This is a genomic window from Hymenobacter mellowenesis (assembly GCF_030581005.1).
In the GTDB taxonomy this organism is placed as follows: Bacteria; Bacteroidota; Bacteroidia; order Cytophagales; family Hymenobacteraceae; genus Hymenobacter; species Hymenobacter mellowenesis.
The window spans coordinates 169,454-226,302 of sequence record NZ_JAUQSX010000007.1 but is presented as its reverse complement, the minus strand read 5'-3'; the positions used below and the strand labels follow the sequence as shown (position 1 = coordinate 226,302).

At 54.6% G+C, this 56,849-nt stretch carries 56 protein-coding genes (2 of these 56 running past the window's edge); 29 read left to right on the top strand and 27 right to left on the bottom strand.

The window, feature by feature from the left end; all coding sequences use genetic code 11:
* The 26 genes from Q5H92_RS14985 to Q5H92_RS14865 form a co-directional block, all read left to right on the top strand.
* Positions 1-592, top strand: the 3' portion of a protein-coding gene (locus Q5H92_RS14985; protein ID WP_305012352.1) for a hypothetical protein. Its footprint begins 140 nt before the window's first position; the window shows 592 of its 732 coding nt (coding positions 141-732); the start codon falls outside the window, past its left edge; it ends in the stop codon at positions 590-592.
* Positions 593-823: 231 nt separating this feature from the next.
* Positions 824-1,843 (top strand): hypothetical protein, encoded by a 1,020-nt coding sequence (locus Q5H92_RS14980; protein ID WP_305012351.1) that lies wholly within the window; start codon positions 824-826, stop codon positions 1,841-1,843.
* Complete coding sequence (locus Q5H92_RS26670) at positions 1,840-2,301, top strand: HNH endonuclease signature motif containing protein (RefSeq protein ID WP_369811150.1); 462 nt, start codon at positions 1,840-1,842, stop codon at positions 2,299-2,301. Before Q5H92_RS14980 ends, Q5H92_RS26670 begins: the two co-directional genes overlap by 4 nt.
* Positions 2,291-2,659, top strand: coding sequence for a hypothetical protein (locus tag Q5H92_RS14975; RefSeq protein WP_305012350.1), 369 nt, complete (start codon positions 2,291-2,293; stop codon positions 2,657-2,659). The genes Q5H92_RS26670 and Q5H92_RS14975 overlap by 11 nt, the downstream gene beginning before the upstream one ends.
* A 300-nt stretch (positions 2,660-2,959) precedes the next feature.
* Positions 2,960-3,196, top strand: coding sequence for a hypothetical protein (locus tag Q5H92_RS14970; RefSeq protein ID WP_305012349.1), 237 nt, complete (start codon positions 2,960-2,962; stop codon positions 3,194-3,196).
* A gap of 301 nt (positions 3,197-3,497) precedes the next feature.
* Positions 3,498-3,782 (top strand): hypothetical protein, encoded by a 285-nt coding sequence (locus Q5H92_RS14965; RefSeq protein WP_305012348.1) that lies wholly within the window; start codon positions 3,498-3,500, stop codon positions 3,780-3,782.
* Positions 3,783-3,792: 10 nt separating this feature from the next.
* On the top strand, positions 3,793-4,077 hold the full coding sequence (locus Q5H92_RS14960) for a hypothetical protein (protein WP_305012347.1): 285 nt from the start codon (positions 3,793-3,795) through the stop codon (positions 4,075-4,077).
* A 46-nt stretch (positions 4,078-4,123) separates the two neighbouring features.
* Complete coding sequence (locus tag Q5H92_RS14955; RefSeq protein ID WP_305012346.1) at positions 4,124-4,657, top strand: antirestriction protein ArdA; 534 nt, start codon at positions 4,124-4,126, stop codon at positions 4,655-4,657.
* A 336-nt stretch (positions 4,658-4,993) separates the two neighbouring features.
* The gene (locus Q5H92_RS14950) at positions 4,994-5,395 is read left to right on the top strand and encodes a hypothetical protein (protein ID WP_305012345.1); all 402 of its coding nucleotides are present in this window, start codon (positions 4,994-4,996) and stop codon (positions 5,393-5,395) included.
* A 4-nt stretch (positions 5,396-5,399) separates the two neighbouring features.
* A complete protein-coding gene (locus Q5H92_RS14945; protein WP_305012344.1) occupies positions 5,400-5,729 on the top strand; it encodes a hypothetical protein in 330 nt (109 codons plus the stop codon).
* 34 nt (positions 5,730-5,763) lie between these two features.
* Positions 5,764-6,243, top strand: coding sequence for a PDDEXK family nuclease (locus tag Q5H92_RS14940; protein ID WP_305012343.1), 480 nt, complete (start codon positions 5,764-5,766; stop codon positions 6,241-6,243).
* Positions 6,240-6,476, top strand: a complete 237-nt coding sequence (locus Q5H92_RS14935) for a hypothetical protein (protein ID WP_305012342.1) — start codon at positions 6,240-6,242, stop codon at positions 6,474-6,476. Before Q5H92_RS14940 ends, Q5H92_RS14935 begins: the two co-directional genes overlap by 4 nt.
* A gap of 11 nt (positions 6,477-6,487) precedes the next feature.
* Positions 6,488-6,856 (top strand): hypothetical protein, encoded by a 369-nt coding sequence (locus tag Q5H92_RS14930; protein ID WP_305012341.1) that lies wholly within the window; start codon positions 6,488-6,490, stop codon positions 6,854-6,856.
* A 278-nt stretch (positions 6,857-7,134) separates the two neighbouring features.
* Positions 7,135-7,938 carry a GIY-YIG nuclease family protein gene (locus Q5H92_RS14925; RefSeq protein WP_305012340.1) on the top strand — a complete coding sequence of 268 codons (804 nt, stop codon included), beginning with the start codon at positions 7,135-7,137 and terminating at the stop codon, positions 7,936-7,938.
* A gap of 58 nt (positions 7,939-7,996) precedes the next feature.
* Positions 7,997-8,707: a hypothetical protein gene (locus Q5H92_RS14920; RefSeq protein WP_305012339.1), complete on the top strand. Its 711-nt coding sequence runs from the start codon at positions 7,997-7,999 to the stop codon at positions 8,705-8,707.
* A 4-nt stretch (positions 8,708-8,711) separates the two neighbouring features.
* Positions 8,712-9,137 carry a hypothetical protein gene (locus tag Q5H92_RS14915; RefSeq protein ID WP_305012338.1) on the top strand — a complete coding sequence of 142 codons (426 nt, stop codon included), beginning with the start codon at positions 8,712-8,714 and terminating at the stop codon, positions 9,135-9,137.
* A gap of 46 nt (positions 9,138-9,183) precedes the next feature.
* Complete coding sequence (locus tag Q5H92_RS14910; RefSeq protein ID WP_305012337.1) at positions 9,184-9,699, top strand: hypothetical protein; 516 nt, start codon at positions 9,184-9,186, stop codon at positions 9,697-9,699.
* A gap of 3 nt (positions 9,700-9,702) precedes the next feature.
* Positions 9,703-10,071, top strand: a complete 369-nt coding sequence (locus Q5H92_RS14905; protein WP_305012336.1) for a hypothetical protein — start codon at positions 9,703-9,705, stop codon at positions 10,069-10,071.
* Between the two features lie 159 nt (positions 10,072-10,230).
* Entirely contained in the window at positions 10,231-10,506 is a 276-nt protein-coding gene (locus tag Q5H92_RS14900; protein ID WP_305012335.1) for a MazG nucleotide pyrophosphohydrolase domain-containing protein, read from the top strand.
* A 92-nt stretch (positions 10,507-10,598) separates the two neighbouring features.
* On the top strand, positions 10,599-12,977 hold the full coding sequence (locus Q5H92_RS14895; protein WP_305012334.1) for a ribonucleoside-diphosphate reductase subunit alpha: 2,379 nt from the start codon (positions 10,599-10,601) through the stop codon (positions 12,975-12,977).
* A gap of 471 nt (positions 12,978-13,448) precedes the next feature.
* Entirely contained in the window at positions 13,449-14,324 is an 876-nt protein-coding gene (locus Q5H92_RS14890) for a metallophosphoesterase (RefSeq protein ID WP_305012333.1), read from the top strand.
* Between the two features lie 40 nt (positions 14,325-14,364).
* Complete coding sequence (locus Q5H92_RS14885) at positions 14,365-14,619, top strand: hypothetical protein (RefSeq protein ID WP_305012332.1); 255 nt, start codon at positions 14,365-14,367, stop codon at positions 14,617-14,619.
* A 99-nt stretch (positions 14,620-14,718) separates the two neighbouring features.
* Entirely contained in the window at positions 14,719-14,916 is a 198-nt protein-coding gene (locus Q5H92_RS14880) for a hypothetical protein (RefSeq protein WP_305012331.1), read from the top strand.
* Positions 14,916-15,818, top strand: coding sequence for a thymidylate synthase (gene thyA, locus Q5H92_RS14875; protein ID WP_305012330.1), 903 nt, complete (start codon positions 14,916-14,918; stop codon positions 15,816-15,818). The genes Q5H92_RS14880 and thyA overlap by 1 nt, the downstream gene beginning before the upstream one ends.
* Before the next feature lie 309 nt (positions 15,819-16,127).
* On the top strand, positions 16,128-16,331 hold the full coding sequence (locus Q5H92_RS14870) for a hypothetical protein (RefSeq protein ID WP_305012329.1): 204 nt from the start codon (positions 16,128-16,130) through the stop codon (positions 16,329-16,331).
* A gap of 288 nt (positions 16,332-16,619) precedes the next feature.
* Positions 16,620-17,378, top strand: coding sequence for an NUMOD4 domain-containing protein (locus Q5H92_RS14865; RefSeq protein ID WP_305012328.1), 759 nt, complete (start codon positions 16,620-16,622; stop codon positions 17,376-17,378).
* Between the two features lie 36 nt (positions 17,379-17,414).
* On the opposite strand, the gene Q5H92_RS14860 is transcribed toward Q5H92_RS14865, so the two are convergent.
* From Q5H92_RS14860 to Q5H92_RS14800, 13 genes are all read right to left on the bottom strand, one after another.
* Positions 17,415-18,005 (bottom strand): hypothetical protein, encoded by a 591-nt coding sequence (locus tag Q5H92_RS14860; protein WP_305012327.1) that lies wholly within the window; start codon positions 18,003-18,005, stop codon positions 17,415-17,417.
* Positions 18,006-18,364: 359 nt separating this feature from the next.
* On the bottom strand, positions 18,365-18,964 hold the full coding sequence (locus tag Q5H92_RS14855) for a M15 family metallopeptidase (RefSeq protein ID WP_305012326.1): 600 nt from the start codon (positions 18,962-18,964) through the stop codon (positions 18,365-18,367).
* Positions 18,965-18,975: 11 nt separating this feature from the next.
* A complete protein-coding gene (locus tag Q5H92_RS14850) occupies positions 18,976-19,311 on the bottom strand; it encodes a hypothetical protein (RefSeq protein ID WP_305012325.1) in 336 nt (111 codons plus the stop codon).
* Positions 19,312-19,314: 3 nt separating this feature from the next.
* Positions 19,315-19,821 carry a hypothetical protein gene (locus tag Q5H92_RS14845; RefSeq protein ID WP_305012324.1) on the bottom strand — a complete coding sequence of 169 codons (507 nt, stop codon included), beginning with the start codon at positions 19,819-19,821 and terminating at the stop codon, positions 19,315-19,317.
* A 28-nt stretch (positions 19,822-19,849) separates the two neighbouring features.
* Positions 19,850-20,293: a hypothetical protein gene (locus Q5H92_RS14840; RefSeq protein WP_305012323.1), complete on the bottom strand. Its 444-nt coding sequence runs from the start codon at positions 20,291-20,293 to the stop codon at positions 19,850-19,852.
* Between the two features lie 9 nt (positions 20,294-20,302).
* On the bottom strand, positions 20,303-20,644 hold the full coding sequence (locus Q5H92_RS14835; RefSeq protein ID WP_305012322.1) for a hypothetical protein: 342 nt from the start codon (positions 20,642-20,644) through the stop codon (positions 20,303-20,305).
* Positions 20,645-20,647: 3 nt separating this feature from the next.
* Entirely contained in the window at positions 20,648-21,217 is a 570-nt protein-coding gene (locus tag Q5H92_RS14830) for a coiled-coil domain-containing protein (RefSeq protein WP_305012321.1), read from the bottom strand.
* A 119-nt stretch (positions 21,218-21,336) separates the two neighbouring features.
* Positions 21,337-21,792, bottom strand: a complete 456-nt coding sequence (locus tag Q5H92_RS14825; protein WP_305012320.1) for a hypothetical protein — start codon at positions 21,790-21,792, stop codon at positions 21,337-21,339.
* Positions 21,793-21,795: 3 nt separating this feature from the next.
* Positions 21,796-23,979, bottom strand: a complete 2,184-nt coding sequence (locus Q5H92_RS14820) for a hypothetical protein (RefSeq protein WP_305012319.1) — start codon at positions 23,977-23,979, stop codon at positions 21,796-21,798.
* Positions 23,979-25,148 (bottom strand): hypothetical protein, encoded by a 1,170-nt coding sequence (locus Q5H92_RS14815; protein WP_305012318.1) that lies wholly within the window; start codon positions 25,146-25,148, stop codon positions 23,979-23,981. Before Q5H92_RS14815 ends, Q5H92_RS14820 begins: the two co-directional genes overlap by 1 nt.
* Before the next feature lie 3 nt (positions 25,149-25,151).
* A complete protein-coding gene (locus tag Q5H92_RS14810) occupies positions 25,152-25,808 on the bottom strand; it encodes a hypothetical protein (protein WP_305012317.1) in 657 nt (218 codons plus the stop codon).
* Positions 25,809-25,839: 31 nt separating this feature from the next.
* Entirely contained in the window at positions 25,840-29,469 is a 3,630-nt protein-coding gene (locus tag Q5H92_RS14805) for a hypothetical protein (RefSeq protein ID WP_305012316.1), read from the bottom strand.
* A gap of 11 nt (positions 29,470-29,480) precedes the next feature.
* Complete coding sequence (locus Q5H92_RS14800) at positions 29,481-40,397, bottom strand: GPALPP1 family protein (RefSeq protein ID WP_305012315.1); 10,917 nt, start codon at positions 40,395-40,397, stop codon at positions 29,481-29,483.
* A 472-nt stretch (positions 40,398-40,869) separates the two neighbouring features.
* On the opposite strand from Q5H92_RS14800, the gene Q5H92_RS14795 reads away from it, so the two are divergent.
* The 3 genes from Q5H92_RS14795 to Q5H92_RS14785 all read left to right on the top strand — a co-directional run bounded on the left by Q5H92_RS14795 (position 40,870) and on the right by Q5H92_RS14785 (position 42,899).
* Complete coding sequence (locus Q5H92_RS14795; RefSeq protein ID WP_305012314.1) at positions 40,870-41,463, top strand: hypothetical protein; 594 nt, start codon at positions 40,870-40,872, stop codon at positions 41,461-41,463.
* A 528-nt stretch (positions 41,464-41,991) separates the two neighbouring features.
* Positions 41,992-42,534: a hypothetical protein gene (locus Q5H92_RS14790; protein ID WP_305012313.1), complete on the top strand. Its 543-nt coding sequence runs from the start codon at positions 41,992-41,994 to the stop codon at positions 42,532-42,534.
* A complete protein-coding gene (locus Q5H92_RS14785; protein WP_305012312.1) occupies positions 42,531-42,899 on the top strand; it encodes a hypothetical protein in 369 nt (122 codons plus the stop codon). The genes Q5H92_RS14790 and Q5H92_RS14785 overlap by 4 nt, the downstream gene beginning before the upstream one ends.
* Here the strand turns inward: Q5H92_RS14785 and Q5H92_RS14780 are convergent.
* From Q5H92_RS14780 to Q5H92_RS14715, 14 genes are all read right to left on the bottom strand, one after another.
* Positions 42,896-44,629, bottom strand: a complete 1,734-nt coding sequence (locus Q5H92_RS14780; RefSeq protein WP_305012311.1) for a hypothetical protein — start codon at positions 44,627-44,629, stop codon at positions 42,896-42,898. The two genes, Q5H92_RS14785 and Q5H92_RS14780, sit on opposite strands and share 4 nt — an antisense overlap.
* A gap of 2 nt (positions 44,630-44,631) precedes the next feature.
* Entirely contained in the window at positions 44,632-46,272 is a 1,641-nt protein-coding gene (locus Q5H92_RS14775) for a hypothetical protein (protein WP_305012310.1), read from the bottom strand.
* Between the two features lie 9 nt (positions 46,273-46,281).
* Positions 46,282-47,172: an IPT/TIG domain-containing protein gene (locus tag Q5H92_RS14770; RefSeq protein WP_305012309.1), complete on the bottom strand. Its 891-nt coding sequence runs from the start codon at positions 47,170-47,172 to the stop codon at positions 46,282-46,284.
* A 1-nt stretch (position 47,173) separates the two neighbouring features.
* Entirely contained in the window at positions 47,174-50,278 is a 3,105-nt protein-coding gene (locus tag Q5H92_RS14765) for a hypothetical protein (protein WP_305012308.1), read from the bottom strand.
* A gap of 80 nt (positions 50,279-50,358) precedes the next feature.
* Complete coding sequence (locus Q5H92_RS14760; RefSeq protein ID WP_305012307.1) at positions 50,359-50,481, bottom strand: hypothetical protein; 123 nt, start codon at positions 50,479-50,481, stop codon at positions 50,359-50,361.
* Positions 50,482-50,539: 58 nt separating this feature from the next.
* Positions 50,540-51,169, bottom strand: coding sequence for a hypothetical protein (locus Q5H92_RS14755; RefSeq protein ID WP_305012305.1), 630 nt, complete (start codon positions 51,167-51,169; stop codon positions 50,540-50,542).
* 246 nt (positions 51,170-51,415) lie between these two features.
* Entirely contained in the window at positions 51,416-51,877 is a 462-nt protein-coding gene (locus Q5H92_RS14750; protein WP_305012304.1) for a hypothetical protein, read from the bottom strand.
* 1 nt (position 51,878) lies between these two features.
* The gene (locus Q5H92_RS14745) at positions 51,879-52,079 is read right to left on the bottom strand and encodes a hypothetical protein (RefSeq protein WP_305012303.1); all 201 of its coding nucleotides are present in this window, start codon (positions 52,077-52,079) and stop codon (positions 51,879-51,881) included.
* A gap of 154 nt (positions 52,080-52,233) precedes the next feature.
* The gene (locus tag Q5H92_RS14740; protein ID WP_305012302.1) at positions 52,234-52,911 is read right to left on the bottom strand and encodes a hypothetical protein; all 678 of its coding nucleotides are present in this window, start codon (positions 52,909-52,911) and stop codon (positions 52,234-52,236) included.
* Between the two features lie 322 nt (positions 52,912-53,233).
* The gene (locus Q5H92_RS14735) at positions 53,234-54,223 is read right to left on the bottom strand and encodes a hypothetical protein (protein ID WP_305012301.1); all 990 of its coding nucleotides are present in this window, start codon (positions 54,221-54,223) and stop codon (positions 53,234-53,236) included.
* Between the two features lie 78 nt (positions 54,224-54,301).
* A complete protein-coding gene (locus tag Q5H92_RS14730) occupies positions 54,302-54,946 on the bottom strand; it encodes a hypothetical protein (RefSeq protein WP_305012300.1) in 645 nt (214 codons plus the stop codon).
* A gap of 9 nt (positions 54,947-54,955) precedes the next feature.
* Complete coding sequence (locus Q5H92_RS14725; RefSeq protein WP_305012299.1) at positions 54,956-55,300, bottom strand: hypothetical protein; 345 nt, start codon at positions 55,298-55,300, stop codon at positions 54,956-54,958.
* 44 nt (positions 55,301-55,344) lie between these two features.
* On the bottom strand, positions 55,345-56,175 hold the full coding sequence (locus Q5H92_RS14720) for a hypothetical protein (RefSeq protein WP_305012298.1): 831 nt from the start codon (positions 56,173-56,175) through the stop codon (positions 55,345-55,347).
* Positions 56,176-56,399: 224 nt separating this feature from the next.
* On the bottom strand, positions 56,400-56,849 hold the 3' portion of the coding sequence (locus Q5H92_RS14715) for a hypothetical protein (RefSeq protein ID WP_305012297.1). 972 nt of this gene lie beyond the right edge of the window; 450 of the gene's 1,422 nt are visible here — the last part of the coding sequence; the start codon falls outside the window, past its right edge — the gene reads right to left on this strand; the stop codon is at positions 56,400-56,402.

Here is a 56,849-nt window from a genome sequence, read left to right as displayed (position 1 = left end):
TGGGGAAGTAGTAGGGGGTAGCGGTGCCGGTGAGAATGCCCGTATCACCATCTTCCCCTTCCGTTCCACCAACACTTCCACCGGGGATGCCCTTCCCCATGAGATGATTGTCCAGGACATCCAGAATTTCCAGGCCCAGCTCAACTCCATCCTGGGTGTCTACTTCCCGGTGGACCAGATTAAGTACAATCCCTTCCGGGGCCTGAAAACCCCCATCACCAACGACAACCTCCAGGCTGAGTTCCAAAAGCAGGAAGTCCTGGACACCCTCTACAAGAACTACAGTGAGGACTTCATTGCTATGATGGAGAAGGCTGACAAGGGTAAGTTGGCCCGTCTACTTTTAGTGCGCCGGAAGAACAGCAAGTACACCTCCCTGCGGAACAAATTCCTGAAGGACCAGCCCTTCATTGAGTCCATGGAAGTACCTGTTGAGAAGTCCCGTCTCAAGTTCACCAAGTTCGAGAAGGACAACGGTTTGGACAAACCCTTGGAAGTAAGTGCTGACCCCAACACGGGTGGGGATGTGGCTTCCCTGTTTGGGGAGACCAGTGCCCCTGTAGCTGATGTGGAACTTCCCTTTGCACAGTAATCCATGGGAAGAATAGGTAGTAGGGCCATCAAACAGGAAGACCTTAGGCCCGGATTCTGTTTCCAGTCCAAAAAGGACCCCACTGAGGTAGGAAAGGTGGTAGACCAACACCGGCATTTCCATGGGAGCTTCAATGGTATTGCCTACCATGTGGAGTTTGGAGATGGGAAGTTTAGACCTCACATGCTCTGGTCCACCATCAAGAGGGACTACCAACTGATAATGTAGCCTATGGATGACCCCTTAGAGGCCCTTTTAGCCTTGGAGGTGGTCAATGAGGAAAGGGTCTTAGGGTTGGTTGACGAGTATCAACTCCTTTGTCACTACCTAGGATTTGCCCCTGAATTACGAACCCCGTTCTTGAGTCCCATAAGGGGAGAAGGGCGGGGTTCTTTTTCCCTCTTTGCATCCACCCGGGCACCAGGGAAGTGTGAATTCCTCTGGAAGGACAGTGGGAATGGGAAGAGCGGGAATGTGTTCCACCTCATTCAAGTCCTCTATTCCCTGTCCTCCAAGCAGGAAGTGTTCAAGCAGATTGACCGGGACTTCCACTTATACCTATTCCCCGGGAATGACTACGGGGAAGGGAAGGTACCCATCCTGCACCATGAGAAACCTACTCCCAAGGCCCCGGCACAGATTAGGGTCAAGAGTCAGGAGTTTACCAGGGAAGCCCTACAGTACTGGGCAGGGTATGGAATAGGAGTGGAGCTGTTGACCCAGTACCGGGTAAGCCAGGTCTCCCACTTCTGGACCCAACCCCACCAGTTGGAGCCCTTTACTCCCAAGGGAATGATGTTTTCCTTCAAAATAGGGAACCGGTATAAATTGTATCAACCTTATTCCAAAGACCTTAAATTCCTGAATTCCCTTGCTGAGTATATGGTGGAGGGTTGGTTACAGTTAACACCGGGACTGGGGGACTTATGTGTGATAACGAAATCCACTAAAGATGTACTAGTCCTCAGGTCCTATGGGTATGAAGCTGTGGCTGCCCGGTCTGAAACTACTCCCATCCTTCCTAGACAGTTACAACTGTTAGAGGAAAAGTACAAGAGGTTGGTAGTGATGTATGATAATGACATCACCAAGGAAGTGAATGTAGGTCAGGTACAGGCTTCCAAATACCATTACCCTTCCATCAAGGTCCCCGATGAACTGGCTTGGAAGAAGATGAAGGATATCAGTGATGTGAGAAAGGAAATGGGGGAGGACTACACCCGCCAATTACTTAAAACCCTATTAACATGATAAGGAGCGTTGAAGAAAGATTTTGGGAGAAGGTTGTAATAAGGCAAGAAGGCTGTTGGAAATGGTTGGCAGCTACTACAAAAGGGGGGTATGGAAGATTTAAGGTTGGAAAATTCCTTGCCATGGCACACAAAGTCTCCTACCAGTTTATCAATGGACCTATACCTGAAGGATTACTGGTGAGACATACCTGTGATAATCCTACCTGTGTGAACCCCGCCCATCTAGAGTTGGGGACCCAAAAAGACAACATGCAGGACAGGATTATTAGAGGAAGGAATCCTTCTCTATTGAAAACTCACTGTAAGCAAGGTCACCTTTTTAGCCCGGAGAATACCTATAAAGACCCGGATGGTACCCGCAGGTGTAAAACTTGCCAAAAGGTATGTGAGGCTAAATCTGCCCAAAAGAAGGCCATTATCCGTCAACTCAAGAAATCCCTAAACCATGCTCAATAACCAAGACCAGGGAACCCCCAACCCCACTTCCTACCCACTTCCTGAGGAAAGCTTTGAGGGGAATACAGAGGACCCTAATACTGCCATCCAGTTTGCCCCCATACTCAAGGTAATTCTGGGAGTGAAGGAACTCCTTAAAGACAAAAACCGGAAGTATGGTAACTCCGGACTAGAACCCCTGGGAATATTCTCCAAGACTTCCATTGAGGACAAACTCCTGGCCCGGATGGATGACAAGGTGGCCCGGATTAAGAACTCCCCGGAAGTGCGGAAGAATGACCTGGTGGACCTCATTGGGTATGGAATCCTGCTATGTGCCCACAAGAGGTGGAATGACTTCACTGAACTCCAGGACTAGGCCCATGAAACCTATAGTAGCCACCCTAGTCCTCCGTCCTGACTGTAGAATGGTCCGAAGTATTGAGCCGGGGGAAACCCAGTCCAATGTCTTTGGAATAGTCCACCTGACAGAGGACCACATCTTCGAGCTGGTCACCATCAATAAGGTATGGTACACCAAACAGCTCCTGGAAGGAATCAAAGCAGGACTTATTTCCCCAAACCCCTAACCATGATTATTACAGAAGACCAAGTCCGGTGGGAATACATCTGTGAGCGGGAGTCTGACATTGACCCTTATAAGGACCTTGCAGACTGTATGACCAAGGAAGAAATCAAGGCCAAGATTGTCAAACCTTCCTACACTAACCCCTGGAAATGGGGTGATGTGGAGGTGAAGGGTACCTACCGAGGGCTATTGACTTCCTCTGAATACCTGGGGGCCTGTTCCTACAAGAACCAGAAGGACTTCATCACCAATTCCGGGTACTGTGATGACATGAAGGCCACAGTACTGAATTCCCTCAATTCCCAACTCCAAACCCTACTAGTATGACAGTCCCTGAATACCTGGACACAGCTTCCCTCTACAAGGAATTTGGCTGGGAGAATGTATTCAATTCCTGGTACCCCAACTCAGACTACAATATCTGGGCCCCAGCCATTCCCGGAGGTCCAGTGGAGGACACCTATGTATTTGACTTCTATTCCAATAAGTCTGGACATTCCCTCACCTTCATCTGGGCGGATAACCTGGAACAAGCCAAGTCTTTGGCTGATAGTACAGACCATGGAATCCCTTCCTATTCCCCCAAAACCTTGGACCAAGTACGGGTTCTACTCCAAAGCCTTACCCAATGACCCTACAAGAAGCAGAAACCCAGGTCCAGTCCTTAGTGGCTTCCCTCACCCCCAAGACCATTACCTATTCCTCTGTCACCCTGGTCCTTTCCCTTGGTGGGAAGCAGGAGGAACAAGTGGAATGTCGGATTTACCAGTCCAAACACGGGATGGGTACTCACTTCCATGAGACCTTCAAGGCCAGCTCCATTTCCCGGTTGCTTGGGAAGATTGAAGGGGAGTTGAGGGATGTGTATCAGCCTGAGAATTTGGAGCCCATAGAACTCCTAGAAGTAGCCTAAACCCATGGGAATGACCAAATATAAGGCCGAGGGAATCTACAAGGACTTCCTATCAGGGAGACAAGCCCCACTGTCCTATTATTGGAAGTACACCTTCTACTGGAGGTATGAGTCCCCCGAGGTAATCCTAGAACTTTCCTACGGGGGAAGTGTTGATGACATCTACCGGTATGAACTCAATGGGCCCACCCTAACCCTTCCCCAAACATTGGAAGAGTTGGTGAAGGAGGAATACAGGATAGCCATCCATTTCCTTCCCACTAGTGAAATCTACACAGTAGACCCCACCTATTAACCCACCAAGGCCGCCCCAACAAGGTGGTCTTTTTACACCCTATTACATGACAGACACCCCAAAGATTTGGGTTTGCTCCATCCGGGACTACGTCAATGGCCACAATGTTGGTGAATGGCTAGACCTGGACAATTTTACTGATGAAGATGAGGTCCTGGAAGCCATCCAGGGAATGTTGAAGGGCTGGGATGAGGAACTGGGTATTGATACCTGGGATGTTCCCCGGGAAGAATGGACTATCCATGATTATGAGGGATTCCCTTCCCGGTTCTACAGTGAGTACATGAGCTTTGGTCCCGTCCTCCAGTGGATTGAGGACACCCAGGACATGGATGAGGACCGGAAGGAAGCCTATGAGCTGTACCTGGACCATGCCAACAACCCTACGTTGGAAGGTTTTGAGGACTCTTACCGAGGTTACTACAAAGGGGGACTGGAAGAATACGCCGAGGAGTTGACCGAAAGTTGTTACGACATCCCCCAACACCTCACCTGGTACATTGACTACGCGAAAATAGGCCGGGACATGGAAACAAACTATGAGGTCTGGGAGGAAAATGGCCATGTATTCACCCGATAACCCACTCTTCCCATGTCTTCCCGCTACAGTCCCGAAATACCCACAAATACTCCCACAGGTCCTTGGACCAGACCACACCGACAAGCCGGTGTAACCCACCTGGCCATCCAGAAGACCCGAGCCCATAAAGTTCACCGACAGTACACGGTTTCCCCATCAGACAACGGTAGTGCCGAGGCCATTGTGCTTGGAGACAACTTCACCACCCTAGCCGAAGCCTACTTCAGCCCTTCAGACGGAAACGCCATTGACCTGGCTAAGGCCTGGCTCGAACTTCGGGCCCGGGAGTTTGGGGATGACCGGTACTACGACCAAACCCAACATAACCGTTAACCCATGACCTGCCACACCAAACCCCTATTCCATCCCCCCGAGGCCCGCTTCAAGGAACTAGGCAACCGGGGCCAGAGCTGGGAGAACCGGGTCCTGTCCCTCTTCCAAACCAGTGGGTGGACCGACATCCAGGTTTCCCCCAAGGACGGGGAATGGGACCGGAAGAAGGTGGACATCATTCCCACTACCCCCAATTCCCCATTCCCCTTCCACGTCCAGTGCAAGTCCTCGGTCAACTACCAGAAGATTAACTACCCCAGCATTCTGGCTTCCATGCCCAAGGACCCCACCAAAGTCAACCTCATTGCCCACCAACGGCTGAAGGAAGATGGAAGCAAGGGGGGGGAGTACGTGATACTCAAACTACAGGACTTCCTCTACCTCACCCAACAAGACCCTTTCTAAGCCCATGGAATCCTATAAGGTAGAAGTCCTCATTGTCGAGGCCCTGGTAAACCATTGTTTGGCTGCTGGGTATTCCCTGTCAGTAGATGATGGTGGGGATGAGTTTGCCTTGGTAGAATCCACTTCCCGGGAAGGCATCCTGGAAGTCCTAATGAACACAGGAGCTGACACTGTGGTAGTTTATGACCAACGGGGCCAGAACATGGGATTTGTAGACTTGGTGTATGGGAATGAGGACTGGACGGTAATGTGTAACTGGGCCATGAGTCTGGATTCATTCCTGGAACCCATCCATCAGCTCTCCCAAAAGTTTGAGGAGGAAGTAGAGGAATAGTACAATACCCAGTCCAATTCTTACCTTTGTCACTATGGTAAGAAAGACTGGTAAGAAAACAGGAAAGGTGAGGAATGTGGAGACTGACAAGGTCAAGCTCACCTTCCAAGGAATCCTGTACAAGAGTGCCCTGGAAGTGTTTTGTGCCCAGGAATTAGTGAGGAATGGCCTCCCGGTCCACTACGAGGAAGTGTCCTACACCCTACAGGAAGGATTTACCTGCCCCGTGGTGAGCTGGGAGGCCAAGGAGAAGAAAGTGAAGGGGGAGAAGGTGAAGACCTACTTACCAGTGTCCGGGAAGGTGTTGCCCATGAAGTACACCCCGGACTTTACAGGACCAGGATGGGTGGTAGAATGTAAGGGCATGGTAACTGCCGAGTTTTCAATGAGGTACAAACTCCTGAAGGCCCAGCTTAGTCAACAGAAAACCCCACCCACCTTATTCATGCCCCGGAATAGGGAACAAGTGAGCCTGACAGTACAGGCCATAATCCAATTAACCAACAACCCATGAAACTAGGAGCTTTTATTGCCCAACTACAAGAAATCCAGGAAGAGACCCCTGACCTGGATGTGATGATTTCCCGGGATGCCGAGGGGAATAAGATTAAGGACTACGAGGGGTGGACCACTGGTCACTATTCCGGGGAACTGGATGAGTACTGGACAGAGGATGACTTTGAGGAAGTGGAAGATGAAGATGAGGAACCCTTGACAGTTAATACCCTAGTCCTGTACCCTTACTAAACCAACAACCAATGCACCAGGAAATTAAGAAGGACTGGCTGGAAGCCCTCCGGTCAGGGAAATACACCCAAGGGAAGTACTCCCTAAAGAAGGAAAATGAGGAAGGGAAGGTGAGTTACTGCTGTCTGGGAGTACTGTGTGACCTAGCTGTAAGACAGGGAATAGTGGAGGAAGAGGAAAATGCTTCCTACTGTGGGGAATATCTATTTGATGGTGAGGAGACTTCCCTGACTCCCAAACTCCGGGAATGGGCTGGAATAGAGACACCTGAGGCCAAAATAGATAAACCTGTGGGTCCTCACACGTCCCTCATGGCCCTGAATGACAGCGGGGATTACACCTTCCCCCAGATTGCCCAAATTATTGAGGACCAACTCTAAGCCACTTCCCATGTATAAACTAACAGTGGTGGACGCGGATTCCTGCACCTACGCCCTTTCTTGGAAGTATCAGGATGTCAGTGTGTTACAGATGAAGGTCCACATTGATGAGTGGGTCAACAACATCCTAACCCAGACCCAGGCCACCCATTACCTGGGGTTTGTCGGGGGAGTGGGTAACTTCCGGAAGGAGGTAGCTGTCAACTTGTAATAGTACAATTAGTCCTTGTTCCCTTGTACTTTTTGGCGTAAATTGTAGGATAATTCAACTACAAACTATGCCATTACCTAGAATTGCCTGCATTTACCGGATTACCAACACTGTCACCGGGAAACACTACATTGGTTCCACCCTTGACCTAAAAGAAAGGATTGGGAAGCACATTAGTAAGCTGAATGAGGGGACCCACCACTCTGCCAAACTCCAATCTTCCTGGGCTAAACATGGGGCAGGAGCTTTTTCCGTCCACCTTGTCAAGTATGTACACTATCCCAAGGAGCTGTACTTATGGGAGGACCATTTCATCCGGATTTATAATGGATTTGGTTGGGGGTACAATATGACCCAAAGCTCTATTGGTAATAGGGGGTATAGGCATACAGAGGAACAAAAGGCTAAGAACCGGGCTGGGAAAGCCTATGCTAAGATTCATGGGAAGAAAGTCAAACCTCCTACCAAGAAATCCAAGGGAATACTCAGGTATACACAGGATGGTTTATTCCTTGATGAGTTTGAGTCCCAACAAATTATCCAACGAACTTTTGGGTATTCAGCCACCAACATTTCCATGTGTGCTAATGGAGTAATCCGTCAGGCTTTTGGATACCTCTGGAAGTTCAAGGAGAGTGAAGACTTCCCTAAAAGAATCCCACCCATGAGACCTGATGGACATTCTGTTCCCGTGATGCAGTTCACCCCAGAGGGAGAGTTTGTGGCAGAATACCTATCTGGAGTTCTGGCCACCAAGGCTTTGGGTTTGTACAGTAGTGCTGTAAGTGATGCCATCAACAAGAAGTGTAATACCACAGGGTATATCTGGAAGTTTTCACATGATGTAAAACATGAACCTATCCGTAATTGACGCAGACAGTATCATATTCCTATGCGGGATGCGGTACCAAGACCATTCCCATTCGGGGATGATGAACCAAGTTTCCCATTTTGTAGGGGACATCTTAGCCCAAACTCAGGCTACCCACTATTTGGGCTTCCTAGGAGGAGAGGGGAATTTCAGGCATGAGGTGGCGGTGTCCCGCAAGTACAAAGGGAATAGAGGACCTAAACCAGAGTCCATTGTCCTGTGGGAAGAACCCATCAAAAACTTCCTGGTGGACCATTGGGGCTTTGTTCGGTGTCATGGAATAGAGGCTGATGATGCCTGTTCCATAGCACATGGGAAGTACTCACAGGACTATTCCCTGACTACCGTGGGGTGTGACCATGACCTTCAACAATTGAGTGGTTGGCACTGGAATTACCAGAAAGGAAGTCTGACCAAGGTTACTCCTCATCAAGCCATCTACAACTTCTATCACCAACTCCTTACAGGCTGTACTGGTGACTGTGTTCCGGGTTGCCCCCGGGTAGGTGAGGTACGGGCTACAGCCCTCCTATCTGACTATCCCAAGTATGAGGACCTAGATAAGTACCAGTTCTACCTGGAAGACTGTGTGAAAGCTGAATACCTAGTAAGAGTGAAAGAGGGTGATTGGGAAGCCTACTATGAGGAACAACATACACTCCTCAAACTCCTGGACACTGAACAGTACGGCTTCCAGTGTCCCCAACCCATTCCCGTACCCCAAGCCCAGGAACCTGTCCTGGAATCCATTGACCACTTGTTTAACTAGCCACATGGAAGACCAACTAATAACCTTCCCCACTGCCAAACTGGCCAAGGAGAAGGGCTTTGACCTCGATTCCCAGTATTGCTACAATTCCGATGGGGAAGTGGAAGGAGCCTTTGACCTCACAGGCCAAGAATACTTCACGGATGAGGAAATTCTCAATGCTGCCCACAATGGGGAAGTAACCTATCTATGCCCTACCCAATCCCTTCTTTCCCGGTGGTTGAGGGAAGAGAAGGGTGTCCACCTTCGGATTCAAGCAGTCCTCAAACCCCACCTGCTCTACCAAGTGGATAGGGTGTACCTCAATTCCCCTCAACACAATGTAGGGGCCAATATCACCTTCCCTCGCCATGAATGGTCAGGGGAGTATACCACTTATGAGGAAGCTGTGGAAAAGGGCCTACTTCATTCCCTGACTCCTTTGAAATAACCCAATCTCCGGGGAGACTTAGGCCCGTTTACCTAAATCTCCCATTATGACCCCACAAACCCCCGCAGACCGCAGTTTGGCCTTTCACCTGCTGCTTCCCCTGCTCCAACTACCTGCAACCAGCCTGGGTCCCCCGGAGAACGTCAAAGGGGTGTTCCTAAGCACCTCCGATGATACCCTTGTGGTGGAAGTGGACCATGCCCCCCTGCTCTCAGACCGGGTCCTTGGTCACCCCCACCTCCAACACAATTACCTGTTTGGGTCCACCTACTGGCTCCAGTTCAGTGCCCCACCCGAGTTCCTGCCCGAGTTCCAAGCCTTCCGGGAAGGGAAGTACTCCCGGTTTGGGGACAAGGCCAAGGAACTGTTCCGCAAACAGTGGGCCCACCATTACCCCAACACGGGGAAAGACTTCAAAGGTCACCTCCTGTACCATGTCCTATCCAAACCCTCGGAAGTGAGGAAGTACTGGGAACGGGAGCTGGACCTGTGGAAGAATACCCTCGATGGGTGTGAACTTTACCACCTTCCTTGTACTGAGAGAGACTTAATCACCCTTTAGACCATGAACACACCCGAAGACCAAGACCTAGTAGGAAAGTATGTCCTTTATGAGAGTGGGATGAGCTTTGATAAGAAGTTGTCCCGGGCCATCAAAAAGATTGAGAAGGTGACCAAGACAGGTTACCGTATCTCTGGCCTTCCTGATACCCTATTTGACTTCAAAGGTCAACAGAAAGGACTTACTGGGAAAATGAACATGGCCACTGTTTCCCGGTGCACTCTTCTCACAGATGAGGAAGCTAATGCACTATCCTTGGAATGGGGAAAGGCTAAACGACGGAGGGCCCTGTTGGCAGAAGTACTTCCCTTGGTGGAAGCTGCTAACCTGGACCAACTCCTGGCCATTCAAGTCCTCCTAACCAAGCTTTAATCACCCTCTAACCCCAACAACATGGAATACCAGAATGAGATGATGGCCAGTGCCACCAAACTAACCGTTTCCCAGTTCACCCAGGCTGCTGCCCGGACCTGTGCTACCATTTACCTGGACAACCAGGCACACGACCCTAATATCGTAGATAACCTCCACATGACCACCGGAATGGTGACAGAGGTGGGTGAACTAGTGGATGTATTCAAGAAGAACCTGGCCTATGGGAAGCCCATTGACTGGGTGAATGTGGAAGAGGAGGTGGCCGATGTGATGTGGTACCTGGTCAACTTCTGCCGGATTAACCACATCAACCTGGAGAAAGCCCTCTACAACAACATCCAAAAGTTGAAGGTCCGGTTTCCTGATAAGTTCACCGGGGAAGCTGCCATTAACCGGGACACCACCAAGGAACGAGTGGAATTGGAGAAATAGTCCAACTAAGTCTTGGGTTAATACTATTACAAAGTTACCTTTGCCGACCCATCTTCCTACTAACAGGGAGGTGGGTCTTTTTTATGCACCCTATGGAAGTAGTCAAGAGAAATGGGAAGAGGGAAGCCTTCAACCCCAGTAAAATTCAGAAGAGGGTTAAAGAACAGACCAAGGGTCTGAAGGTGAATGCTGACGAGGTGTGCCTGAAGGTGATTGGTGGGTTCAGTGATGGGATAACTTCCCACGAGTTGGACAACTATGCAGCAGAGACAGCGGCCACCATGTCCATGAACCACCCAGACTACTCCACCCTGGCAGCCCGGTTACTGGTTACTTCCCTGCACAAGGAGACTTATAACAGCTTCATTGATGCTGTACTCTACCTAAATGACAATACTCAACTCTTGTCTATGGAGTCTGTGAAGACTTGTGTAGACTACTGTATGGAATTGGACCAGATGGTGGACCATTCCCGGGACTTCAACCTGGATTACTTTGGCCTGAAAACCCTCCTGAGAGGCTACCTGCTGAAGGCCAACGGGAAAGTAGTAGAACGGCCCCAATACCTGTACATGCGGGTGGCTGTGGCCCTGTGGGGTGATAACCTGGAGATGGTGAAGCGGGTGTACGATGACCTTTCCCTGGGGAAGTACATCCATGCCACCCCCACCTTGTTCAATGCCGGGTGTAGGAATGCCCAGATGTCTTCCTGCTTCCTCATTGGGAATAAAGGGGACTCCAAGGAAGGGTTGATGGACACCTTCAAGGATGTGGGCATCATTTCCTCTGCTGCCGGGGGAATTGGCCTCCATGTCCACGATGTACGGGCTGAGGGCACCCTGATTGCCGGGAGTGGTGGGAAGTCCAATGGTCTCATGCCCCTGCTCAAGAGTTACAATGAATGGTCCAAGTGGTGGGACCAGGGGGGTGGGAAACGGAAGGGTTCCTTTGCCATCTACCTGGAACCTTGGCACAAGGATGTGTTCACCCTGCTTCCCATCCGGAAGAACCAAGGAAAGGAGGAATTCCGGGCCCGTGAACTCTTCCCCGCCCTCTGGATTCCGGACCTGTTCATGCAACGGGTGGAGTCCCACGGGAAGTGGACCCTGTTCTGCCCCCATGAGGTATTCCTGGCCACAGGGAAGAAGTTGCAGGATGTCTTTGATTCCCCTACTTCCAAAGCCTTCACCGAGCTATACACCCATTGTGAGTCCCTGGGAATAGGGAAGGAGATTGAGGCCCAAGACCTATGGAATGAGATTGAGGTGTGTACCATGGAGACCGGTACCCCCTTCATGCTGTTCAAGGATGCCTGTAACTCCAAGTCCAACCAACAAAACCTAGGTACTATCAAGTCCTCTAACCTTTGCACAGAGATTATTGAGTACTCAGACCATGAGGAACAGGCTGTGTGTAACCTGGCTTCTTTGGCTCTTCCCAAATACCTGAAACCCCGGGAATATGTCACCATTCCGGAGATGAGTATGAGGGGTGGTGACGGACCTCTTCCCAACCAATGGGAGGTAGACCACCAAGCCCTGTACGAGGACACCTACCAGGTTACCCTCAACCTGAACCGGGTTATTGACATTAACTATTACCCCACCCCGGAAACCAGGAAGTCCAACCTCCGTCACCGGCCCATTGGAATAGGGGTACAGGGCCTGGCTGACTTGTTTGCCTTGATGGGACTACCCTTTGATTCCCCGGAGGCTGCACAGGTCAACAAAGAGGTGTTTGAGACCATCTACTATGGGTTCCTTCAAGCCTCCGTCACCCTTTCCCTCAAACAAGGCCACTATGAGACCTTCCCCGGTAGTCCAGCCTCCAAGGGAATCCTCCAGTTTGACATGTGGGGAATTACTCCTTCTTCCCGGTGGAATTGGGAAGCCCTGAAAGAGGATGTGGTGAAGTATGGCCTGAGGAATTCCCTGGGAATAGCTCCCATGCCCACGGCTTCCACTTCCCAGATTATGGGCTGGAATGAGTGTTTTGAGCCCTTCAACTCTAACCTGTCCACCCGCAGAACCCTGGCCGGGGAATTCATTGTCATCAACAAACACCTGGTAAGGGATTTGGAAGCCCTCGGGTTGTGGAATAAGGGAATGAAGGATGCCCTGGTTGTAGGGAATGGGAGTGTGCAGGGAATTCCCTCTATTCCCCAGGTCCTCAAAGACCGGTACAAGACGGTGTACGAGATTTCCCAGAAGGTCATCCTCAACATGGCCGCTGACCGGGGGGCCTACATCTGCCAATCCCAGTCCATGAACCTCTTCATTGACAAGCCCACCCTTGGGAAGTTGTCCAGTATGCATTTCTATGGGTGGAAGCTGGGCCTGAAGACGGGCCAGTACTACCTCAGGACCAAACCGGCCAGTCAAGCAATCCAGTTCACCGTGGACAAATCTATCCCTATTCCAGAGGAAGTGGGACAGGTGTGTGAGATTGGCTGTGAGAGCTGTGGGAGTTAGGCCCTAGTTAACCAAAGCAGGAATACCCAGTGAGGGGAGAGTTGGTGTCCAAGGTGGGCCCCGGCTCTCCCTTTTTCACGGGTGGAGACAACAGGAGAGGAGATTGACTAAAATTATTGGTAAACTATTGGATTTAGTAATGGGATGTTGTAGGTTTGCTAACACCATTGGGTAGGCTCAACAGGAAGTTTTGGTAACCTGTTTATGACTACCCGTGGTGTGAGGGTTTGGTGAATTCTAGGGATTGTACAACCCAAAACTTTCCTGACCAACCCACAATAAACCCCGTTCACCGGAGTTGGTGGCCCGTTCACCGGAAAAATCAGGTAATTAGCCCTGCAAAACCGAGAATAATTACCCAGTGTTTACCCTTATTAGAAAAATACCAAATTCATGTGTACATTTGTCTGGTATTATACATGGACAGTTATTTAACCTAACCAAGATTTCACCCTTTTACCCACTCCTTACATGAGGAAGATTTTGAGTACCCGTTATGATGGGTTGATTGCCCACTACTACTTCAAAAACCCCGGGTTGGGTGTGACCCAGCTCTCGGACCTGATTCAGGAATTCGAGGCCCCCATGGTCAGCAAGGAAACCTTTGACCGGATGGTGAAACGGTGGATGCTGTCCCAAAAGGAAGACCTCACCCCCGAGCAGGTGGAGCTGGAAACCTGGAAGGCCCAGTCCGGGAATACCCTGGTGATTGGGGACCTCCACGCCCCCTTCATCCTGGAAGGTTACCTGGACTTCTGCCAGAACCTCTCCGAGAAGTACAACTGTGACCAGGTTATCTTCATCGGGGATGTCATTGACGGGGCGGGATGGAACTTCCACGAACGGGACCCCGATGGAATGGGGGTAGGCCATGAACTGGATGCTGCCATTGCCCAACTCACTCCCTGGTATGAAGCCTTCCCCACGGCCAAGATTATGTTGGGGAACCACGACCTCCTCATTGCCCGGAAGGCCAAGGCCATTGGCATGAGTCAACGGTTTGTCAAACCCCTGGGGGAAATCCTCCAAGCCCCCACTACCTGGGAATTCATGGAAGAATACCAGGAGAATGGGGTCCTCTACACCCACGGGAATGTGGGGAATGCCTTTAAGCGGGCCAAGGATTCCCGATTATCCACCGTCCAAGGCCACCTCCACTCCGAGGCCAGTGTGAACTGGAGTGTAAGTGTCAAAGACCGGTTGTTTGGAATGCAGGTGGGATGTGGAATTGACCATGAGGCCTATGCCTTCTCCTATGGCAAACCCTTCCCTCGGAAGCCTGTCATCAGTGCAGGACTGGTGTTGGAGAATGGTAGTCTTCCCTTTGTGGAACTCATGGAGCTGTAACCTTTCCCTTATTCCTCACCTTCCCTTATTCCCCAACCCCATGAATACCCCCACAAATCCCGGTTTAACCATCAAGTCCCAACTGGTCCTCCACGGCTACAAACTCCGGGACCTGGTCCAAAAGGCCAACCATCCTTCCTATGCTTCCCTCACCTCCACCATCCGGAAAGGGACCATCTCCCCCTCGGTAGCTCAGGCCTTGGAAGCCATGGGGGTAGGGAAGGCCCTGGAATGGGTCACCCAGAGTGCGGCTTACAAGCTCTACCTCTACCAGCTCAAGGAGACCTCGGCCTAGGCCTAACCCTTTCCCTGTCCAGAGAATGAGACCCCGTCACCCCGGGGTTTTTCTTGGTCCATCCCATAGGACTATTTCACCATTTAACAGTACCAAGCCATGATTAAAGTAACCAATGACGGGAGGGGGAAGGCCCAATCCTTTGAGGCCACCCTTGCTGACCTGAAACCTGCCCATCTCTGGCCCTTGGACCAACAATACCAGGGTTATGGGAAGAATAGAGAGGAGGCTGTAGACCAACTCCGAAAGGAAGTGGAGAAGGTAATTAAGGACCTCCAATCTATTACCTGGGAATAATGCACCAATACCTAGACCTACTCAGCAAAGTCCTGACTGAGGGAATTGATACAGAGGACCGGACGGGAGTTGGGTGTAAGTCCCTGTTTGGCTACCAGATGAGGTTTAACCTTCAGGCTGGGCTCCCCCTGCTCACCACCAAGAAGGTCCATTGGAAGTCTGTGGTGGGGGAATTGTTGTGGTTCCTTAGTGGAAGTACCTATGTCCAAGACCTTCAGAAGAATGGGGTTAAAATATGGGATGAGTGGGCTCCCGAGCATGGTTACCTAGGTCCCATCTATGGGGAACAATGGAGAAGTTGGAGAACCTATACCCAAATTCCAGAGTCGGAAATCTATGAGGTGGGGACTGTGGACCAGATTTCCCAAGTACTGGAAACTCTCAGGACCAACCCCACTTCCCGTAGGATGGTGGTCAGTACCTGGAATGTGGCTGACCTTCCGGATATGGCCCTGGCTCCCTGTCACTGCCTATTCCAGTTCCATACTTCCCTATTGACCCAGGAAGAGAGGTATAAATGGACTCTGAAGAATCGCATCCCGCAAAGTGATTGGGGAAAGGGGCTGATACCCACCCGGAAACTCAACTGTCAACTCTACCAGAGGTCTGCTGATGTATTCCTAGGAATACCCTTCAACATAGCTTCCTATTCCCTCCTAACCCTGATGGTGGCCCAGTGTGTGAACATGGTCCCCGGGGAATTCATCTGGACAGGGGGTGATGTCCACCTCTACAGTTCCCACACCAACCAAGCCCTCCTCCAACTTTCCCGGAGTCCTCAACCCCTTCCCACAGTGACCCTCAACCCCCAAATCAAGGACCTGTTTGCCTTCACCTACGGGGACATCACCTTGGAGAACTACAATCCTCTACCCACCATTAAAGCCCCGGTGGCAGTCTAATGGGATATTCAGTAACCCTCCGTCAAGGGGAAGAGGAAGTGTATTCGGAAGATTGGGGTGGAAGTGTATCCCAACTCCTTTCCCGGGCCTTCCTAGGGGAAGTGGACTGGTTGTATGGAAAGACCGGGAAGGAAGTAGAGGTGAGGGTATTCTGGGGCCTGAACAATCTGGTGGGAAGTGAGACCTACCTCCTCCAGACCTATCCTGATTCCCACTGGAAGTTCCTCAACCTCTGTACTCACCTGTTTAACCTGTGGAAGGCCTGCAAGGAATACCCCGAGGCCACCCTGTCCCTTAACTATTGACACCATGAAAGTAACCCTAAACTACAAGGACTACCTCAACCTATTGGGCCACGTAGGGGAATTACAGGGATTGGTGGGTGGCCTGTTGATGTATTCCTGTATTCCCGAGGATGTTAAAACCCGGGGAAGGGAAAGACTGGACCTCATCAAGTCCTCCGTAGATTCCATTGTTGAAACCCCTAAAGAGTACCCTAACCATGCAGTATAGAATGTCCAATGGGAATTGTAAACCCTGGCCCTATGTGTGGTATGACCGTAGGGAAGTGGCAGAAGAGGCCCACAATCGGTCCTATTTTCTTAGGGAAGTCATCACCGTGTGGATTCAGGAAAAGAAGGGAGGTAAACTGAAACCTTCCCGTAAATACTTCCCGGAATCTTGGAAAGGAGTTTCCCAGAGATGGATTAACTCCACCAAAATCAGGTAAACTTCCCTATTACCCACGAAAAAGCCCCTGCTTCCTTAATTGGAGGTAGGGGCTACTTTCTTTACCACTATTTGTACCTTTACACCATGAACTTGACGCCCAAGGAACGGTCCAGAATTCCTCAGTGGTTTTTATCCCAAGTGGGTTGGGACCATGCCTATAAGTGGTGGGATTTGGAGGATTTGGAAGGAGAGGAGTGGACCAGTGTTGTGGGGTTTGATGGGTACTATGAAGTTTCCAACCTCGGAAGGGTGAAGTCCTGCTCACGGTTGGTTAGAACAGGAGGCGGTGGTGAACGGTTGGTTATTCCCCGTATTCTCAAGGCTGGACTAACTACTTCCAAGAAGTTGTCCCAATACTTCCTTGTTAACCTTTCGGTAGATGGAGTGAGTAAAGTCCAGGAAGTTCATAGGTTGGTAGCTACAGCCTTCTTGGAGGAAACCCACGCCCATTCTGTTCTACACCGTAACCAGAACACCTTGGACAATAGGAAGACTAATCTCTATTATGGTACCCAGAAGGAACGTGCCCAAAAGGCTTGGGATGAGGGGAATCAATATTCCGTCAACCTTGGGAAGTTTGGAAGAGACAGTCAATCTTCCAAGCCCATCAGCATGTTGGACCTTGAGGGTAATTCCCTCCAAATCTTCCCGGCTGTTATTGAAGCAGCTCAATGGTTGGTAGACCAAGGAAAGGCCAAACCTCAGCCCCTTCAAAATATCATGTCCAACCTGAGGAAAGTAGTGAATGGGAAGTACCCTTATGCCTATTCCCACAGGTGGGCTAACCCACTGTCCACCAAAAACCAAGAGCCCCAGGCCAACCCATAAGGGAAGGTGCTGGGGCTTATTTCTTCATCGGCCTGTTTACCAGCTTCCCAGGGAATAGTGGTATGAGAGGCTCACTCCTTGGATTCCCGGTTGGGTGGGAAGGTTATAGTAGATTCCCAATGTTGACTTCCCTGAGGTGTACTGTAGACCTGGAGCTATTCCCAGTCCACTGACCACAGCTCCTATTCCCAGTGAGTGGGACTTGGGTGGAAGGGTCTTGGTAATAGTGACACTGTCTTTGATGAGGGTAATGGGTCGGGTGTCGGTAAGGCCAAAGGACAGGGAATCAAGAAACCCACGGGTATTGGCCTTGTAACCTACTCTCAACCCCTCCCCGAGGGTTACACTGTCCTGGTATTCCCGCTGGGCAAGGTGGACCACTAGAGAGTCTTTGGGAAGGGAATGGATGTAGGTCAGGTACACGGTATCTAACTTCCCGGGGACCTTGACCATCTTGGGGACAAACTTGGTCTGGTACACCACCTTGGAAGGCAGGTAGACAGTATCCGTGGTGTGCTCCACGGTAGTCTTACCACCTTCCTCTGTCTTCCCACACCCCTTGAACAGGAAGCAGGAAACGATGATGAGGGCAATAACCCCCAGAAATTCAAATAGGGTACGGTTCATGGGTTAATCCTGACTAGTGGTAGAAGTTTGGGTAGGGGTTTCTGGGCTGGGGTTTTGCACTACCACCGGGTTATCTCCCGTCACCGGAGCTACCATATCCCCTTGAACCTGAGTGGTGGTGTCGGGGACCCTGAAACCCCCGGCAGCCGCTTTGATGACATTGATGGCCTGTTGGATGTCAGACACCGTCCACAGGAGCCCAAACAGGGAAAGGGACCATACCAGGGGAGCTGAGGCAGGAATTCCCATCACGGCCACATAGCACAGGACACAGATGGACTGGTAACCAGCTACCTGCTTGAGGTCGAACCGGCCATTGGGGGCCTCAAAGAATTCCCCTACTCTTGGAAACCAGGCCATTACTTAGTGGGAAGGGTTTTAGGAAGGGAAGTAGGGGCGGGTACCTTCATTTCCACCTTCTTGGGTACTACTTTGGCCACCGGTTTGGGAGGAGTTTGGGACACCACTTGGGAAGCTAGGTGTTTAGCATAGGCAGTCTTGGCCACCTTATCAAACTGGTAGTGCATTCCATCAGACCTTCCAGCCCCAAAGTCAGCTCCACACACAAACCCATGTTTCCTCCATACATTGAGGAAGGCTTGAGAGAAGGTCACTTTACCACCCAAAGGATTGGTAAGGGCATTCAGGTCCAGGGCAATGGCCCATGAATGAATGGAGAGTTCATTAAGCCCCCTCTTATTCCTAATATTCCACAGGCCATCAAAGGTCTTGAGTTCCTTCCACAGACCTGTCTCCAGTAATTCCTTGAAGACTGCTTCCAGGGGTGTAATCAGGTCCTTATTTACCCACTGCTTTCTCACCGCTTGGTGTTGGTAAGGAGGGAATATCTTGGCCACCCAGTCCGGGAATACATACAGGACCATGTGTTTGGCCTGGAATTCCTTGGAGTTGGGGTCTCCGTAATACCATAAACAGGAGGTGGTGTCGAGGGCAGCCATAGGGAAGGGTGTTAGTCATGTACAGCCACCACATGGAGGCTACCACTGACAGTGGAAAGGGAGAGGTTCTTCACGGAGAAGGTCACCGAGGAAGGAGTAAGGGAAGTCATGGATTGAACTTCCAACAGGTTGATTCCGGAGGCCAGGCAGGTAGCACTGACCGTGTAATTGGTGTCCAGGAAGGGGGTAGGCCAAGTGACGGTGATGGGGGCTATGACCGTGGTCAGTATACTCCCCGTACTTACCCGGGCTGTCTTGATGTTGAGGTAGTTGAGGGGGATGATGTCCCCCACAGGAATCTCCTGTTCTTCCCCTGTTATCACACAGAGGGGAATACGGGAAGCCATACCTTAGGCTAGTTTGATGGCAGGGCCGTAGGACTGGTGCAGGGTGGTGGCCGAGGAGGCAATCCCCACCTTCTGGACCACCTGCCCACTGGTGGAGGGGGCCGTGGTAGTGGTTTTCCCGGCTGTGGTGGCACTCAGGAACTGTTCCCCGGGGGTAAGGGCGGTACCCAGGTTGTTGAGGTCATCAAAGGAAACCTGAACATTGGCCCCACTGGAGGCAGTGGTCAGGGCATACCCGTGGGCTTTGGTGGCCAGGGAAGTGGCAATGGCCTTTCTCACGGTACCCGTACCGCTCACATTGTAGACATTCACCTGGTCCCCGGCTGTAATGGCTTCCGAACAGGGAAGGGAGAGCTGGTCGGGGGCTAGAGAAGAAGGGAAGAGGGAAAGGTCCAGCTTCCCACTCCCGTCCAACTGGACAATGGTGTTGGCCGAGGGAGCCCCGGAAGATGTAACGGTGGGAATCACTTCCTCCAGTTCCCCGGAGTTGTTTTGGATGTACTTGGCCATGCAGAAAGGAAGGGTATGGTAATGGGGGTTAGGAAGCTAGTTTGATGGGGGCTTTGGGCTCCAGCAGGAATTCGTTGGGAGAGAGGGCTATTCCCAGGATTTGGGTGAAAGTGCCCCCGTCCATGGGCCAGGGCTGAATGCTTCCCAAGGGAGAGGCCCAGTACTGGATTCCCTGGGTCAGACCCCACTCGGGTAGGTACACCCTTCCTACCGTCTTCACCCGGACAGTGTCCCCGGGGTTCCCACTCTCCAGGGCCATACCACAGAGTTGACCCCTGTGGTCCATATGAGAAGTCAGGTAAGGGACAATGCCTTGGGAGGTCATGGCCACCGGGAAACCGGGACTCACGGTCTGGGCCACCAGCATGGGTTGGATGTTGGTGGTGATGGGGGCTGTTTGGGCAATGATTTCCACGGCCTCCTGTTGGGCCTCCTCAATCTGTTCCACAAAGGCCAGTTTCTTCTTTCCCATGGGAATGGATTAGGAGGTGTAGGGTTCGGTGTTCAGGGCCCCGTCATCGTCCATGGTGACCACCCACAGGCTTCCGTTGGGGGATTGCCAGAACTGGTAGACCAAGGGGTTGGTGGCCAGTTGCCCAATTTCTCCAAGGGAAGCGGAGAGGGTGGGTGTACCTAGGGGTAACCAGGTCTTGGTGGGGCCGTGGAAGATGTAGTTCCCGGCCTGGGGGCCACTGGTCACGGCCACTACCTTGGAGGGATAGGGGTGGGTTAGCCGTAGGAGCTGTTGGTAATTCACCACCTCGGAGTCCTTCTCAATGGACTTGCCCGGGGTATGGGAATGGAGGTTGTCGGCGGTGGGCATGGGCTAGGACTGGGGGGCGGGGAACCGTTTTCCGCCCCCGTTGAGGTGGAGGAGGATTTCATTCAGGACCGAGTTCTGCCACCGGGCATTGTCATCCGTTTTCTTTTCCAGGTTGTCCAGCCGGGTGTTGAGCCGGTTTTCCAACTTTTCCAGGCTGCCTTCCAGCTTCTCCACCCGGGAATTGGTCCCGTCTGTGGTGGTCTGGAGCTTGGTGACCTCGTTGGAAAGCCCTTGCAGGTTCCCAATCTTGGTTTCGAGGGCCTTGCAATCTTCCCCCGCCTTGTCGGCCACCTTCTCCATGGCCACGTTAAAGCCGGTCATCCGGTCTTCGGTGTGCTTCAGGTCCAGGGCATACTTCTCCTTGAATTCCTTGTAGTCCTTCAGCCGGGCTTCCAGGTCTTTCTCCTCCTTGGCCTTTTGGGTGGCCTGGGCAATGAGGAAGTCCTGTTTTTCCCTCCGGACTTTTACCAGGGCCAACACACTACCCATTCCCCCCAGGCCGGTAAAGATGGAAAGGGCTATTTGGGCCCACTGGGGAAGAAAGGGCAGGAAGAGGAAGGTGGAGAGCAGCATTCCCAAGGGGTAGACAAGGGGTTAGAGGAAGAAACAGTAAGGACCAAAGAGCAGGAAGAGCAGTCCCCCGAGGAAGGGGAACCACCACCAGGCCCGTAGGAAGGCCAGGAAGGTTTTCATCAGGAGAACCTGCCCAGGGCATCGGCGGCCTGGATGTGGGCCACAATCAGGGCCTTGATGCCCAGGGGTTGGGTGTCCCGGACCAACTGGAAGAAGTCCAACTGCAACATCACCGGTTCCTGGTAGTCGGCCAGGGAGGCAGCAGCGGCCTGCTCGGACTCCAACACGGCCAAGGTGTCCCCTTGCAGGTTGACCACGGTTCGGTTGTCGGCGGTGAAGGGTCGGAACACGTCCGGGAAACCCTGCTCGTGGAGGGAATCCCCCGGGGTACCGTCCGGGTTACGGGAGTAGGTACACACCAACACGTCAATGGAGAGCAGGGCCCCTGCTGTGTGAGGGTCCTGGGCGTGTAAGAGGCGGGTGAACACGGCCTTCCGTTTGAGAAACCCCCCGTTGAAGGGCTTGTCGGAAATGTCCACCTCTATGCGTTCGGGGGTGTAAGGGAATTGGGGCATGGGTTAGGTCCAGGTGGGGACTTCTAATAGGGAGTACTTGGGGACGATGACCCCGGAGTTTTGGAGGGTGATGGAGGCATCGGCGTAGTACTTCACGTTGAGGAAGTCCCCGGTTTCCAGCATCACAGGGTTGGCTGCCAGTTCCAGGGAGGCGTAGGCCAGCCCCGAGCCACTGGCCCCGGCCACCACGGGGGTGGGACGGTTGGTGGTGCCTACATCGCTGATGTCCCCGTTTTTGGCGGCAAACACCTCAATGGGCCGGAACACGGTGCCCCCCGCGCAGTACCCGAGCAGGCTGGGCAGGTAGATACCCCCCCGCAGGGCCCGAAGAGCGTACTGGGCCCCGTACTGCATCTCGTCCGGGGCCGTGGAACTAATCTTGGTGTTGAACAGGACCGTACCCAACCCGTTGAGGGCCTGTTCTCCCGAGGTGGCCAGGGTCATGGACAAGGGGACGGGGGACCATTGGAGTTTGGTGTAGCCCGTGCCCGTGCAGAGCAAGAGCAGGGTTTCCTTGGCCCACAACCGGCGTTCGGCCTTCCCGTCGATGTTCCCGGCTTGGAAGGCCCACATCCCCGAGGCCCCGGCCCCAATCCCAAAGCCGATGACTTTCCCGCTATTCCCGGTGGGGGAAGGCAGGGCCACCGTCCACAGGGGAGAACCCGTGCCGGTGAAAAGGTGGTGCTTCCCAAAGTCGGCACTGGTCAGGGTGGTGTTGCCGGGGTGGGTAACCGGGGTGGTGTAGTCAATGGGGCCTCCCCCGCTTCCTGAGCTGGCAGGGGAAAAACTACGGGTGTGTACCTGCCAACCAGGTGTCGAGCCCGGGGCTGTTGTGGCAGCGGTGGGGGAAACCAATTGGAGGACCACGGTCTCCCCCACCTCCACCGAAACACTGCTGGCAATACCCGTGTCCAGGTACACCAGTTGTGGACTGGAAGCATCCGTGCCCCGGCGAAGGGTGACGAAGGTGCCGTACGCGCCAGGGTCGGGCTGGAAGAGACGGGCCGGACCCGTAAAACCTGCACTGAAGAAGTAGGCCCCGTTGTTGGTGGGTTGCCAGCCTTTGTTACCGGTTGGGCCAAAGGTTTGCGGCGGGTCTGCCACCTCCTGTCCCAATCGGACCAAACTGTAGCCCTGCTCCAGTACATCCGCTACAGATGGGGGAAGGTCGGCCACCGATACCACGGGGTTGGCGGCGGTAAGTGGGGTAGAAGAGGCATCCAGGGCAGCTTTCTGGTCAGCAGTTAGGGCCGGGCCCACGTACTTGTAATAAGGCACCAAGCCACTGGAAACCGGGTAGGTAGGCTCTACTTGGGGGTTGGTAATGGCTTGCAGGACCCGGAACAGGTCCCCGGTGCTGTTGTAGGTGAGTACATCCTTGGCTAGGGGAACCCCGGACTGCCACTGGACCGTGAGCCCACTTCCTCCCGTACCCGGGATTACCAGTTGGTTGTTGCGGTACACGGCGTCTGTGGTGCCGGACGGAATCACGAAACGAGCACCAGAGTCCCCCTGACAGTTGTAAATCTCCAACCGTTCACACCCGTCGCCTACCTCCAAATATTGGCAATTGTCCCCCACGTACAGACGGGTGAGGTCATTCCCGTAAAGGTTGCCGTCGTGATTCCTTCCATAAGTGTTATAACTGTGATTGTCGCCGTACTGATTATTCTGGTGGCGACTCCCGTATATGTTGGTGCTATGGTTGTTCCCGTACTGGTTGTTGTAGAAAAGGTCCGCGTAGATGTTATAACTGTGACCATTTCCATACACGTTGGTGTTCACCCCCGAACCGTAGGTGTTGTTTATGTGGCCACTGCCGTACACGTTGCTTATATCCGGCAAGTCTCGGGAAACATTCCCATCCAACGGGTCCCCCAGGTAGTGCCACACCAGGTCCTCCCGGGTGGCCACCGGATTGGTACCGGAAAGGGTAGAGGCGTTCTGAATACCGTTGCGTTGGTCCGTGGTCAACCCAATGCCCTTGGCCAACAAGCCCGAGTCCGACAGATTTCCGGCCAACCACCAGTATTCCCCGTCCCCCACCACCTTGACCGTACACCCGTCGTAACGGGAAGTCAGGGACACCCCGGCCTTGGCAGCGGCCAGACTGGGGTAGGGCCCGTACTTGTCGTCCGTGGGCTTGGGGGCGTTGGTCCGGGTGGAATCGGATTGGGGGATGGCCATTAGGACAGGGTGGTGGCGGTAGAGGCCACGGTGGGGTAGTTGGTGAAGTAGAGGTCGTAGTTCCGGGTCCAGTTTTGGGCCAGGCCTGTGGAGGTGACGGACACGGTGACCGGACTCCGGAAGAGGTTGGAGCTGCCCCCGATGGCCCCGGTGTCCAGCACACTTCGGAACCAGGTGGTGAAGGCCTTCTGGGACGTATTCCCGCTGGTCCGGGGCACGGCAAACCACAGGTACTGGCTGCCATTCCCGAAGGAAGGGACGGTGAGGGACCCATTGGAAAGGCCAATCACCTCGGTTCCCTGGTAGATGGTGGGGGTGGTGTCGGTGGGGGAAGCCCCGTAGTACCAGGGGTGAATGCCCTGGAGTTGGACTTGGGCCTGGACACTTCCGGCCGGAATCTGTCCGGGGGCGGGGTTGCCCTGGGAGGTCTGCTTTTCGGGTCCCTGGGAATAGGAAAAGAGGGCCGTATAACTCACCGGACCTTCCCCGAAGGTGTAGGGGTCGGTGTAGGGCGGGAAGCTGATGGGGGGCGTGGTGTCCTGGGTGAGCAGGTTGGAACTGGGCAGGGTCCGGGTGAGGGAATAGGCCGTGAGCCCCCCGGCATCCCCTTGGCTGAACCCGGGGGTCAACAGCAGGGAGAGCAGGGTTCCCCGCTTGACCAGGCCGGTGGTGGAACTGGCCAGGGAGGCGGTGGGGGAGGTGTAGGCCGGGAAGAGTTCCTTGACCAGCAGGGTTTCCCAGAACTCTTCCGAGGTCCCGGTCTTGGAGGCGGGGAAGCGGTCCCGGAACTCGGTAATCCCCTCCACCGTGAAGGAAGACGGAGCCAGGTTGAGGGTCACGTTCCCGGTGAGGGGGTCGGGGGCAATGTTGTTGACAAACCGCACGTATTGGGACAGGTCCAGGCCCGCAGGTAGGACGGGGGTGTTCCCTGCTCCCATGTAGGGCCCTTCCACCCGCTCACTCCGGTAGGTCACCCGGGCCAGGTAGTCCAACACCTCGGTTTCTTCGTCCAATGTCCAGGCCAACCGGGGGTCTTCCAAGGCCCGCAGGACCCGGATGAGCTGGGTTACCCGGGCCGTATCCACCTCCGGCCCCTCGGGTTCGTGGGACCTTCTGTCCTGCTTCCCGGCCCAGGTGCGGAGCTGGGGAATGATGGGGTTCAGGGCCATGGATTAGGGCAGGTAACGGGTCAGGGACAACAGCTCCAGGGTCCGGGCACACTCGGTGTAGTTGGTGTCCTGGAAGAGGTAGGTGGCTCCTTGCAGGCCCCGGTCCAGCTTCCCCAGGGATTCGGTGAGCTGGTCCACCTTGGGTTGGTTGTTGGCGGGCAGCGGGCCCAACTCCTTTTGCAGGGTGAGCAGCAGCAACCGGTGGTAAATACTGGTCAGGGTGTCCGTGGAGAGGGCGTAGGCCTTGGACCCGGCCTGGGGCAGCAGGGTGGAATAGTCCAGGTCCGTGGAGACCCAGGTCGAGGACCCCTGGCCGTTGTCCGCCTCGGTGACCTGGTAGAACATCCCGTTGTCCAGGTCCCAGCGGATTTCCCCCAGGTCCCCGAACTCCCCGGCCACCCCTTCCTCGGCGGCCACTTGTACGGCACGGAAGACCAACACCCCGTCCTGGGGAATGGTGTAATCCAGGTTCAGGCCCCCGGTTCCCACCACCGGCAAAGGGGTGAGGGTGTTCGAGGAAGAGAGCACAAAGGGGAAGACCACCAGGGCACTGGACCCCGGACGGGGCGGGTTGGTGGTGGCCTGGAAGGTCAGGGTGCCGGGACCGGCTTCCCCTTCGTTGACGGACAGGGGGGCCGGGGTAACGGTGGAGTAGGGCATGGGGAAGTCCCCAGTACACTACCGGGGAAGGTTAGAAGGTGCGTTCAAACTGGGTCAGGGCCCGCTCCATGTCTAGGCCGTTGAAGCCCAACAAAGACTGGAAGGCTGCCAGGGTCTTGGAATCCCCCTTTTGGTGGAACCGGGACCCTTTTTGGTAGGTGTCCAGCAGGTTCCACGGGAGGAGTTGGTGGGTCAGGGCGTAGGCCTTCTGGACCGGGTTGGTGAGGGCCGTGGGGGAGGAGAATATCCTCAACTGGTCATCAAACCCTACCACCGGGACAAAGAAGGAGAGTTCACTTTCCATCTTCAGGACCTGGTAGCGGAGGGCATTGAAGGCATAGGACTTCTTCAGGTCCTCGTCGTCCTCCCCCAATCCCTTCAGGCCCATGGCCACCATCGAGAGCAGGGCTAATACCCCCAATTCCTTGATGGCATACCTCACCCTCATCTGTTCCTCGGGAAGAAGGGCTGACCCCTCTTTCTCTAAGAGGAAGGAGAGGGATTTCCAGTCCTTCCAGATGGTGGCAATGAAGGTCCGATAATGGCCCTCGGTGATGTCCCCCAACTGTTGGTTAACCTTGGTCTGCCCAAACCGGCGTTGGATGGCGGGTTCCAGGTACTTCTTGTACATGAGCACCACCCTTCCTGCCGCATACCGGGAGAGTTCCGGCTTGTCCATGGAATTGTAGTTACCGTGCAGGGACAGGGAAAGGGCCCGTAGCTTGGACCTGAGGGCCTGTTCTTCGGACTCACCAAAGGATTGGGCAAAGGTAGGGGTGATAACAGGGTTACCTTCACTGTCCTGGCTCAACTCCTTCAGCAGGTTGCTAACCTCTCCCTCCTTCCCGGTGAGGAGAATACCCGAGGCTATGGCGGCAAACATCTGACCCTGGGCTGCCAATTCCCCGGCCTTCAGACCTCCACCCCAGAGGGCATCCCATCCCTTGCTTCCCGTGCTCTGGGTCAGGTGATGTCCAAACTCCTCTTCCTCTTTCCCGGGAATCACATCCAGCCTGTTCATCCACTTCCCAAAGGTTGAGACGGGAGTGCCCGCATTCAGGTCCCGGATGGCATCCCCATTCCCCAGGAAGTTGGCCGCTATCCAGTTACCCCCGGTAGCCCAGGCCTTGACACCCCCGGGAATGTTCTTACCCCCCCAGGCTTCCAGGCCCACACTGACCTGGGCATTGAGGTAGTTGGCCACATGCTTGAAGATGTTCCAGGGGCCCGAGACCCCCACCTTAGCCGCCAGTCCCAAGGCCCCGTCGAGGACCTTGTCCACCTTCACCTTCCCAATCTGTTGCCGAACCTTGGTCTTACCCAACAGGTGGGTGTCAATGGCATTGGCCACGGCCTGGGCCAGGTTTCCCCCAGCATCTTCCCCCTGGTCGGTCAGGGCCTGGGAAACCCCCACCTTCTGTGCAGCCTTGTTGAGGATGGCCTTCCCTTTACTGTCCTCTCTTACCACCTGGGCTTCCCGGAGGGTGTCCTGTAAGGTCTGGGCCAGGGGAAGGGCTTCCTGCCTAGCCTGGTAGGTAGCGGCTGCCTGGGCTTCCAACAGGACACTGGTCAACAGGTCCCGGCTTACCTGGGAGGCTTCCATGGGTTGGGTGTAGAGTACAGGAATACCCTGGTCCATACTACCATACCGGAGTTCATCCTCCGCCTGGTCCAGTCCAAAGGCAGTCTGAAGGGCATCCTTCCATTCCCCGGGTTTGTCCAGTAGTCCCTTCACCAGTCCCACGGCATCATGCCTCTTTACCGAGGGAAGCAGGTAGGTATTCCGCAGGTGGGAAGGGTACTTGGTCTGGGACTGCTTGTGGGTCTCGAGCAGGAAGTCATACAACTTCTTCTGGGCGGGGTCAGCCTGGAGGGCTTGGTACTTGGTGTTCAGGTAGAGGGAAGCCCGGGGTTTGGTGAATTCCCCGATGTACTGGACTTCCCCGGTGTTGGGGTTGACCCGGGTATTGCGGGCCTGCCACTCCTGGAAGTCTTCCTCGGTCCATTCTCCCTCGTCCACCAACCGGTTCTTCTCCTTCACCAGGGCTTCCCTTTCCTGAGTGGACAGGGGCTCGGTGTTGTAGGCATAGAAGTTGGCCATTACCGCCCTACGTTGGGGGTTGGTGGGGTCATCACTGATTTCCTGTGCCTTCTCCATGGCCTGGGCCTTTTCCTGGTTGTAGGAAGAGTAGTCCAGGGGTTGGACAAATTGCAGGGTACTTACCATCTTTCCCTGGGAAGGGTCATAGGTCCAGACCTCCTCATACAACCCCTCAAACAACTTCTCCATGTCCCCCTTACTCCTTCCCGTGGATTTGAGGAAGTCCTGGAGTTCCTGGTACCCCCTACTTTGGAGGGGACGGATACTGGCCTGGGCCCGGTCCTTGACCTGTTTGAGGTAGAGGGAAAAGGTGGAGAGGATGGCATTCTGGGAGCTTACCCCGGCTTCCAAGAGCTTGCCCACCAAGGAAATATCCCGGGTAATGAGGCCCATCTCTTCCTTCAACTTCCCGGCATCCCAGTAAGTGGCCTCATACTTTTCCCGGGCTCCTTTGGCCAGTTCCCGGTTCTTCTGGGCTCCCTTGAGGTTACCCTTCACTTCCTGTTCCCCGGCCCTCAACAGGTAGGTAGCTTCCTGGTCCAGGTATTTGGTGGCTTCCTTTTGGGCTGACTTGGACAGGTACCCACCCAACACCGAGGAGAGTAGTTCCCTATCAATCTTCCCAATCAGGTGGTCAATGGTGTTCCTGCCTTGCTGAATCTTCCCCAGTTTGTCCAGGGGGGACATTTCCTCCACCAACTGGTTCGGGTTAAAGGAAGGCCAGGCCAGGTGTTGAAGGGATACCAGCTCGTCCAAGTTACTGGCCATTTGACGGAAGGCCTGGATGGCTTGGAAGGATTCCATCAGGTAGTCCCGGTTACGGTCACCCTCGGGTTTTCCCAACTCCTCCAACACCTTGGTTACCCGTTTGGAAAGGGAGTCCAGGTAGCCCTTCTTCCCTTCCCCGCCAAACAGGTCCTGGTAGTGGGAATCAATGAAGGCAGAGGCCACCTTACTCTCCTCAATGGCTGGGTTGAGGATGGCCTGGACCTTCTCCAACTGGGCCACCTTCTCGGCATTCCCGGGAAGTTTACGGGCCCGGTCAATCCTCTCCTGGTTCAGTACCCGGAGCCTGTCCATCTGGTCAAAGAACCCTAGTCCACTGGGGGAAAGAGACTGGTTTACATCCTCGAGAATAGAGGTAGGTTCCTCCTCACTGGGAAGGGCTGAGAAGGCAGGAAGGGAGTTAGGAGTAGGGGAATAGTTCACATTGACCTTCCCACCTTCTTCATGGGCAACAAAGTTCTTCCCACTGCGACTCTGGTTAAAGGCTTCCACCATCGCCTGGGCCCGGGCAGGGGAGAACACCTGACCAGACACCTCCCATTCCTGCTCCAGGTGGGTCAGGCGGGACTGGAAGAGGGGAGATAGGTCAAACCCTTCCCCTTGGTTGTTGAACACGGTGGACCCTTCCAAACGGGGTAATTCCCCATCCCCTTTCCACTGCTGGAATTCGGGGGAATCAAAGAGGTTGGCGGCTAGGTTGGCACCACCTTCCCCGTAGGTGGACTTCAGGGTTTGGAAGATGGGAAGGGAATAGTTGGGGCACTTATTGGACACAGGGAATAGGGTTAGCAGGTAAGGTCAGACTCTTGGGCCTGATTAAGTAAACTGGTTTGTAGGAAGAAGGAAGTCAAGAGGTTAGCCTTTTGTAGGTCAGGGGCACCACTTTCTTCCCTCACTTCCTCCTGTGGGGTTTCCACTTCCTGGGGAAAAATAAGGGGTTGGACTATTCCCTTGGCCCAGGGAGCCTGGTACTTGCCAGTGGGGTCCTGGGCTACCTTTGTGTAGAAGGCTGTCTTCCCATCCACTTTGGAGAGAACATAGGCCACCTTAGGGGTGGTATAGGACCCATCCCCATCTTCCACGGTCTGTCCACCCTCAGAGAAGGCCACCGGGAAGGATTGAGTGACCTCATCCCCAGCCTTCACAACCACCACATCCTTACTTCCGGGGAGTGGGGCATACTTCCCAAAGGTCTCCGAGTACTTCTTGTTCTTCCCAAACCAGCTCTCCAACCCCTTGGTGTTCTCGGGAATGGAGTACCACTTGGTCCAGAAGTCCTGAGTGAGTTGGTCCAAGGTTACCCCCAACTTGGCAGCAGCCTGGTCCACCTTTCCCTGTTTGATGAGGTCAGAGACTTCCTTCAACCCTACTATCTTCTTCCCACCTTCCGAGAACCCATTGGAGAGGTTGTGGAACAGGTTGGGTTTAGCCAGGGAGACAAAGGACTGGTTCTTGAACTGGAGGGAATCCTTGATGGAGAGGTATACCCTCAACTCCTTGGCAGCTTCCACCACTTTGGGGTTGGGGTGGGAGTACAGGTCCAACCACTCAGCACTTAACTGGTCCACAAAGTCAGCCTCATTCTTAGCCCGGGTGTTGTATTCCAGCCGGTAGAAAGGATTGGACCCTTTCCCATCCTTGTCCGGGGACTTGGGAATGAGTTGGTTGAGAAACAGGTTGTCCTGTAACCCTTCCTGGGCCATGAGGAAGGCCAGGGTTTGGGTGATGTTCCTCTCAGGGGAAGTCAATAGGTACTGGTACTCACTCAGGGACTTCCCGGTGGTGTTGAGCACCTGTTGGTTCTCTACCAACATGGTCAGGTGGGTAAGGAAACCCATCTGGAAGTCCTGGAGTTGGGTGTTCCTGCCCCCCAACCCCTGGAATGTTTCCTTGAGAGAGTTGAACAGAGGGGAGTCTACCAGAAACCTCTTCTGGGTCTGGTCCAACACACTCTTACCCCCTTGGGAAGGAAGGATAAGGTTGAGGTTAGTCTGGATATTGGATTCCCGATTGAGGGCCTCTGACACGGAGAAGGGGGACTTCTCTGACCTCAGGGCTAATTCCGGGGTAACAAAGTAGTCCTTGGCTTCCTGCACACTCACAGGAAGACCTTTGTTGGAATTCAGGAGTTTGTTGACATACCCAAAGTACTTAGCCTGTTCCTCTAACTGGGAATAAAGCATGAGAATAGCAGCCTGACCCCTTAGGAAGGGAAGGTCTTCTTCCTCTGCTACCCCATTCCGGGTCAGGTTCTGGGCCTTGGAGAGGTTTCCCTGGGCATCCTGAAGGGTTTCCAACAGGTGGGAATCCATTACCCCACCTCCGTACACCGGTTGTACCCTAGCTTCCATCTGGGCCAACAACTTCTTGGTCAGCTCAAAGGAGGATACCCCCTTATCCTTCACCTGGGCATCGGCCTGCTGTTGGCGGTAGGCCAGTTCCTTGAGGATGGGCTGGGTGGCAAACAGGCCTAGAACCCGGTTAATCCCCAATCCCAGGCTGATGGCATACTCAAACACGGGAAGAGTACTAGGGGTCAGGTTGAGGGCAAAGGATAACCGCTCTTTGGCATCATCCGTCATCCCCGAAGTCATGGTGGAGAGCTGGTCAGCAATCCGGGAAGGGCTCAGGGTTTCCCCTATAGTCCACTTCCCACCTTCCCGGGTCAGGTTCACATCCCCTTGGTCCAGGTGTTGGAAGCCTGTGGACTCCACTCCCGAGAAGGTCAGGGGAGTGGACAGGGAGACCTCATTCTTGGCCAACCAGGCATGGGTTTTCCCGGCATTGGCAGCTCCCCCCACGTTAGCTTTCCCGGTAGTGGTGGCTTCCCACTGCAAAGACCGGGTGGCATAGGAATGGTAGGGCATGGTGTTGTCCTCACTGACCCCGTACACCCCGTTGGCAAACCCCTTCAGGAATTTGAGGGAATCAATGCTGGCCGGGGTGAAGAGGGACTCCACATTGGAAGGGTTGGTAATGAAGGCCAACTCCCCGTCAAACCGTTGGTTGGAGAGAGCATGACCTGTCACCCGGTCCTCCTTGGGAAGGGCTTGGAAGACTTCCAGGGACAGGGGAAGGCCCATCTGGGTGAAGGCTTCCTCTGGGGACATTCCCTTCTTGTGGGTGAGGAATTTGTAGTAGGTGTCCTGGGTCTGGGTGTAGTCCTTCCAGTTCTCGTACTGGTCCTTCATACTGGTTTCTTCCCCGGGAATGGACATCCCCAGAAACTCCCCATTGTCCCCCCTGAGTACTCGGAACTCCTTCCGGTTGACAAACAGGGAATCCACGTCATAGTCAGCCCCCGATAGCCAGGTAATCTCCTTGGGAGCTACCACACTACTTCCATAGTAGGCAGGAATCCAGTCCACTACCTTGAAGGGCATCATGGAATGGTGGGACTGGGTGGGAATCCGGAAACCCAGCATGGTGGTGAGCTTGGCTTGGTCCTCAAGGGAAAGGGTCTGGTACTCTTCCAAGGTCATTCCCTTCTTCCTCAGTAGTTCCTCACTTAGGATAACCTCGGCCAACTGGACCTTCCCATTTTCCAACCGGTGGATTTTCAGGTCCCGGGGTTGTCCGGTCACCTCATCTACCACCTGGAATCCACTAGAGGAAACCAGGGTGAGCTTCATGCCGGGGACCTTCTGTTGGAAGACCTGTTTGTTGAAGAAGGAGAGGAAGGCTTTCTCCACCTGTTGTTCCAGGAAGGGAAGGTCCAGGGAGTACTTGGGCTGTCCGGCTGCCTGGGTGAAGAAGTCCACCTGGTTTTGGGTAGCCCCACTCTCCTTCATCAGGTCCTGGACCATTTCCAGGTACACACTGTCCCCATTCACTACCGCATCCAGGACCTTGGAAGCCTTGGTGAAAGCCTTGACCTTGTTCTTGGCCATTGCCCCCTGGTAAGCCTTCCGTACTTCCCCTACCTTGGCAGTCTTCCCTTGGTAGATAACATCGTGGTCATCCGGCATCTCGGAGTCCAACAACTGCATGAGCTGGGTCCCCTGGGTAATCTTGGTCTTCCCACTGGGGTTCTCCACCTGCAACCTCCAGTACCTGTTTTCCAGGGTTTGGGTGGCCAGGGTTCCCCGGTCAAAGTTTCCGTTGGAAGTAGGGAAGTTAACCCCTTTCCGTTGAAGTTTGGAGGCTGATACTCGGTGAAGTTCATCCAGGACCGGGAGGGAAGTATCCCGTGCCCCATCCTGTTCCCCTTCCAGTACTTCCCGCAGGTGATGAAGCTTTTCCCTGCCTGGAATGGGTACCCACTTACCGTCTTCGTGGGTGGAGGTCAACTCCTTAAACAGGGGGAAGTAGGAAGTCTTGATGTAGGTCTGCCCATCAAAGTACACCCCCTTGATGGGGTTGGCCGTTAACTCTTCCATGACCTTGTCAGACTCCTTCTGGGTGAGTTTCTGGCCTTGGATGAGTTTGGTAATCAGGGCATCGGTCTGGGGGGAAGAGTACCCCAACTGTTTCTTGATGAACTGGAACCGGGCAGGAGAGACATAGGACTGGGCATCGGTGGCATTCACCTTCTCCCCTACAAACTTCTCCTGGGTGCCTTCCCCAAAGGTGGTGGGAGTAATGGTGGATTCTTCATCAGCCAGTACAGCGGCCACAAAGGACCCTTCCCCCAAGTCCTGTCCACTGGCAATGGCCCCCGCCATCCGCTTAGTCTTGTTGGTGTGGTTGAGGTAGAAGGCTTCCTCCCCGGCCACCAGTTGGCTCATGGCATTGGACACCACCAGGTCCTGGAGTAGGAAGTTCTGCTTCCACACCCGGGCATCCTCCACCGGGAATTGGGAATGGTCCTTCACCCAGGCTTCCCCGGCCAATAACTTCATGTGTTGAGGCTGACCCAGGTCCTTGGACTGAAGTAGGTCATTGAATTCCTGGGTAGCCTTGTCCAGGAACACGTCTAAGAAGGTGTCTAATTCTTTCTCAGTGGGTACATCCTTAGACGAGTTAAGGTCTGGGAATTGGGAGTACTGGAAGCCTGTAGGCAGCAGATTCCGGTACCCAGCCTCGATGTACTGGGTGGCCAGGGCCTTGGGAATAGTATTGGGTTGCCCGTTAGTGAAACCACCGGGAAGAAGAGGAAGGTCTTTGGGAGCTGACTTGGGGGCCTTTTCCAGGAAGTGATACCCACCCACCAACTCGGTAGAAGGAAGTTTCCCTTGGTGGGGTTGCCCGTAGAGTTCCTTCATTACCTTCCCCTGCTTGAGCTGGTCCTGGTGAACCATATCCAACAGGGCCGCTTTCCCCTGGGGGGTAATCCCGTCCTGGTCTACAAAGGTGTCCATGTTGGGAACCCCGTCTATGGCACCCAATACCACCAGGGTAGTGGTGGCCTTGGCCTCATGGACCGCCCACCGGAAGGCTCCCTGCTGGGAATAAAGGGCCAGGTCATTGAGTATCTGGGTCCGGGGGTCAATCTGTTTGGGAGTCACCCCTTCCTCCTGACTCCGTTCCCGTAGACCTCCGGCTACCTGCAACAGGCCCATCTTCTCCCCCTTCACTTGATTCCCCTGGGTGTGGTGCTGGACCAGGTAATTCCGGGAATAGTAGGGAGAGTTGAAGTCCAGGTCATGGGTTCCATCCTGGAGTTTGCGGGCCCGCACATACTCAAAGCTGGGGGCAGTGTGTCCATACACAGTCTCCCCTTTGGCATTCTGGTAGGAAGCCTGGTAGATGTCAGCCCGGAAGAGAACATCCTGTTTGGCCAGGGAAGTCAGACGGGACTTGGCCTCTCCAAAGGGATTCTTCCCCTGGGCCATGAAGGACAGGACCTGGGAGAGTTCCCTGGAAAGGGTAGGAATGTCAAGGGGACTGGTACCCTGGAAGACCTCATGAAGGAATCCCGGAGAGAAGTCCAGCCCTACACTGGCCAGGTTAAAAGCCCCGTCCTGAGCTTCCTGTAGTGTGAAGGGGGTACCTTCCTGGTGTTTGGCTTCCACTTGGTCCAGGAATCCCTTCACAGCAGCAGCCAGTCCCTTGAGATTGGCCCCTTTGGAAAGCAGGGAGTTGTACTGTTTCTCCCACCGGTTCACCAGCATGTCCTCCTCCTTGTTCCGGTTGGCAGAATACACCCGGGCCGTACCCTTGTCCTGGTCCAGTTCGGTAAACAGGGAATTGAGGACTTCCGTCTTAAAGGTCCGGGTGAACTTGTTGATGAAGTACTGGTCCACTTCCTTGGCCTGGAGCTTGGCATCCAACCGGGTTACTAGGTCAGTTAGGACTCCGGTGGGGTCAGACTGGGCCAAGGATTCCAGCCTAGCCTTCATTTCCTCGAAGGTATCCAAACCCTTCAGGTTCCGCTGGAGGAGGGAGAAGGTCCCAAACACATTGGCCGGGAGCTTGAAGTTGGACCCGGGGATGGGGGTGGCCAGCAGGGAGAGGAAGGACTTGAGCTGTTGGGAGAGGGAACCAATCCCGGTCAGGGTGAAGGAGTTGGCATCAAAGGACCTTTCCTTGGTATCGTTGATGTCCTGCCCTTCCTCGTCTTCCAGGTCATCCACCCGGTCCTGTTTATCCAGGGAATCCAAGGGGAGTTCCAGGGCCTGTTCCGTGGGCTTGAGGTTGAGGGCCTTCAGGTTGGCCTGGACTTCCTTCCAGAGGTAGGGAATGGCTTCCTCCATCAGGCCCAGGTCCACCAGATAGTCTTCCCCGGTGTTCTCATCCACTTCCACTTCCTTCCGGTTGGCCTGCAACCACTCGGGGTTATCGGCTAGTCCCTGGGTGTCCAGGATGGATTCCTCAATCCTCAAGGCTTCCACCATCTGGGCAAACCGCTCACTGGGAGACCCTGTGTAAGCCTGGTACCGGTCAATGTACTGGTGGAAGAGTTTACCCACCAATTCCTTGGACTTGGCACCACTGGCTAGGGTGGTGGGAAGGGACCACACGGGGGCCTCCCCACCCTTATTGAGGGAAGGTTGGGCACTTCGGTACTTCCCACTTTCAATGGCCGCAAACAGGGTGTCAATTTCCTGACCCTTCCTGCCGGTGAGCAGGCGGAAGAAGTCCCGGATGAGGTCAAAGGCCTTGCGGAAAACTCCCTTCACCCCAGACCGAGAATTCATGTAGTCCTGGAAGTGGTCAGCCAGGGCCTCCTCCACCATCAGGTCAGCAATTTCCCGGTTGGAATAGGAGTCATACCTGCTACCGTAAGCCTGTCGGAAACCTTCAATCCCCGCCATGGACAGGGACTCTCCCATCAGGGAAGCCATCTGTTTATCCACCTTGGTCTTGAGGTCCTTGGGTAACAGGTCCCGGTACACAGCATGGAAGGCCTCATGGAATTCCGTCCCCTTAGGAGCCTTGGAAAACAGGTACACTACCTTATTCTTATAGGCACCCCAGGTTCCCCCATCGGCATATACCCCATTCAGGAGCTGGTCAATGTGGGAGAGGGAATAGGAGGAGGGCAGGAGTTTGGCCAGGTTCTTCCTAGCCCTTTGGAAGTCCGTAGTAGTCAGGGTGGACTGTTTTACCTTCCCCTGGGCCCGTATCTTGAGGGCTATTTCCCCGGCCTGTTCCCGGGCCTTCTGTCGTTTGAGGGCTATTTCCCCGGCCTGTTCCCGGGCCTTCTGTCGTTCAGCAGCCTCCCTTGCCCTACGCTGGGCCTTTTCCTGGGGAGTTTCAGTACTTGGGGAAGTGTTGGGAGTAGGGTTAGAGGTTTGTTCCCGGGTGGCAGCATCCTCCTTAATTTGGTTGGTGTACTGAACCAGGGAAATTTCCCGACCCTTGATAGTTCCTCCACTACCCGAGGCAATGGTGATGTCTTCCAGTGGGTACCTTACCCCCTTATAGTCCACATTCAGGGACATTTCACCACCCTGTATGTTGATTCCCCCACCAATCACAGCCCCAGGAAGCAGGGAAGTAATATGGGTTTGAACTGCTTCCTTGAAGGCTGTTCCTGTTTCCGGGGAGGTGAGTCTAAACTTTCCCTTCCCGTCTTCTATACTTCCAGTGAAGTACTTACTGGTATCCACAAACCGGGAAGCAGGTTCTTCACTCACCGGAGTTACCACCGAAGTCTGGATGCCCGTCACATTGAAGTAAATGGGTCCCCATACCTGAGGGGTGGTGGAAAGGGTGAAGGAAGAAGGAGTGGGAAATTCCCCGGGTTCTTCCCGGACAGGGTTCTCACTGAAGAGGTCCTTCACCTTCAACTTTCCAAGGTTCTCCGCCAACTTCTCATTGGGAGTCAGGGCCTTGAGGAATTCGGCCTGGGAAGTAATGGGTTTGGAAGTGTCCACAAATAGGACTCCCAGGTCCTCGTTCTCCTCATTCCGGTTGACCTGCACCACCAACCCCTTGGAATTCCACCGCAGTTGGGTGTGGATATTTCCCAGGGAAGTGGACTGGTTAGCAGCCAGGAAGGCTGGGACTTCTCCCTTGGTAAACTTAGTACCCAGTTTGGCAAAGGTCTGGGGAGAGGCAGGAGCCGTGGTCAACCCCACCAGCTTCTTCCCCTTCCCGTCAAGGGTGGGGACTACCAACAGGAATCCATCGGTGGGGGCATCTTGCCCAAAGTCTTGGATGAACTGGGGAGTGAGGTACTTCTGACCCACTTCCTTGCCCCCGGAGAGGTAGGTGATTTCCCGGTTGAAGTACGTACCCTCGGTGGACTGTTCCTTCCCCCGCTTTTGGCGAAGGATGGTGTGCTTACCCCCGTAGGTGGTGGCGGCGGGGATGAGGTCCGAGGACAGCTTTTCCCCAACTTCCCCGGGGGAGAGGGAATCCAGGGAAGCTGATACCTGTACATCCAGGGGAGTAGCTACCCCATACTGTTGACGGGCCTTGTGTTTAACCTGGGCCAGGAGTTGGATGGCCTGTTCATTGGCAGCCTTCTGCTCTGGACTTCCCTGGGAGTTCTTGATGTCCTGCTGAAGGAATCCCAGGAAGGTTTCTTGCCCGTTGAGGGTGGTGTAGAGGTTGTAGTGGGTAGATGCCTTGGTAGCCCCTTCCTCGGCCTTCACATAGTAATGGGCACCCTTGAGGGAATACTCTCCACTCCGGAGCTTGGGAAGGGTTTCCTGGTGCAATACCCGGAACTTCTCTTCACTGGCCGGGTACTCATACCCTTCCTTGAGCTGGTGGCCCATGTACATCACCGACTTGGTGTAGTAGCTGGGGTCAGCCTTCAGGTCCCTAGTGGGTTCCGGAGTTTGGGGAATAGGAGTAGGAGTAACCTCACTCTCTTCCACAGGGTTAAGAGTCGGAATGGCTTCCGGAGTAGGGTCTTGGATTACTGAGGAAGACAGGGCTTGGAGGGCTTCCTGTACCTGGGCCCGGAGAGCAGGGTCCCTGTCCAGTACACTTCCCTTCCTTCCCAAAGCATTCACCACTCCATCACTCTCGGTCCCCTTTTCTACTTCCTCCGGGCTTACCCCTTTGGAATGGAGGAGTTGGGCCATCTCCTGGGCTTTGGAGTTGGCAACAGGGGCCTGTTTTGTGGCCTGAGAGGAAGGCTGAACTACTTCCGGGGTCTGTGGTTGTTGGGAAGGTTGTGGAGTCTGTACAGCAGGAATTTCTTCACCTGGGTCCCCAGCCTCTTCCATCGGGGGTTCTTCCTCCTGGACCTGGGGGATACCGGTGATGGGGTCTGTTTGGGGTTGGACCGGAGTAGTGTGGACCTGGGGCTTGGGTTCCACCTTGGGTTGGGGAGTGGGTTCGACCACGTCCTTTAGGCCACCGGAAATCAGGGACTGGTAGGTGGCCACCAACTGTTCCCGCTCTTGCTTCAGTCTTACAAAGTCCAGAATTTCTTGGGCTGTCACTTCCAAACTACCCGGATTCTCAGTCAGGGACTCTAACACCTGTTTCCCATACTCTTCCACTGGTACCCCGGGGTTGAGACCTGACCAGGCTATGTACTCAACTCCTGTGGCCTGGAAGACCTTGGTGTTGATTTCCTGTTCCCGTTTAGACCTGTTGGAGATGTTGGTGAGGACATCATATAAGGCAGACTGTTGGGCATCGGAAGCCCCCGGAAACCGTTCCTGTACATTCTCCAAAGTCTTCTTGAGGGTACGGGCCTCAGCCTTCAGGGAATCCACATACTGGGCCACGGTCTTCTGTCCGGCCACATCTGGGTCCAGGTTGAAGGCTTCCTGAAACTCTTCCTCAGGAAGGGATTTGAGGTCCTCCAACTTGTCCATCAACAGGGAAAACCGGCCCACATTGGAGTGGGTCTGCACCATGTTCTTGAGATGGTCAGCTCTGAGGTTTTGGTAGGCATAGACATCACCGGCTTGGAGGGCCTGGTCCATATCCCCCTGGATGGAGGCATGCCGGATAGCACCCTCACGGAGTTTGAACAGACCACTGGTTTCCCCGTACTGCTGGAATTGGGCAGCAGCTTGTTGGGAAGCCTCAAAGTTGGCCTGGGCCTGGGCAAAGGCTCCCGGATTTCCCTGGTACTTGTTCACCAGGGACATTACCCCATGGGAAGCGGTACCGGTAACAGCCCCCAAGAGCATGGATTCCAGACCATCCTTGGTTCCAAAGACTTCAGTGAGACCATCCAATGCAGCTTCCCCAAGGGAATCCACGTCAAGGGTAGCATTTGGGTCATTCTTCCTTTGGTAGTAGGACTTAGCAGCGGAAGTGATGAAGGTCTGAGAACCCTCCTCACCGGCTTCCATCAGGGCATTCTTCCCATAGGACAGGGCTTCCCCCGCCAGTACACCCCACTTGGTAGGAGCCTTCACTCCCAGTTTGGTGGAGTTCTTCCAGCCACCTCCCAGGTACTTCCCAAACTGGAAGGTATCACTGAGCATGAGCAGGGGCATGTTCCAGGCGGTGGTCACGTTCCCCACGGCACTGGCCTGTTCCTGTAACCGGTCCTGCTCAAAGGGGAGGGGATTACGGCCCTTCTCCTGGACAAACTGTTCGGTAAGGGATTTGAGGGATTCCTGCTTGGCCCCCAACCCTTCAGCGGTGGCCTCACTCATAGCAGCCAGGGTGGTGGCTCCCAACTGGGCAGCAGCATTGGTGAGTTTGATGGACTTAAGGGCCTGGGGAAGGGCAGCAGCCAACTTGGCCCCCTGACCCACCCCCTGTTCCGCTAAGGCAATAGCCTCTACTCCAGCTCCACCACCAAAGGCAGCTTTTCCCAGTGATTGGAACAGGGGAGCAAAGGCCCTCCCTGACCGGATACTTCCAATGGTATACCCAGCATTCTTCACAATCTTCCCAAAGACCATGTTGGCCGAGAAGATATTGGTAGGACTCAGAGCACTGGCCTCCTTCTCTTCCTGGGTTTCATAATTTGGGAAGCGGGCCTCTAAGGTGCGATTAAAGCTGTCTAGGGTCCTGGAAATCTCGTTGTCGTAGATGTAGGACAGGTCCTGGGAAGTGAACTCCGTATTGGGGTCCAGGGCTCGGTACGTGGCTTTTCCCAGGGTACCCAGAAGACCCAGGGGAAGGGAAGTGAATACCCCTACACCCGTGGTTCCGGCCAAGCCCCCCATCTTGATAATCCCATTGGCTGCCTTATCCAAAGTGGTTTGTCGTTTGGCAATGGCGTCATCCACGTCCATGTTGGCAGTCACCACCTCGGGGGCATACCCGGAGATGGGATTCCCTACTTGGTTGTAAGCATCATGCTGGAATTTATCCCCCTGACCCACGTTGGTAGCAGACTGGGAATTGAGGAAGGACAGAAATTCATCTGGCTTGTTGGGAGAATTCATAGACAAAATAGGCCGGACCTTTGAGTGAGTACAAAGATACGGCCCAATGGGTGATAATAACGGTGATTGAACTTGGTAAAGTGATATTTTGTCCTTACCTTTGAGTCAGCTTTCAGCACTGGTGAGGAAGACCAGTTAGACATAACCCGGGAGTTCCGGGCCAAGCCCTTGGATTCGACGTAGCTCCTCCTGCGTTGGGTCTGGGGGCTTTTTAGTTTTGGTACCTACCACCACCTACATCTCCATCCCCAAAGGGCTGTCATCCAAGCTGGTTCACTCCAATCAGCAGATGACAGCCTTTGCTGTTTTCTGGGGGTTGAAGTCCTTATGGGTAGGTGGGTACATCCACGGATATTCCCGAAAGGTAAAGGCGTTGGCCACCTACCTGGGAATCGGGGAGAACGGACTACGGAAGGCCGTAGCTTACCTGATTAAGAGGGGGTTTGTCTACAAAAACAATCCCCGGGATTTGGTGCTGGGGTCTTCCCAGAAGGTGGCCTTGCACTACGGGGTATCCACCAAAGCCTACTACCAGTTTCCCACTGCCCAGCTCTCCCAGCTCAAGCTCCAATTCAGGACTTGGGCTATTGAAGAAAACCTCCACACCCAGAAATACCGCTACCACCAACACCTCAAGGAACAGTACCTGAGCCGAACCCTCAAAGGCATCCTCCCCTCACATCTGACCCCGCAAGCCCGTCGAAAAGTCCTTAGAGGATTTGACCTGGCCCGGGAAGACAAACAGAATACCCAGCGTTTTCTGGACCAAGTGAAGGCACTGTTCACCCTGACCACCATTCCCAATCCCTTCATCACCCTTTCTTCCGAGGGAGTGGCCCGCCTGTTCGGGAAACAGTGGAAGGGAAGTGGCCAATACTGGATTAAGAAGCTGGTTGTAGCTGGTCTGCTCACCACAACTTCCCATGAGCTGGACCTGGGGTATTTCCCCTCGGGTACCTACTTCCTCTACCAAGAGCTGGGCATGTCCAAGTCCTACCAGTGGCGGGAAGGGAAGCTCAAGAAGGTATTCCCCAATCAATTACTCCCTACTCCCATCACCCTCTAGTGAGGTAATGTAGGGCTAACGAATCATCAATATGGATACTTCACTACTTCAGGGCCCAAAACGGGTCCAACGGGGATGGGTTGCCTTTCAGGGTCCAGACCTAGTTACTCTTCCTAATGGGGAAATCAAGGCCATTGTCAAGGTATTGCCTAATTACAATTCCCCGGAATTTAACAGCAAGACCATGGGGTTGGAGTGTTCACCAAAAACCCGGACTAGGGTAGGGGATGGACCTTGGACCCCTTGGAAATAAGGAATATGGGTATATTGGTGGCCCACTTAGAGCTGCCTACTTCCAGTTTCCTAATAGTATGCAGATAAAGACAATAACAAACCCCACCAGTAAGAGGACTGAGATGAATTCATGGATTTCCTTCTTGTTTTCCCGGTAAAAGTTGATAATCACGGCTATCAGGAACCCCCCAATGAGGAGGACAAAAAACCATAGTTTTTCAAGTAGGTCCAACCAAAAGCTGTGATGGTGTCGAGACATAGGACCAATATAGGGAATGTTCCTATCTTCGACCCATGAAATCAGTCCTCCTCTCTCTCTGTGTACTCTTCCTAGCAATAGGTTGTAACTCCAGTAGTTCCAAAAGATTAGAGAGCCCTGAGTCCCTAACAACTGAGGAAAAGAGGGAGTTGTCAGGGTACAAACATCGAATAGCCAGGTTTAGTAATTCCGTTTCCAACCCTTTTAACTGGGGTGCTTCCCCTAAGACTATGAAGGCATGGGGGAAAAAGGTAGGTTGGGAATTAGAAAGCCCACTTACCTCTAACCCTACAAAGCCTGGGGTCGAAGAGATGATTTACTGGATTGATAAAGGGGAAGGGGAATATAAACAAAGGATTATCCTCTTTTTTTACCACAATAAGTTGGCATCTGTATCCATTATGGCAATGGGTAAAATGGACCGAGCTATTCAAACTATCTTAGATGAAGATTATTCCCTGTTAAGTCCTGGGGTATGGAGAAATATACCAAGCAAGGCAACTGTTCAGAAACAGACAAGTCCATCAGATGTGGCAAGCATGTACACTTTCGTTGACTCCAATCAACTCTCTCAATGAAATCCTTCCTACTCTTCCTGTTCCTACTTCCCTTGGTTGGGAAGGGTCAAGACCATGAAATCCTTACTGCTGCAAGTACCAAGGTCAGAAAGGGTACCTACAAGGAGTTTGGTAGACTTCAGCTTCTTCCACATCCCTTGGGAATAAGAGAAATGAGGGATGAGAGGTTTGCTTATATTGAGTACGAGGGAAAGAAGTACTATGTCACTTCCACCAAGAATATTGACAAGAAGCTGGTACTGAATCTAAATGGGGGAGGAGTGGCTGTATTGAACCGTTCTCCAAATACTTTCACTCTTACTATTCCTGAGAAAGACCTCAGCTTGGTCTTGGAAGATTGTACCTTCCTCATGGGGAAGGATTAGTTCCCGTACTCATACTGGACAGTTTTGGTTAGTGGGTTTGTCCAAGCACGGACTTTAACCACTTTCCCTTTCTCTGGATTATAAGCATCAAATTCATGGTGGCCCTTTTTCTGAGCCAGCTTGATGTTATACTCCAAACTCTGCTTCCAATTGGAGATGGTGGGCTGTGCCAACTCTTTACCAGGTTTAAGTTGGATAAGTGCCTGACGGTTAGCTATTGTGACAGGTTGTTCCCAGCCCTCCTCTGTTACCTGGGCAGGCCCTGACACACGAATTCCTCCCATTTCCTTGAATGAATCAGGAGTGATGGATTGGCCTGTTATCTCTTTGTAGGCATCCAAACCACTCATGGTCTTGGAGTCACCATCCGGTCCTGTAAGCCGGACATCTGCCCCAGAGAACAAACCTACTCCATCATTATCCACAAAGGCTTTGGTGGCATCATCCACCTGCTTCCCACTTTCCCAGCGTTGGATGGAAGCATTGGAATTCTTGGTCAGACCTGTGTAGTTCTCCGTAAACTGTTGAGGGGTAAGCAGAGGTAAAGGGTCCTGCCCTTTCTTTACCCGAGCCTTGTTCTCTTCCTCAATGGCTTGGTTGGCCCGTGCTGTACCTTTAATGATAGGTTCTAGTTTGGTCTTCTGTTCAGAGGAAAGATTGCTGTTCCAAACCTCACCCCACGCATGAGAGGCATCCCCTCCAGATAACCAGAAGGCAGCCTTTCCAAGGTTAAAAGTACCATCTCCCTTGATATTCCCCTGTTCGTCAAACTCCACCTTGAGTGTGTTTGAGGTTTTAGCATCGGGTAGGAGGAAGTTGGAAGTGGCTGCCTCCTTGTCTTCCTTCACCTTCTCTTTCCGGTCTGAACGGCGTTGGCCTTGTAACTCTCGTAGGGCCACATCAGCATTGGTGGAAGTCTTGGAGTAGACCATGTTGTTCCCTTGACCCAGGAGGAATTGGGCCGCATACTGGGCAGCCTTTTGAGGGGAAGCTCCCTGAGCTAGGGCCTGTTGGGCTACCTGTTTTCCCTCGGGGGAAGATAACCAGTCCCCCAAGGCAGCTCCATAGGCCCCATATACCTGTCCAGCATTAATTCCCGCCTGTCCAATCTTGTATGCCATATCCCCATCAGAAGTTGCTATTCCCCGGATGGATTCCACCTCATTTGGGTTGAGGGCCTTGTAATAAGCCTGAGCCTTAGTAGTATGGTCAAGTGCGGGTTGGAAGTCTTCCCCCTGGAAAGAAGCCCCACTGGCAGCACCCCCGGCATGGTCATAAGCAGCCAACTGGGAAGCCATAAGCTGAGCCTGGGGAGTGTACCCTTTCCCTTCCTTTTCCAGGGCCTTGTACTGGGCCTGTAGGTCCCCCACCCGGGCATGAGTAGCCTGGATTCCCTGTAGGGTCTTGTCCCCTGCAATAGTGGTGGCCAGGTTCTGCAATCCCCGCTGGACTTCTGGACGAGTGAGGTCCCCTTGGGAATACTGTTCCAATTGGGTGTTGTAGTCCTTCTGGGCCCTTTTCAGGTACTCGGCATCAGCCTGGGTGGCTGCCTGGATTCCCATCAACCCTTCGTGCAGGGTCTGTTGTCCATCTTTCCAGTAGTTGTATTCCCCTTGCCTAGCTTGTAGGGCCTGTTGAATGCCCTCAAAGGGGAGGGGAATGTACTGGGACTGGTAGTTGTTGGTAAAGCCGGGAGCCACGGGGCCCTTGGTGTAGGCATTAATGGCCATGGTTAGAGACTTCTCTTGAGTTTACGTTTGGTGGTGGTCCGGGTATTCCCCTTGCTGTCCACGGTAGTGGATTGGGTGTCCTGGGTCTTAGTGGACTGGTAGCCTACCCCATTGGGATTCCAGTCCACGGTACCCTTCCCATCGGTGGTGTAGTGAGTGGTCTGGTTCAGGTACTTCAGGTAAGTCTGGTCCCGGGCATCCAGTTTAGCATCCCGTGAACGAAGGTATCCCTCCTGTTCCATCGCATTCCCCAGCGAAGACAACTGCCCAAAGGCGGCATCCTTGTAAGCCTGAGCATTGGCCCGGGCCTGTCCATTCAACTGGTTGTACTGGTCCCTCTTCTGGGAATTGATGGAGTTGGTCTGGTTGACAATACCTACGTTGGAAGCCCGGATGTCATCGGCCCTTCCCTGTTCCCGGTTGTCAATCTCTTGTCTCCGGCCATAGTTCTCGGCCTCCGCAATCTGTTGGTTGGACCTGAGGTTGGATACAGACCCCCCACTGGCATTTCGGGCATTGACTACCTGGGCATTCCTCACCATGGTGGACTGCCGGCGTTGAGGGGCGGACCGGTCACTGTACTGGTTCAACACCGGGTCAAGGTAGGATTCCGGCACCTTCTCCGGGGTACTGAACCCCTGAATCAGGTTGCTGGCCACGGAGGCGTACTTGAGGGCATTCCCCAACCCCATACCTTCTCCACCAAGGGCTGTTTCAGGACCTGTGTTGGACGCTGGGGAAGTGGAAGGACTGGTTACCCCAACACCCGACAAGGGGGCCAGGGAAGAGGGAATCTGGAAACCGTTCCCCACTCCCCCGTCCAGGGAATTCCGAGGGGTGATGGGGGTGAGACCCTTGGGTTCGGCGTAGTAGGTGGGCTTGGGTTGCCCCTGGGGTTGGTAGGCCAGTACTCCATTCCCTTGGTAAGGATTAGCCGGGTCAAAGGGACTCAGGTAATTCCCCTGGTCCAGGGCCTGTCCATACTGTCCGTACTTTCCCCGTTTGTTGTAAGGGTCGGTGTACATCCCACTGTTAGGGTCGGTCCCGTCCACCCCCATAGCCGCCTTCCCCTCGGGGTTGGTGTCTCGGGGCAGCTTCACCCGCATTCCCTCCAGCTTGGCATGGTTCCCTTCCTGGTAAGCAGCCAGGACCTTACCTCTCTGTTTCCCTGGAAAAATTACATCACCCTCGGCGGCCAGGTACTCCTCACCCCCCTGGGAGTGAGATTTGCCTTTCTGGAAGTCGGCCTTCAACCGGAACTTGTCCCCGACCTTCCGGAAAACCAGCTCATCCTTCTCCACCTCAATGGGCTTGTGGTTTCCCACTTCTTCGGTCCCCTGGGCATACTGTCCCCGTTGGACACTGGTGGGGTCATACCCGTCCACCAGCTCATTGGCCTTCACAAACTGGTTCCGTTTCAGGGCCTGTTGGTTGGCGGCATCCTGTTGGGAAGACTGGAGCAGGCCCATGCCCAGCCCACCCAGGCCCCCGAGGAATCCCCCAATGGGTCCAAACTGGGAACCGGCCAATCCCCCTTGCAGGGCACTGTTGAGCACATCCCCACTGTTCCCGGGGGGTGGGACACTGACCTGGTGCAGGCCCTTGGCGGCTTTTTGGAGGGGAAGTTTACGGGTATTCTTCATGGAGTGTAGTTAGCGGGGGATGGCCCGGTGGGTGAGCCGGAGGGTGTTGAGGACCAGCTTGAGGTCCGAGGGGGAAGTGTCCAGGTCCCAGGTAAGGGTCACCCAGCAGTACTTCCCGTTCAGGCGGGGCTTGAAGGTCCGGGCCTGGTCCAGGTTGGCGGGAAGGTCCAGAGCTTGTTCCAAGTCCACGGTGGCACTGCCCGGCAATTCCAAGTGGTGCTGGGCCTTTTTGTAGTCGGCCACTACCCGGGTGTTGTCCCCGTACACGGCCCACTTGTCGGCGTAGGAGGCCGGGTACACCACGTCCAGGTCTCCCGTGGCCTGAAAGTCCGTCCGGGCACTGACCCGGTTGAACCCGATGTAGGGAAGTTTGGTGAGGCCCACGGTGGGGGACTGGGCCTGCTGGTCGAGGATGAGGGTGTCAAAGGCCTTTTCCTGCAAGGGTTGGGCGTTGGCCACCACTTCCAGGGTGAGTTCCTGGTCGGGTTGCTGGTAAGAGGTCCGGGACTGTTTCTGAAGGTAGTCCTCCTGCACCCGGTACAGGTCCTTCCCTCTTCCCAGGTAGGCGGTGGGGGTATGGGTGTGTTCCCCGGTCCAGCTCTGGAAGTCCTGCTGCCAAGAGAGGGTGAAGCCCACCTGTTCGGGCAGGGGAGCCACATCGGCCAGGGTAAAGGGAAAGGCGGGTTGGGGCCCAGAGGAAGCGTAGAGGACAATCCCCCCGCTCACGTAGTTGGCCGGAATGGTCAGGGTGATGGTGGTGGGGTTGACCAGGGTGAAGATGACCCCAAACCCCCCGGCATCCGCCCCCACGCACTGGTCCAGGTCCGTGCCGGTGAGGGTGACCGGGGTCAGGACGGGGCCGTAGGGAGGGAAGATGGAGGTGATGACGGGGGTGGGCATACTAGGGGGTTTGGGCGGGGGTGGTGAGTTTGGTGAGCAGGAGCCGGTCCCGGTGGTAGTCCCAGCCCAGGGTGTAACCCGAGTCCAGGCCGGGCTGGTCCGGTACCGGGGTCAGGTGGGTGTCGGCCCACTGCCGGATGCCCTGCTTGGTCAGGTCCTGTAATTCCCACCCGGGGGTGAGCTTCCACACCTTCCGGTGCTGGGTGTCGGGGAAGAAGTGGCCGTAGGGTGTGGTCAGGCCCCACTGCCCCTGGCACCCGGCATAGCCCCCTTCCCCGTCCACCACCAACACCGGGGGTCGGGAGAACACCCCGCCCGTGCCCAGGTACACTTCCCCGTTGGAAGCGGCCTGGGACACCTGTTCGTTGAAGAACCCCTTCCACAGGCCCCGGGAGGTGTGCCAGCCAAAGGTTCCCCCCAGTACAAAGGTCTGGGTGATGGGCCCGTGGGACTTGGGTACGTCCTGGTAATCGTTGGGCAGGAATTGGCGGTAGGCATCCACCTGTTCCCCTTCCACGCTCTGCTGGGAGTAGATGCTCCGGTTGGGGAATTGGGTCACTTCCTCTTCCGTGAGCCCCGTGGGGAAGTACGAGAGGAGCTGGTCCTCGAAGGAGTACTGCCGGTTGTAGCCCGTGGGGTGGCCCAAGGACGGGGAGTAGTTGAGCAGGCCCAGGGGTTTGCTGGTGTCCTCTTCCCAGAGCTTGGGGTACTTGGGGTAGCAGGGCAGGGTGCCCGCTTGGTAATCGGCGTCCCCGGGTTCCCCCACCCTGCGCAGGTAGTGGCGGTAGTTGACGTTGACCGAGGACTCGCACCAGAAGTACTGGAGGGAGCGGGCATCGGCCAGGACCTGGAGGTAGGGCTGGTTGACCACCACGGCAAACTTCCCGAGGAAGGTGTCCCCGCCCCAGAAGGATTGGGTCAGGGCCGTGGGGGAGAGGGACCAGGTGCCCACCCGGTGGTAGGTTCCGTCTTCCACCCGTCCGTACTGGGCGGGATTGGCCGTGGTCAGGTTGTAAAGGAACCGCTGGGTGTCCCCCACCACTTGCAGGTAGGAGGCCCCGTCTACGTTGTTCCCGTTGGCATATACCCCGTCCGTGGCATTGGCTTCCACCTTGTAGTAGGTCTCTGCCTTCCCGTCCCCGTACAGTCGGGTGTTAAAGGACAGATTCTGGGTGGTCTTGAGCAGGACATAGCCCGGGGTTTCGGTGGTGGTCAGGGTCAGGCTCCCGTCCTTGAGGTCGTAGGTGCTCACCCCGGCTTCGTGGTCAATGCCTGCCGGTACCCGGTCGGTGAGGGAAGCCACCAGGGTGCCGGAGTAGGGACCCCCCGAGGGGAAGACGGTCTGGGCCTTGTAGTCCAACAAGAGGTGAAAATAGAGGCCAGTGGAGGCATTGTCCCGTTTCTGGGCCACGTTTACCTGGTCCCCTGCCAACTGGGCCACCCCTTTGATGTACTGGGCAGTGGTGGGTACCTGGCCCAGGATGACGGTTTCCGGGGAGAAAAACCCCAGCAGGTTGGCCCGGTAGGTGGGGTTCTGGTTCTGCCCCGGGGCGTGGCCTGCCCATCCCGATAGCCCGGTGTCCGTGTTCCTGTCCAGGTGCTGCTGGGCAATTCCCTGGGTCAGCACCCGGCTGTTTTCCGGGGTCCGGCTCATCCTGACCAGGTTGAACCCCGTCAGGCCCGGAATCCCATCGGCGGGAAGCAGGGCATGGGCACTGGTAAAGTCGGCCACCACCCCCAGAATCCGCAGGTAGGTCACCCCACCCCGGGTCACCAGCAGGGGTTCCTGTTCCACGGTGGGCATGACGTGGTACCGAACCTTCCCCGTGGGGTAGTCAAACCCGGTAGGGTAGTCATCGGTGGACTGGTAAGTACCCAGGGCTTTGGTGGTGGTGTTGGCCCGGTCCACGTAGCCCACCTCATCCAATTCCTGGGTTCCCGTGCCTACATAATGGGAAGCGGGGATGTGGTAGGCCGTGGTGTCCTGATAGTCCTGGTAAAGGGGACTGAGACCAAAGGCGTAGGTTTCCCCCCGCCGATACCCCCGCAGGGTGGCCGAGGGAAGCTCCCCCTTGTAGTCGAGGAAGTTGTCCCCCACCACAACCTCGGTGATGGTGTAGGTCAGGGTCACCGCATTGGCAAAGGTCTGGAAGGAGAAGTCGGGTCTTCCCTGGGCCTGGAGATTGGAAGCCACCAGAATCCCATCCTTCTGGCTCAGGGTCAGGGCCGAGGTGTAGCGGGTGGGTTGACTCACCAACTCTTCCAATAGGACCTCTTTCTGGTGCTGGGATTCCCCCCGGTAAGTCAGGGTGTACTCCGTCCTTCCATTCAACTGGACCACGGGCAGGGTGTAGGCCGTGAACTGATTCCCGGTGCCCTGGTAGGTGATGATAACAGGCTCCAGAAAGGGGTAGTCGGGGTCCAGGTTGGTGAACCGGACTTGCAGGGCCTTGGTGGTGGGGGTTTGGGGTAGGCCCCCGTCGTACTGGTCCCTACCCACCGCCCGGTTCTCGTCCACCACACTGAGCACTTCCGAGGTGAGGCCAAAACCCGTGGGGTTGGTAGAACGGGTGAGCTGGCGGGCCACCACCTGGTACACCCCCGTGGGCACACTACCCCCGCCTTCCACCTGTTCTAACCACTGGGGAATGGGGAGAGAGGCCGAGGTCATCAGCTTGAGGTTGTTGGCTACGTCCACCGTGGGCGGGGAATCCAGGTTCAGGTAGCGAAGGGGGTTGTACCCATCGGCAAAGTACACTACCCGTTCCCCCTTGAAGTTGAGCTTCCCCTCCACACTAATCCGGTGGGCCAGGGAGAAGTTGAGGTCCGGGTGATTGAGTATGTTCTGGAACTGGTCCTGGCTATCCAACACCGTGACCTGGTGGGTGGTCCCATCCGAGAGGAAGAGGACAATGTCCGGACCCAGGGTGTAGTGTCCTAGGAGTTTGAGGTCTCCAAGGGGGGAGAGGAGTTCCTGTCCGGGTTCGGACTCAATGGTACCCCCCAACCCCCGAATGCCGTTAACCAACCTCCGGTATGTCTGGGAAGGTTGGTCAATGGGGTCAAAGTCGGAGTGCCACCCTTTGGTGAAGTCTGCTTGGTACACTTAGTGGTGGTTGGTAATGTTGTGTAGACCTAACATAATGGTCCAAAACAGGGGTTTATGTTGCGGTTACCCATCATTGGTTACAGGTCTTTGAGTACTTCCCTGAGACCTTCCACCTCCTCGGGAAGTAGGAAGATGGATTGGGGGTCGAGGGCTGTCTGGATGGTGAGGTGTTCCCGCTTGGGGTCCCACTGTACTTCCATGTCCCCTAGGGTGTAGAGGACCTTCCCTCTGGTGAGGAGTTTCTTATGGACTTCCATGTTAGCGGCGGGTAGTACCCCGGGAAGTGCGGTTATAGACCTTCCCCTGGTTCCGGAATCCATGGGCCAGGGGGTTGGTGTCATACCTCAGGTTGAGCCGGTCAGTGGTCTGTCCCTGTACCGTGTGAATGTTGGGCATGTTGGCATTCCCCCGGGCTTCCCACTTCTTCTGGCTCCACTTCTGGTTGCAATACTCGAAGGTGAATTCCCGGTTGGTGAGCTTCCCTTGGAGGGCCAGTTTGGACATGAAGTACCACAGCAGGGCATCCTGGTAGGCAGTATCATCCGGGAATAGGAGGTTGCCCTCTTCATCCACCGGGAAGGCCAGGTAATGGATGGTTACTTCCCCGTCCTTCTTGGCCACAATTAGGCTCCCTAAGGACACCTTGTAGGGGGACATGAACCTGGACTCATCCATGCAGAAGAAGTCCCCGGGAAGGGCCACATAATGGTCAATCACGGGAAGGGTCAGCGACTGCTGGGTGTACTGCCCACTCTCCACACTTCCCCCAATTTCCTGAAGGGCAAACCGGGTCCACTCCACCAGGTCGTGGTAGGGGACTGTCTCCAGGTCCAAATCTCGCTGGATTTTTGAGAAGGCTTGGTCCAGACTAATGTGGCCGTTTATCATGTGAGGGGAATGTATTGCTGTTTATCCTCATTCCACTTGGAGATGATGACCTTTCCTTTAGAATCAGTGAGGTAATTTCCCACAGGGTCACACCCTACTATATAGTGAGGGTGATGGGTGGAGTCCCATTTAGGGATGTCCCGAAGTTTGACCAATTTCACTTGGTAGGAATTTGGGGAAGGGTGAAGGGTTTGGTCTGGAGCCAGGCCCAGATGAGGTCAGCTTCCGTGAGGTGAATGGGAAGGCTCAATGGACTTGGGAATACTGGGTATGGGAATTGGGGGTAGCCTTCAGGGTTTGGGCCAGGGCTCTACTCAGTCCCCGGGAAGGTTGGAAGCAGTAAGGCCTTTTCCCCTTCACCAGGCACTTCTTCTTCCTCCACAGGAACCTCATCCGGAACCCATCCGTGTGTTCATTCAGGAGCTTAATCTTGAGCCCTGTCCTATGGAATTCCCCGTAGTCAAAGGGCAGGTTATCCAGGTTGATGGGTTTCTTGCTCACCTGCAATTCCCCGAGGTAAGCCCCCAGGTTGACCACCTTCCCGTCCAGCAGGGCCTGGGCCATGAGCTTGAGGTAGTGGTGACAGATGGCCTTGTATTCCTTACAGGTCAAGGGGTCCTTCACCACCAGCTCTCCACTCTTCCGGGTCTCGGTGAGGTAGAAGACGTAGGACTTGTCCAGGTTGTGTTCTCCGATGTTTACTCGCATCTTACTTCCCTGTGGAATTAAAGTACTGGTGAAGACCTTGGTAGAGCTTTTCCAACTCTTCCTTACTGAGGGTGACAGATTGGTTCCAATACTCATCCTCCAGGAAGCCTATCCCATCCTTTCCAATGGTGAGGGAAGTGGTGTAGGTAATGGTGGTGTCCGGTTTGTGACTGGTATATAAGGTAATGGTGGTTTCTTCCATGTTGTTGGGTAGGATAGATTAGAGGTGTACAATCTTTTTCCCTGCTTTCTGGGCTTCCTCGAAGAGGTTAAACAGGAATCTGTCACTGTCCCGAAGAGTGGGTTTTTTCCCATGTATGGTCCAGTACTTCTCGTAGAATTCAGCAGGGGTCATCTTATTTCCCTGTTCTGGGGTCTGGTTCATGTCCATCATTGGTTAGGTCAGGAATGGAGGCTTTCAGTATCCTTAGTTCAGTGTCAGCCAGTCCACGGTATAGACCATCGAGGTGAGTTGTCGAAAGTGGGTACTGGAAGCCGTAAGGGTCAAAGGGATTGTCCCGGCCCATGAATACTTCCACTTCATAGGGGTCCTCAAAGACTCCGGTGAGGGAGATGGATTCCAGACCTTGGGAAGAGTAATAGTAGAAGTCCTGTTCATGGAGGATGTACCTGTCACTATTCCCTGTCATCAGGGCTGCCAACTGGTACCGGATGGTTTCCAGACTGGAGTGTTGGGCACTGGGAAGAATGGGATTGGAGCCCACAAAGGAGGGTTTGTTGCCCCACCTGGTATGTAGAAGGGTGGGTACTTTCTTGGTGGACTGATACCCAATGGTTTGCCCCTTCATGGGGAAGGGAAGAGTAGACGGATTCCGGGTCAGGGGAATGGTAATGGTCTGGGAGTGGACAGTACCCACCAACCGTTTCCCATCACTGGCTTCCTGTCTCAGGAGCTTGGACCTCCACATGTCTACCAGGAACTTCCACTCACTTGGGGTAAACACCTGCTCATCAGTCTGTCTTCCAGCCCTTAGACCTTCCAGTGTGCTGATGATTTCCTGAAGTGTGGCCATTAGTAGGGGTGGGTGAGTTTGATGAGAGTTTCCGGGGGTACCAATTCTTCAGCCCCTCCCGGGTGTTCTACCAGGTAATAGCCAAAGTGGGATTGATGGATTATTTCCACAATCATGGTCCTGTCCCGTAATTCAAAAGGTTGGCCCGGAATCCAAGGACCATTGGCTGTCTTAACCTTCCTGAGGGCCAAATCCCCGGCTTGGAAGGTGGTAGTAGTGGGTGGCATACCTAAATAGGATTATACCATACAAAGGTAGCACTAAAAAGGGGTACCGTCACCATCAGGCAGCGGTACCCCCTTCAAGGTGTTAAGCTAGGGAGTTATTCTCCAGCCGGAGGAGTGGTGGCGGTACCGGCCACAAAGGCACGGATAACGGTCTGGGCCTCGGTCAACTGGGCACTACCCACGGGTAGCATGAGGGACACCCGCTGGGCCACTTCCTTGAATCCTTCCAGGTCCCCGGCAATCCGTTTGAGGGGAGTGAGGCGGATGTAGGAGTAGGTGTTGGCGGCACTGGTGATGAGGGTACTCTGACCACGGTCAAAGCTGCGGGGGTCTGTACGACCATAGGCCCCGCTCTCGTACTGCTCCTCGAACAGGACCTGGGCAGCGGTTCCCTGGCCGGGGTCCGGTTTGGTGGTATTGGTCACGGTGTAGGCCTGGCCTTGTCCAAAGGAACCACTGGGAACCAGCTCCGTCACAAAGGTGCGGAAGGAGGTGAAGTCCGGGGTGTCCAGCACACTGCCCGTCGAGGGAGGGGTTTTACCGGTGAGGACCAGGGTCGTACCACCTCCGTTGGAAGCGGTGATGTACTTGGCTGCCACGGCCGGGGCCTGGCCAATGATGCCCGTGGAGTTGATTTTGGCCACAATCTTGTCAATCTCCGCCGTGAGGGTAGACCCGGCAGCAAAGGTGTGGTTGAACAGGCTCACCGAGTCACGGCCCTGTTGGAGTTTGCGGTTGACCTTGTACTCCACCCGGATGGAAACCTGGTCCCCAGCGGCAAAGTTGGAGAAGTCCACCGTGTCCACTTGCTGCACGGGGGCGTTGTAGGCCTGCTCGGTGAAGGCCCCCACCCCGGCCCGGGCAATGTCCGAGCGGGTGATGAGCTGGGAAGGAATGGCCACGGGGGTAGTGCCCGCGTTTACGGCACTGATGACCCTGATACCGGTGGCGGCAGCCCCCCCGGCAGCGGTGGTCAAACGGGTGCCCGTCTGGTCTACCAGGTAGATGTCCCCGGCAGTGGGGGACGTAATACTGCCAGCATTGGTACCGCTGCCAACATAGGCGCGGGAAACAGGAGTAGCCATAACGGACTAGAGAATAGGTGAAAAAGGGATAGGTATTGGGATAAACGGGTTGGGATAGTCCCTTCCCGGGAATAAGGCTTAGGCTTGGCCCCCGGTGAGTTGGGTGCCCCGTTGGATGGACTGTTGGGCCAGTTCCACGGCTCCCAGGACCACCGGGCGGTGGAGTTGGGGGGAGAGGTCGCAGTCCTGGGTGGGGGAAATGGTGGCCGGGTAGAGCAGGACCGTGCCCAGCAGAACCCCCGGGTTGAGGATGGTGGGGGTGGCCACCAGGATGCCTTCCTGGGTGTAGCGGAAGGGGCACAGACTGGGCCGGGGCTTGGTGTGGGGGTTCTGGAGGATAGCTTCCCACTCGTTGTGGGTCACTTCCCGCAGGGAGACCGTTCCCCCCATTCCCCGGACAGAGCCCCGCAGGTGACCCATGAGGAAGTACAAGGAATTCAGGTAAGGCCCCGTGGTTATTCCCACCGGCCGGACCTTGGACAGGTCGTAGAGGCAACTCATTCCCCGGGGATTGGGTTGGATTTCCCCGTCCACCACCAGGCTCCGGAAGTTCTCCGACACCTGGGACGTGGTCTCCAACTCCTTCCTTGCCTGGAGCACCAGGTTGAGGACACTGTCGTTGAGGAAGAGGTCAATCTCCTCCGGGTATATCTTGGGCAGGGAATCCGCATCCACCTTGTCGCAGTGGAGTTGGAATTCCTGGTGCATTTCCAATCGGGTCATGGTCGGAGGTTAGTCTTCCTGGGAAAGGAGGTCTTCCCGACAGGTCATCTGGTGAATCATTTCCCGGTCCACGTAGGTAGAGGCTGGGACTGCTTCCGGGGAGTGTAGGCCACCGGGAATATTCCAGGGCATCCCTTCCATGGGAATAGGAGGCTGGTTAGTGTTGAGGACAGGAATGATAAGGTCCTTGTACTCTTCCAAGAGGGAAGACAGTTGTTGGACCTGTTTTTCCTGTTCTTCTACCCAACCACGGGTGTTATAATTCACTTGGTTTACAGGAGGAAGAATGGAGAGTTGAATTCCCAACATCTTCACTTGGTACTCAATTTCCTGGGCTTTTAAGAGAAGGTCCACTTGTGGAATCCCAGACTGGTGTTGGTAGTTAGAATTGTACACCATTACTTCCGGTCTTTGGCCAGTTTCATAATCTCCAGCTTCACCCCCTGCTTCTGTTTGTCGGAGAGGAAGTCCACCATTTCTTCCAGGGAAGAGGCCAGGGGTTGCCCCTCGACGGTGGTATAGGACTTCCCACGTTGAATGATGGCACCCAGTCGTACCCACTCCCCAATCAGGACCTTTTCCTTGTAGGTCTTGTCCTGGACTTGTTTGAGGAAATAGTCTGGGTTCTTCTCAATGGCTTCCCCCACCTGGCCTTCCAGAGCATCCGGAGACAGGTGACGGGGGTCCTGGCCTTGGGCAAACAGGTAGTCACTGTAGTTGGTGGTGGTCCAGTCCTGAATGAACTGGTAAGCCTTCTTCTTGGAAGAGATGGAGGTGTACTTCTCCTTCACCACATCCTCTTCCTTGATGAGGACATACTCTGCCTGGGGATTGGCCAGGTAAGCAGCCATGCCCACTTCCACCTTCTCCATTTGGGAAGCTACCTTGTACTGGAAGAAGTCAATGGGGTTGGACAGGTCTAGGGTGATGGGCTTGCCCACGGGAAGGGTAATACGGGCCCGGTTGTCCAGGTAGTAGCACTCCTTGACCTTTTCCGGGTTGGTGAGGTCGGGTACAATGGAACTCAGTTGACCTTCCTTGAGGCCCAGCAGGGGTTCCAGCCCACGTTCTTCCTCTGGGGTGAGGCCGGTGGCAAAGTGTCCCCGTTTACTCCCACTCATGGCCGCTTGGGTAAAGTTGGGCCGGGTGTTGGGGAAGGACTTAATCTTAACATCCACGCCACCACCCCCAGCGGTTTTCACCTGCACAGGGGAAGTAGAGGATTTCATGTGTTGGAAGGTCACCAGACCTCCCGGTAATTCAAATGCCATAATATTGTTGGGGTTGGGTTGTAGGTAGGAAGTAGCTCAGGGATGGGGGAAGTACCCTCATTGGATACCTCCCCTTCCTGTAAGTCTGTCGGGGCAAAGTGGGTGCAGTCAGAAACCACACCTACTCCCCAACAACAGCTCTGGCCTAAACCTGAGCAGTAAGTATTAGAGATAAGTGCCTGTTAAGCACCTACTTGGAAAATAAGCTCACCCGCAGTTAGGGGGTTACTCATCTGGACACCAATCTCACACAGTTTGTGGAGTTCATAGCCATCATAACCCGAAGAAGCCCCACGGTTACGCTGGTTACCATTCAGGGTAGGACCCCACAGACCACATACATAGTCCGAGATGTCCATAGCCCCTTTCTTGGCTACCATCCGGATATTCTGTTCCCCTTCAGCAGTGGTGCCAAAGTTGAGCAGGGTAAAGCGGTAAGACTCTACCGGAAGGCCCGTGATGGGGTGTTTGGTACGGAAACGGACAGTGTCGTTGTAGGGCTCAAACTCCGTGATGGTGAGGCTGTTTCCCGAGGGGAATACTACCTTGGTGAACTGACCGTGGAGTTCCAGCTCCTGACCATTCCCACCAATGAAGATGGCCTTTTCCAGGAGTTGTACCCCCAAGGCAAT

Excerpts from the sequence above, each read along its gene's own strand:
- Q5H92_RS14980 (WP_305012351.1), top strand. The coding sequence starts at position 824 with ATGGATGACCCCTTAGAGGCCCTTTTAGCCTTGGAGGTGGTCAATGAG.
- Q5H92_RS26670 (WP_369811150.1), top strand. The coding sequence starts at position 1,840 with ATGATAAGGAGCGTTGAAGAAAGATTTTGGGAGAAGGTTGTAATAAGG.
- Q5H92_RS14975 (WP_305012350.1), top strand. The coding sequence starts at position 2,291 with ATGCTCAATAACCAAGACCAGGGAACCCCCAACCCCACTTCCTACCCA.
- Q5H92_RS14970 (WP_305012349.1), top strand. The coding sequence starts at position 2,960 with ATGACCAAGGAAGAAATCAAGGCCAAGATTGTCAAACCTTCCTACACT.
- Q5H92_RS14965 (WP_305012348.1), top strand. The coding sequence starts at position 3,498 with ATGACCCTACAAGAAGCAGAAACCCAGGTCCAGTCCTTAGTGGCTTCC.
- Q5H92_RS14960 (WP_305012347.1), top strand. The coding sequence starts at position 3,793 with ATGACCAAATATAAGGCCGAGGGAATCTACAAGGACTTCCTATCAGGG.
- Q5H92_RS14955 (WP_305012346.1), top strand. The coding sequence starts at position 4,124 with ATGACAGACACCCCAAAGATTTGGGTTTGCTCCATCCGGGACTACGTC.
- Q5H92_RS14950 (WP_305012345.1), top strand. The coding sequence starts at position 4,994 with ATGACCTGCCACACCAAACCCCTATTCCATCCCCCCGAGGCCCGCTTC.
- Q5H92_RS14945 (WP_305012344.1), top strand. The coding sequence starts at position 5,400 with ATGGAATCCTATAAGGTAGAAGTCCTCATTGTCGAGGCCCTGGTAAAC.
- Q5H92_RS14940 (WP_305012343.1), top strand. The coding sequence starts at position 5,764 with ATGGTAAGAAAGACTGGTAAGAAAACAGGAAAGGTGAGGAATGTGGAG.
- Q5H92_RS14935 (WP_305012342.1), top strand. The coding sequence starts at position 6,240 with ATGAAACTAGGAGCTTTTATTGCCCAACTACAAGAAATCCAGGAAGAG.
- Q5H92_RS14930 (WP_305012341.1), top strand. The coding sequence starts at position 6,488 with ATGCACCAGGAAATTAAGAAGGACTGGCTGGAAGCCCTCCGGTCAGGG.
- Q5H92_RS14925 (WP_305012340.1), top strand. The coding sequence starts at position 7,135 with ATGCCATTACCTAGAATTGCCTGCATTTACCGGATTACCAACACTGTC.
- Q5H92_RS14920 (WP_305012339.1), top strand. The coding sequence starts at position 7,997 with ATGATGAACCAAGTTTCCCATTTTGTAGGGGACATCTTAGCCCAAACT.
- Q5H92_RS14915 (WP_305012338.1), top strand. The coding sequence starts at position 8,712 with ATGGAAGACCAACTAATAACCTTCCCCACTGCCAAACTGGCCAAGGAG.
- Q5H92_RS14910 (WP_305012337.1), top strand. The coding sequence starts at position 9,184 with ATGACCCCACAAACCCCCGCAGACCGCAGTTTGGCCTTTCACCTGCTG.
- Q5H92_RS14905 (WP_305012336.1), top strand. The coding sequence starts at position 9,703 with ATGAACACACCCGAAGACCAAGACCTAGTAGGAAAGTATGTCCTTTAT.
- Q5H92_RS14900 (WP_305012335.1), top strand. The coding sequence starts at position 10,231 with ATGACCACCGGAATGGTGACAGAGGTGGGTGAACTAGTGGATGTATTC.
- Q5H92_RS14895 (WP_305012334.1), top strand. The coding sequence starts at position 10,599 with ATGGAAGTAGTCAAGAGAAATGGGAAGAGGGAAGCCTTCAACCCCAGT.
- Q5H92_RS14890 (WP_305012333.1), top strand. The coding sequence starts at position 13,449 with ATGAGGAAGATTTTGAGTACCCGTTATGATGGGTTGATTGCCCACTAC.
- Q5H92_RS14885 (WP_305012332.1), top strand. The coding sequence starts at position 14,365 with ATGAATACCCCCACAAATCCCGGTTTAACCATCAAGTCCCAACTGGTC.
- Q5H92_RS14880 (WP_305012331.1), top strand. The coding sequence starts at position 14,719 with ATGATTAAAGTAACCAATGACGGGAGGGGGAAGGCCCAATCCTTTGAG.
- thyA (WP_305012330.1), top strand. The coding sequence starts at position 14,916 with ATGCACCAATACCTAGACCTACTCAGCAAAGTCCTGACTGAGGGAATT.
- Q5H92_RS14870 (WP_305012329.1), top strand. The coding sequence starts at position 16,128 with ATGAAAGTAACCCTAAACTACAAGGACTACCTCAACCTATTGGGCCAC.
- Q5H92_RS14860 (WP_305012327.1), bottom strand. The coding sequence starts at position 18,005 with ATGAACCGTACCCTATTTGAATTTCTGGGGGTTATTGCCCTCATCATC.
- Q5H92_RS14855 (WP_305012326.1), bottom strand. The coding sequence starts at position 18,964 with ATGGCTGCCCTCGACACCACCTCCTGTTTATGGTATTACGGAGACCCC.
- Q5H92_RS14850 (WP_305012325.1), bottom strand. The coding sequence starts at position 19,311 with ATGGCTTCCCGTATTCCCCTCTGTGTGATAACAGGGGAAGAACAGGAG.
- Q5H92_RS14845 (WP_305012324.1), bottom strand. The coding sequence starts at position 19,821 with ATGGCCAAGTACATCCAAAACAACTCCGGGGAACTGGAGGAAGTGATT.
- Q5H92_RS14840 (WP_305012323.1), bottom strand. The coding sequence starts at position 20,293 with ATGGGAAAGAAGAAACTGGCCTTTGTGGAACAGATTGAGGAGGCCCAA.
- Q5H92_RS14835 (WP_305012322.1), bottom strand. The coding sequence starts at position 20,644 with ATGCCCACCGCCGACAACCTCCATTCCCATACCCCGGGCAAGTCCATT.
- Q5H92_RS14830 (WP_305012321.1), bottom strand. The coding sequence starts at position 21,217 with ATGCTGCTCTCCACCTTCCTCTTCCTGCCCTTTCTTCCCCAGTGGGCC.
- Q5H92_RS14825 (WP_305012320.1), bottom strand. The coding sequence starts at position 21,792 with ATGCCCCAATTCCCTTACACCCCCGAACGCATAGAGGTGGACATTTCC.
- Q5H92_RS14820 (WP_305012319.1), bottom strand. The coding sequence starts at position 23,979 with ATGGCCATCCCCCAATCCGATTCCACCCGGACCAACGCCCCCAAGCCC.
- Q5H92_RS14815 (WP_305012318.1), bottom strand. The coding sequence starts at position 25,148 with ATGGCCCTGAACCCCATCATTCCCCAGCTCCGCACCTGGGCCGGGAAG.
- Q5H92_RS14810 (WP_305012317.1), bottom strand. The coding sequence starts at position 25,808 with ATGCCCTACTCCACCGTTACCCCGGCCCCCCTGTCCGTCAACGAAGGG.
- Q5H92_RS14800 (WP_305012315.1), bottom strand. The coding sequence starts at position 40,397 with ATGAATTCTCCCAACAAGCCAGATGAATTTCTGTCCTTCCTCAATTCC.
- Q5H92_RS14790 (WP_305012313.1), top strand. The coding sequence starts at position 41,992 with ATGAAATCAGTCCTCCTCTCTCTCTGTGTACTCTTCCTAGCAATAGGT.
- Q5H92_RS14785 (WP_305012312.1), top strand. The coding sequence starts at position 42,531 with ATGAAATCCTTCCTACTCTTCCTGTTCCTACTTCCCTTGGTTGGGAAG.
- Q5H92_RS14780 (WP_305012311.1), bottom strand. The coding sequence starts at position 44,629 with ATGGCCATTAATGCCTACACCAAGGGCCCCGTGGCTCCCGGCTTTACC.
- Q5H92_RS14775 (WP_305012310.1), bottom strand. The coding sequence starts at position 46,272 with ATGAAGAATACCCGTAAACTTCCCCTCCAAAAAGCCGCCAAGGGCCTG.
- Q5H92_RS14770 (WP_305012309.1), bottom strand. The coding sequence starts at position 47,172 with ATGCCCACCCCCGTCATCACCTCCATCTTCCCTCCCTACGGCCCCGTC.
- Q5H92_RS14760 (WP_305012307.1), bottom strand. The coding sequence starts at position 50,481 with ATGGAAGTACAGTGGGACCCCAAGCGGGAACACCTCACCATCCAGACA.
- Q5H92_RS14755 (WP_305012305.1), bottom strand. The coding sequence starts at position 51,169 with ATGATAAACGGCCACATTAGTCTGGACCAAGCCTTCTCAAAAATCCAG.
- Q5H92_RS14750 (WP_305012304.1), bottom strand. The coding sequence starts at position 51,877 with ATGCGAGTAAACATCGGAGAACACAACCTGGACAAGTCCTACGTCTTC.
- Q5H92_RS14745 (WP_305012303.1), bottom strand. The coding sequence starts at position 52,079 with ATGGAAGAAACCACCATTACCTTATATACCAGTCACAAACCGGACACC.
- Q5H92_RS14740 (WP_305012302.1), bottom strand. The coding sequence starts at position 52,911 with ATGGCCACACTTCAGGAAATCATCAGCACACTGGAAGGTCTAAGGGCT.
- Q5H92_RS14735 (WP_305012301.1), bottom strand. The coding sequence starts at position 54,223 with ATGGCTACTCCTGTTTCCCGCGCCTATGTTGGCAGCGGTACCAATGCT.
- Q5H92_RS14730 (WP_305012300.1), bottom strand. The coding sequence starts at position 54,946 with ATGACCCGATTGGAAATGCACCAGGAATTCCAACTCCACTGCGACAAG.
- Q5H92_RS14720 (WP_305012298.1), bottom strand. The coding sequence starts at position 56,175 with ATGAAATCCTCTACTTCCCCTGTGCAGGTGAAAACCGCTGGGGGTGGT.